Raw genomic sequence first — 54,922 nt, 5'->3', positions numbered from 1 at the left:
CGACCCCGGCCGTACGCACCCCCGGGGGGGGGGGGGGGCGCGGGCTCTTGGGGGCCCCCGGGCCCGGGGTGCTGTATTCCCCGGTCGCACGGCCAGCCCGTACGTCCGGGGGGCGGGCCGGCGCCCGGGGGAGTGTCCCCGGGCGCGGCACCACACCAGCACCGCCACGCCCTTGAGGACGGAAGGTGTCCGCAAGTCTGAGTAGCGTGTGGTCCATGGCCCCGAAGACGACGCATCCCGTGATCGGCAGGCGCGCCCTCAACCGCGCCACCCTCGAACGTCAACACCTGCTGCGCCGGGCTCCCCGGTCGGTAATGTCCGTCAAGGGCGCCGTCGAGCACCTCGTCGGCCTTCAGGCGCAGAACGTGAAGCCGCCGTACTACGCCCTTGCCGCGCGGCTCGACGGCTTCCGCCCCGAGGAGCTCTCCGCGCTGATGGCGTCCCGCGAGGTCGCGCGCCTGGTGACCCTGCGCTCCACCATCCACACGCACTCCGCGGACGACTGCCTCAGCCTGCGGCCGTTCGCCCAGGCCGGCGGCCCCGACCGGGAGCTGAGGATGTTCCAGTCCCGCGGTGGGCTGGACGGGGTCGATCCCGACCGGCTCCGCACCGTAGCCCGCGAGGTGGTCGAGGAGGAGCCGCGGACCCTGGGGCAACTTCGCGAGGAGCTGCTGAAGGAGTGGCCGGAGGCCGATCCCCTCTCCCTGTCGGTCGCCGCCCGCTGTGTGCTGCCCCTGGTGCAGATCACGCCGCGCGGCGAGTGGGGCCGCAGCGGCCAGGTCGTGCTGACGACGGCCGAGCGGTGGTTCGACCGGGAGGCGTCGCCCGCGGCGTCCGCCGACGAGGTCGTACGGCGGTATCTGGCCGCTTTCGGGCCCGCGTCGGTCAAGGACATGCAGACGTGGTGCGGCCTGACCCGGATGCGGCAGGTCTTCGAGCGGCTGCGGCCCGGCCTCGTCGTCTTCCGGGACGAGAAGGGCGTGGAGCTGTTCGACCTCCCGGACGCGCCCCGGCCGGACGAGGACACCCCCGCCCCGCCCCGCTTCCTGCCCGAGTTCGACAATCTGCTGCTCTCGCACGCCGACCGCAGCCGTGTGGTGGCCGACGACCACAGAAGCCTGACCTGGCGCGGCAACCAGGCGTACTCCACGCTGCTCGTGGACGGCTTCCTCGCCGGGATCTGGCGGTCGGTGGAGGAGAAGGACACGGTGAGCCTGACGATCCAGGCCTTCGGGAAACTCAGCCGCGCGCAGCGCGACGCGGTGGCCGCGGAGGGGGAGTCGATGCTCTCCACCCTGTCCACGGCCACCGCGCACGACATCCGCTTCGGGGACGTTCTCGGTACGTCGTGATCGGAGCCCGCCTCCCCGCTCGGCGAGTCCGGTCAGAGGCCGCCTCCCCGCTCGGTGAGTCCGGTCAGAGGGCGGTTCCCCCTCAGGACGTCCTGGCCAGAGGCCGGCCTTCCCTCAGGACGTCCTGCTCAGAGTCCGATGTCCCGGCCGCGGTGGTCGTCGAACGTCTCCCGGCGCACCAGTAGCCGCGACCGTCCACCCGACACGGCCACCACCGGCGGCCGCCCCGTCATGTTGTAGCCCGAGGCCATCGACACCTGGTACGCCCCCGACGCCGGTACGGCCAGGACGTCCCCGGGCCGTACGTCCTCCGGCAGTTCCACCGCCTCCGCGAGCACGTCGCCCGCCTCGCAGTGCCGGCCGACCACCGTCGTCGCGCGCATCGGTGCGGCCGACGCGCGCCCCACCAGACGGACGGTGTACCGCGCCCCGTACAGCGCCGGTCTGGGGTTGTCGCTCATTCCGCCGTCGACGGCCACGAACACCTGCCCGCCGGTCCGCTTGACCGCCAGCACCCGGTAGAGGGCGATGCCCGCGGGAGCCATGATCGAGCGGCCGGGCTCCACCGTGAGCCGGGGCAGCGGATAGTCGAACTCCGCACAGCTGCGGACCAGTTCGTCGTTGATCCGACGGCCGTACGCCGCCGGGGCAGGCGCCGGGTCTCCCGGCAGATACGCCACGGCGAAGCCGCCGCCGAGGTCGAGCTCGGGAAGGGTGATCCCATGACGCTCGCGGATGCGGGCCATGAAGGCGACCACCCGCCGCACATTCTGCGCGTACGGCTCCGGGGAGGCGATCTGCGAGCCCAGATGGCTGTGCAGACCGGTCAGTTCGAGCCGCGGCTGACCGAGGATACGGGCGATCGCGTCCTCGGCGTCGCCGTCGGCGATGGACAGGCCGAACTTCTGCCCCTCCGCGCCCGTACGGATCTTCGCGTGGGCGCCGGCCTCGATACCGGGCAGCACGCGCACCATCACCTGCTGCGCCCCGGGCCCCGTCACCTGGGCGGCGAGCCGGGCTATCTCGCAGTCCGAGTCGATCACGATCCGGCCGACGCCGAGCCGCAGCGCGGTGCGCAGGTCCTCGGGCGACTTGGCGTTGCCGTGCAGCACGATCCGGTCCGCGGGGAAGCCGCGGACCGCGGCCAGCTCCAACTCGCCCGCGGAACAGACGTCCAGGCCGAGGCCCTCCTGCTCCATCCAGTCGACGACGGCACGGCACACGAACGCCTTGGCCGCGTAGACCACTTCGGCGTCGGGCAGGGCACGCAGCCACGCACGGGCCCGGGAGCGGACCTCGTCCTCGTCGAGAACGTAGGCCGGGGTGCCGTACCGTTCGGCGATCTCGGTGAGCGGGACTCCGCCGACGGCCACGTCGCCCCCCGGTGCGGAGACGGCGGACACGGGCCACACCGAGGGTGCGGCGAGTTCGGGTATCGAGACCGGTACTGCGGGGATGGCAGTCATCCGTACACCTCCAGTGGATCAGTTCAGGAAAGCGTGGACGGCGGTGACGGCGGTCCACACGAACGCGGTCGCCCCGGTCACCCGGAGCACTCCGACCGCGTCGGGGTCCCAGCCGCCGCGGCGGGGGCAGGGCTGGACAGCGGGGGGAGCGGGCGCCCGCCGGGGCGCCGGTGCGGAGAGCTGGGGGTCGACCGTCACGAGCGTGACGCCCAGCGGTTCGGCGAGCGCGCGCAGCGCGGGCTCCGCGAGGCGGATCCACTGCTGCTCCTCGCCGAGGACGGCGAGGAGCCGTTCCCTGCTGGTGAAGCCGACCGCGGTGCGTACGCCGAGCGGGTTGCGCACGAAACGCAACTGGTGTCCTCCGGCAGAGCCGAGCCGAACCGGCACATAGAGCGGCCCTGCCGGGCGGCGTTCGTCGGGGTCGGCGGTGTCCGCGTCCTCACGGGTGAGGGTGTTCATCATGTCCTCCGCTGGGGGAGTCGAGCGCTTTCCTGACCCCTCGAAGCTATGCCCGCCCGGACACGGAACGGCGGTTCCCTGACGCGCTGCTGATCGTGCGGAGCCGCTCTTTGACGCGTCCTTGGCGGGGTGACCGGAGGCGCTCACCGGGTGTCACGGTGAGAGATGCGGACAGCCACTGCCGGACCTCACCCGACCGGTATCACCCGAGCGGTGACGGCCCCCATCCGCAGCGGTGACGGCCCTCATCCGCAGCGGTGACGCCCCCTCATCCCACCCGAGCGGCGATGGCCCGTGCGCACTGGAGGGACTCGGTGCGCGTCGTGTCCACCTCCAGGTCGTAGCGGACGCCCGCGTGGACCACCTCCGCCTGCGCCGAGGCCATCCCGGCGATCCGGTCGCCCCGCGCCACCTCACGACCCGCCGCGACCGTGCTCTCGCACCGGACACCGACCCACAGCACGGGCAGGTCTCCCGCGGCCCGCTGCCACCGTCGCTGCGACGCCGCTCCGCCGAGGAACACCTCGTCGACGACGACCCGGGCGCCCGCCCGCGCCATCGCGACGACGCCCTCGATCCACGCCGCTTCCACGGCCCGGAACGCTTCCCCGACGTGCACCGCGCCGTCCGGGGCGAAGTCGATCCCCGCGCCGGACGTCCGCAGGGACGCGGGCATCGCGTCGACCAGTGTGTCGACCCCGAGGACCAGCCAGGGATCCGGCAGGACCGCCTGGAGGCAGCGGGCGATGCCCGACTTCCCCGAGCTGGAGCCACCGTTGAGAAAAATCAACCGAGTCATCGCGCCACCGTAGGGGCGCCGGCGCGACGGTCAAAGGGGATATCGGGGACGGGCCGGGGGCGGTGACGGGCCTTTCCCGATCACGCGGCCCGCTCGCCGCCACCGTCCGTCCGGGCGGCCCCGGGCACGGTCTCCGTCAGTCCGCGGCTCCCGGATGCAGTACGGCCCCGGATTCCGTCCCGGTCGGTCCGCGCGGCCCCCGGACACGCCTGCGTCAGTCCGCGCGGCCCGTCGCCGCCACCGTCACACCCAGCCCGATCATCGCGAACCCGCCCGCGCCGCCCACCATCGACAGCCGCCGTTCCGAGCGGGCGAACCAGCCGCGGGCCGCGGCGGCGCCCAGACCCCACAGCGTGTCGGTGACCAGGCCGATGCAGATCGGGACCAGTCCCAGGAGCAGCATCTGTGCGGGCAGGCTGCCCGCCGAGTGGTCCACGAACTGCGGCAGCACTGCGGCGAAGAAGACGATGCCCTTCGGGTTGGTGACGCCGACGAGGACGCCGTCCACGACGGTCCTCACATCGCTGCGGGCAGGCCCGGCGGGTGCCGACATGTCGGAGGCCTTCATGTCCTTGCGGTGCCGGAACGCCTGGACGCCGAGGTGAATGAGGTAGGCCGCGCCGGCCAGCTTCACCGCCATGAACACGAGGACGGACCGTTCGACGAGCGAGCCGACGCCCAGGGCGACGAAGACCACCAGCGCGTACGAGCCGACGACATTGCCCAGGGCCGTGGCGACCGCGGTACGGCGCCCGTGCGCCAGCGCCCGCCCGATCACGAACAGCACGCTCGGGCCGGGAATCACGATCACGAGGAGGGACATCGCGGCAAAGGCGAGGAAGCGTTCGGTCGACACCATGGGCGTCATTCAACCCGACGTCGAGGAAGCGCCTCCAGGGCCGGGAGCCGCCCCTCTGCTGTGACCCCGACCACGGACCGACGCGTCACCGGCGCGGCGGTGGGTCACCGGCCCGCGCCCGGCTCACCGTGCCATCCAGCCGCCGTCCACGACCAGCACATGCCCGTTCACGTAGTCCGCCGCCGACGAGGAGAGGAAGACGACGCTGCCCGCGAGGTCCTCCGGGCTGCCCCACCGGCCGGCCGGGATGCGGCCGAGGATCTCCGTGTTCCGCTCAGCGTCCTCACGCAGGGACTCGGTGAAACCGGTGGCGATGTAGCCCGGCGCGACCGCGTTGACCTGCACCCCGCGCGGGCCCCATTCGGTGGCCAGCGCCTTGGTCAGACCGGCGACCGCGTGCTTGCTCGCGGCGTACGACGGCACCCCGACACCGCCCTGGAACGACAGCAGTGACGCCACGTTGACGATCTTCCCGCTGCCGCGGGCCGCCATCGCCGTGCCGATCTCCCGGCAGAGCAGGAACACGGCGTCGAGATTGACCGCGAGGACACCGCGCCACTCCTCGTAGGCGGTGTGTTCGGCCGGTGATCGGTGGATCGCGCCCGCGTTGTTGACGAGGATGTCGACGGGCCGCCGGTCCAGCAACTCCCGCACCGTGGACGGGATCGCGCTCGGTACGGCCAGATCGAGCACCAGCGTCTCGGCGTCGCGGCCGAGGGCGCGCACCGCCTTCTCGGTCTCCTCCAGCGGCCCGCCGCGGCCGGCGAGCACCAGATCGGCTCCCGCCTCCGCCAGCCCCAGGGCGATCGCCCGGCCGATGCCGGAACGGGCGCCCGTCACCAGCGCCGTACGTCCTTCCAGTGAGAACAGCCCGCTCATCGCCACTCCTCGGTCGTGCTCGCACCGCTCCTACCCGCGGGGCCGGGACCCACGCGGCCCGGACCCGCGACGCTCGTGCCTGCCCCGAGGCCCCGGCGGATCACCTCACGGCAGCAGACCCGCACGGCGCGCCGCCACCACCGCCTCCGTCCGGGTGTGCGCACCCAGCTTCCGCATCGCGGCCCGCAGATACCCCTTCACCGTCTCCTGTTTCAGACCCAGCCGCTCCGCCGCGCCGGCGTTGGTCGCGCCCGTGGCCACACACGCCAGCACGTCCAGCTCGCGGGGCGCCAGGGCGATCGCGGGGGCCGCGGACCGGCCGCCCGTGGCTGCCGCCAGCCTGCCGCAGACCTCCAGCAGCGACGCGCGCAGCGACGGGTCGACGACCCGCGGTGCCAGCGCCCGCAACTGGCCGTGCGCCTCGCGGACCTCCTCCCACGACCCACCGCCCGCCGCCGGCTCCCGTGCCACGGCCAGCAGTTCCCGCACCTCGTCCCGTACGACCAGGGTCTGCTCCACGTCCCGGGCCGCTGCCACGGCGGCGTCGAAGGTCCGGTCGCCCAGCGGCACCGGCCGGCGCAGGGCGCCGTACAGGACGCCGCGCACCTTGCGGCGTACGACGACCGGCACCGCGAGCACCGAGCGCAGCCCCTCGGTGGAGACCGCCGCGTCGTACTCATGACTGATGTGGCGGGCCTCGCGGTAGTCGGTCACCGCGCACGGCCGGGACAGCGCCATGGACTTTCCGCCGAGACCGTTGCCCGCGCAGATCGCCAGCCCGCGCAGCGCACCGGTCTGCGCCCCGCTCAGTTCGGCTATCCGCAGCTGGCGGCTGTCGTGCAGCAGACCGCCGAACGCGATGGGCAGCCCGCTCGTCCGGCGCAGCCGCAGCAGCGCCGCTCGCACCTCGACCGCGTCGGCAGGCTCGGACACTGCTCATCTCCCTCGGCGGCGGGTCACCCCCGAAAGGGGGTAGTGAGACCTGGGTCACTGATTACACGATGCTACGCAGTGGTGTGGCAACGAGGAGGACACATGGCGGCAAGCGGCGCGACGGAGGAGTTCCGGGCGGCACGGGACTTCCTGCTGCGGTACCGGGACGACTACACGACGGCCTACCAGGGCTTCGTCTGGCCGCGCCCCGAGCGGTTCAACTGGGCCCTCGACTGGTTCGACGTGATCGCCGAGGGCAACGACGCCACGGCGCTGCACATCGTCGACGAGGACGGCACCGAGACCCGGATCTCGTTCGCCGAGATGTCCGAGCGCTCGAACCGGGCCGCGAACTGGCTGCGCGCGCAGGGCGTCGGACCCGGCGACCGCATCGTCGTCATGCTCGGCAATCAGCACGAGCTGTGGGAGACCGCGCTGGCAGCCATGAAGCTGCGTGCCGTCGTCATCCCCGCCACCCCGCTGCTCGGTCCGGTCGATCTGCGCGACCGCATCGAGCGCGGCCGGGCCTCGCACGTGCTCGTACGGTCCGAGGACACCGGCAAGTTCGCCGAGGTGCCCGGCGACTACACCCGGATCGCGGTCGGCGAGGAGACGGCGGGCTGGCTCCCGTACGCCGAGGCGTACGACGCCGACCCCGGCTTCGCACCCGAGGGGATCACCCGCTCCGACGACCCGCTGATGCTGTACTTCACCTCCGGCACGACCGCCCGGCCCAAGCTCGTCGAGCACACCCATGTGTCGTATCCGATCGGGCATCTCACCACGATGTACTGGATCGGCCTGAAGCCCGGCGACGTGCATCTGAACATCTCCTCGCCCGGCTGGGCCAAGCACGCCTGGTCCAACCTCTTCGCTCCCTGGAACGCCGAGGCGACCGTCTTCATCCACAACTACACGCGCTTCGACGCGGGCCGTCTGATGGCGGAGATGGACCGCGCCGGGGTGACCAGCTTCTGCGCGCCGCCCACTGTGTGGCGCATGCTGATCCAGGCGGACCTCGGCCAGTTGCGGACCCGGCCGCGGGAGGTCGTCGCGGCGGGGGAGCCGCTGAACCCGGAGGTCATCGAGACGGTACGGCGCGAGTGGGGCGTGACGATCCGGGACGGCTTCGGGCAGACGGAGACCGCCGTGCAGGTCGCCAACAGCCCCGGCCAGCTGCTGAAGGCCGGTTCCATGGGCCGGCCGTGCCCCGGCTACCGGGTCGAACTGCTCGACCCGTCCACCGGTGAACCCGGCGCCGAGGAGGGCGAGATCGCGCTCGACCTGTCGGCCCTGCCCGTCGGCCTGATGACCGGATACCACGGTGACCAGGAGCGTACGGACGAGTCGATGGCGGGCGGCTTCTACCGCACCGGCGACATCGGCGCGCGCGACGGGGACGGATACATCACCTACATCGGCCGCTCCGACGACGTTTTCAAGGCGTCCGACTACAAGATCTCGCCGTTCGAGCTGGAGAGCGCGCTGCTGGAGCACGAGGCGGTGGCCGAGGCGGCCGTCGTGCCCGCCCCGGATCCGCTGCGGCTCGCGGTCCCCAAGGCGTACGTGGTGCTCGCCGAGGGCTGGGAACCCGGGCCGGACACCGCGAAACTGATCTTCGAGCACTCGCGTGCGGTGCTCGCCCCGTACAAGCGCATCCGCCGCCTCGAGTTCGCCGAGCTGCCGAAGACGGTCTCCGGCAAGATCCGCCGGATCGAGCTGCGCGAGCGTACGGCCGAGGGTTCGTCCGCCGAGTACACCGAGGGAGACCTGCGATGAGCCTCTCCTACGCCCACGGCACGGGCACCACGGCACTGCTCGGCGACACCATCGGGCAGAACCTCGACCGGGCGGTCGCCGCGTACCCGGGCCGCGACGCCCTCGTCGACGTGGCATCCGGTCGTCGCTGGACGTACGCCGAGTTCGGCGCGGCGGTCGACCGGCTGGCCCGCGGGTTTATGGGCGTCGGCGTCGCCAAGGGCGACCGGGTCGGGATCTGGGCGGTGAACTGCGCGGAGTGGGTGCTCGTGCAGTACGCCACCGCCCGCATCGGCGCGATCATGGTGAACATCAACCCGGCGTACCGGGCGCACGAGCTGGAGTTCGTCCTCCGGCAGGCGGGGGTCTCGGTGCTGTGCGCCTCCCAGCGCCACAAGAGCAGCGACTACCGGGCGCTCGTCGAGCAGGTACGGGCGAACTGTCCCGGCCTGCGCTCCGTCCACTACATCGGCGACAGCTCCTGGGATGAGCTGGCCGACGCGGCCCCGGCCGTCTCGGACGAGCAACTGGCCGCGCGCGAGGCCGAGTTGTCCTGCGACGACCCGGTCAACATCCAGTACACCTCGGGCACCACGGGCTTCCCCAAGGGCGCGACGCTGTCCCACCACAACATCCTCAACAACGGGTATTTCGTGGGGGAGATGATCGGCTACACCGAAGAGGACCGGGTCTGCATCCCGGTGCCCTTCTATCACTGTTTCGGCATGGTCATGGGGAACCTCGCGGCCACCTCGCACGCCGCGTGCATGGTCGTCCCGGCGCCCTCCTTCGACCCGGAGTCGACCCTGCGCGCGGTCGAGGACGAGCGCTGCACCTCGTTGTACGGCGTGCCGACGATGTTCATCGCGGAGCTGAACCTCCCCGGCTTCGCCTCCTACGACCTGAGCTCCCTGCGCACCGGCATCATGGCGGGCTCGCCGTGCCCGGTGGAGGTGATGAAGCGGGTCGTCTCCGAGATGAACATGGCCGAGGTGTCGATCTGCTACGGCATGACGGAGACCTCCCCGGTCTCCACCCAGACCCGCCGCGACGACGACCTGGAGCGCCGCACGAGCACCGTGGGCCGGGTGCTGCCCCATGTCGAGGTCAAGGTGATCGACCCGGCGACCGGGGTGACGGTGCCGCGCGGCGAGGCGGGCGAGCTCTGCACCCGCGGCTACAGCGTGATGCTCGGCTACTGGGACGAGCCGGAGAAGACCGCAGAGGCGGTCGACGCCGGACGCTGGATGCACACCGGCGACCTGGCCACGATGCGCGAGGACGGCTGTCTCCAGATCGTCGGCCGGATCAAAGACATGATCATCAGGGGCGGTGAGAACGTCTATCCGCGCGAGATCGAGGAGTTCCTCTACAGCCACCCCAAGATCGCGGACGTGCAGGTCGTCGGTGTCCCGGACGAGAAGTACGGCGAGGAGATCCTGGCCTGCGTCGTCCCCCGCGACCCGGCCGATCCGCCCGCCCTGGAGGACATCGCCGCGTTCTGCCGCGAGCGCCTGGCGCACTACAAGGTCCCGCGCCGGCTGGAGATCCTCGACAGCTTCCCGATGACCGTCAGCGGCAAGGTGCGCAAGATCGAACTGCGCGAGCGGTACGCACGGAGCTGAGGCTCACAGCTCCCGGCGCAACCACACCCGCGGCCGGCGGGCGAGACCGCTCCCGGCAGCCACCTGTGCCGAGACTGCCGATCAGGCCGCGCCCGAGGCGCCGGTGGGCGGCCGTCGGGTGGGCCGGAACCTGCTCGGCCCGGGCCGAGACCGTCGACCGGGGAGTTCGGCGGCCGTGGCCGGGGTGGGATGCGCACGAGGGCTTGATGACCGAGCACCCTGGGCGCCCAGGGTGCTCGGGACCGCCCGGTCCACGGCCCGTAGGCCCTACGCGCCGGTGGAGACCAGCTCGTCCGCCGGCCCGTTGACCGGTTGCGGACTGCCCGTGAGGTCCATGACGAACAGCGGGACGCCGACGCCGTCCGCTCGGGATCTGGCGTCGTTCTCGTATCCCGCGAGCGAGAAGAAGACGGTCGACGCAGAGGCGCTCATACCGCTCAGCCACAGACACTCGACATCGCGCAGGGTGGCGGGCCGGGTGGAGGGATCGACCCGGGCGATCAGGCCCTGGGCGCGCAGATCCGTGCCGGACGCGGGCCGGGTGTCCGGCTGGACCACATCGCGGAAGCCCAGCCACTGGAGATAGCGCGTCGCCGCCGTCACCGCGTCCCGCGCCGTACGGATGGTGACCGGGCGGAACGAGGGGCGCGGCACGGTCGCCGCACGGGGCAGGGGTATGCGCGCGGGCGGCTCGGGGAAGGAGCGGCCGGCCGGGACGGGGGTGCTCACCGGGCGCACCGGAATGCGCAGCACGGTGCCGCAGGGGCAGCCGAGCTCCGGCTGCGGCCACTGGTCCTGCCGTCCGCACTCCGTGCAGCGAACGGTCACCCAGTCGTCGGTCCAGGTGCGGTGCGTGATGCGTTCCGGCGGGGCCGCGCGCACCAGCGGCGGCGCGAGCGGCGCGCCGCACGCGCACGGATACACCGGTGAGGCGAACAGGTGGTCGCGGCGACAGCACGGGCAGCGCACCGGGACCGGCTCGGCCATCACTTCCCCCTTGGTCTGTCCTGCTGCCGTCCATCGTCCATCAAGAGCGGGGCCTTGGGGAGGGACTTCGGGCATCCCTTGACGACGCCAGGCCCGCCGCCTACATTGCTTCCATATAGCAGAACTATTCTTCCGCATTACGGAATCCAGCTCTGAGGGGCGCGAGGAGCGAGAATCCGCCAGGCCGAAGCAGGAGCACCCCATGCCTCGTATGACCGCTGCCCGAGCGGCAGTTGAGATCCTCAAGCGCGAAGGCGTCACCAACGCGTTCGGCGTGCCCGGCGCGGCGATCAACCCCTTCTACAAAGCCCTCCAGCAGGGCGGCGGCATCGACCACACGCTCGCCCGCCACGTCGAGGGCGCCTCCCACATGGCGGAGGGCTACACGCGGGCCAACCCGGGCAACATCGGTGTCTGCATCGGTACGTCCGGCCCCGCCGGTACCGACATGATCACCGGCCTCTACTCCGCGATCGGCGACTCGATCCCGATCCTGTGCATCACCGGCCAGGCGCCGACCGCGGTGATCCACAAGGAGGACTTCCAGGCCGTCGACATCGCCTCGATCGCCAAGCCGGTCACCAAGGCGGCGACCACCGTCCTGGAGGCCGCGCAGGTCCCCGGCGTCTTCCAGCAGGCCTTCCATCTGATGCGGTCGGGCCGTCCCGGGCCGGTCCTCATCGACCTGCCGATCGACGTCCAGCTGACCGAGATCGAGTTCGACCCGGAGACGTACACACCGCTGCCGGTCTACAAGCCGTTCGCGAGCCGCCCGCAGATCGAGAAGGCGCTGTCGCTCCTGCTGGCCTCCGAGCGGCCGCTGATCGTCGCCGGCGGCGGCATCATCAACGCCGACGCGTCCGATCTGCTCGTGGAGTTCGCCGAGCTGACCGGCACGCCCGTCATCCCCACCCTGATGGGCTGGGGCGCCATCGCCGACGACCACGAGCTGAACGCCGGCATGGTCGGTCTCCAGACCTCGCACCGCTACGGCAACGCGACGTTCCTGGAGTCGGACTTCGTCATCGGCATCGGCAACCGCTGGGCCAACCGCCACACCGGCGGCCTCGACGTCTACACGAAGGACCGCACGTTCGTCCACGTCGACATCGAGCCCACCCAGATCGGCAAGATCTTCGCGCCCGACTACGGCATCGTCTCCGACGCCCGCGCGGCGCTGGAGTTGTTCGTCGAGGTCGCCAAGGAGCTCAAGGCCGAGGGCAGGCTGCCCGACCGCAGCGAGTGGGCCGCCTCCGCGCAGGAGCGCAAGGCCACGCTCCAGCGCCGTACGCATTTCGACAACGTCCCCATGAAGCCGCAGCGCGTGTACGAGGAGATGAACAAGGCCTTCGGCCCCGAGACGCGCTACGTCACCACCATCGGCCTCTCCCAGATCGCGGGCGCGCAGATGCTGCACGTCTACAAGCCGCGCCACTGGATCAACTGCGGCCAGGCGGGCCCGCTCGGCTGGACGATCCCGGCCGCGCTGGGCGTCGCCACCGCCGACCCGGAGACCCCGGTGGTCGCGCTGTCCGGCGACTACGACTTCCAGTTCATGCTGGAGGAGCTGGCGGTCGGCGCGCAGCACCGGATCCCGTACGTCCACGTCCTGGTCAACAACGCCTACCTGGGCCTGATCCGCCAGGCGCAGCGCAACCTGGACATCAACTTCCAGGTCAACCTGGAGTTCGAGAACATCAACTCCCCGGAGCTGGGCGTCTACGGCGTCGACCATGTCAAGGTCGTCGAGGGTCTCGGCTGCAAGGCCATCCGCGTCACCGAGCCGGACCAGCTGCTGCCGGCCTTCGAGGAGGCCAAGAAGCTGGCGGCGGAGTACCGGGTCCCGGTGGTCGTCGAGGCGATCCTGGAGCGCGTCACCAACATCTCGATGGGCGTCCAGATCGACGGCGTGAACGAGTGGGAGGACCTGGCCACCGAGCCGGGCCACGCGCCCACGTCCATCAAGCCCCTGAAGGTCTGATCCACCCTCGCACCAACGGTCCCCGCCCCGGTCCTGACCCCGGGGCGGGGACCGTTTCCCTTGTCCGGGGTGCTCTGGCGGACACCTCGCTCACCTGATCATCCGATAACAAGCCCCTTGGCCTGTCTTCCCCTGGCCGGCTGCCGGGCAGCCGACAGAAGCCGGACCATGCCGCGAGGACAACGGCGGCCCGGCGTTCCGGCGCAGCCGCTCAGCGCAGGACGGCCGCCAGCAGATCGGAGCCCAGCGCCGTCAGTTCGGCCGCTTCGAGGGTGTGACGGACGTACCGGCCGTCCCGCTGTGCCGTGAGCAGGCCCGCGCGGCGCAGGACGGCGAGGTGGCGGGAGACCTCCGGGCGTGAGAGCTCCCAGGCGTGGGCCAGTTCACTGGTGGTGTGCGGGCCGCGGGCCAGGGTGCGCAGCAGCCGCAGCCGTACCGGATGGGCGAGTGCCTCCAGCCGCAGTGTGACCGTTTCCAGTGATACCGGCTCGGATGGAGTCGGCTCGGCCACGGGGTACTGCACCACCGGCTGCCACCCGGGCGCGTGGACCGCCACCAGGTGCGGGCGGCCGAAGACACTGGGGATGAAGGTGACCCCGGCGCCATGGGCGGAGGTCGCCTTGTCCTGCACCTTGTCCACGATGATGCAGTCGCCGTCCGGTGCCAGGGTGACCGCGGCGGAGACGGATGCGAGTGCCGGCCCGATGCCGTGGCGCTTCAGCAGATCGTTCTTCACGCGCAGATCGGTGGCGAGCTGCACGGCGACGCCCGCCCAGGCGGCGTCGAAGAAGGCCCCGGCGCACTGTTCGAGGGTGTGGCGCACCCGCGCCCGCACGGCGGCCGGGTCCGCGAGCAGCCGTTCGGCGAAGGCCTCTTGCAGCGCGCCGCGCGCCTGGGCGAGGTCCAGGGCCCGCTCGCGCGCCGTCGCGTCGGTGAGCGGCGACCGCGCAGCGAAGTGGACCCGGCTGCTGCCGCACGTGGTGACGAGCGCGGCGGTCACATACGTTTCGTCGTCGATGCGGTCCACGTCGTCCAACTCCTCGGCGAGGGTGGGCCGTGGCCGGGCGGGAAGCAGGAAGTCCGCCTGTGAGGAACGCCAGAGGAACTCGGCCTCCCTGAGCCGCTCGGCCTGCTCCGGACGCAGCCCGGCCCAGACATCGGCTGCCCAGCCGGCGAACTGCGGATGATGCCCGGGTTCGGCCAGCACGTGCAGCATCGCGGTCAGTTCGGCCAGCGGGGAGGCGGCGAACCGCAGCCGCTCGGACGGCAGGCCGCCGATGTCGATCCTCAACGTCATCGCCTCATCATCACCGACCGGATGGCCGGTGATGATGTCGGTTGACGGTGTCCGTCAACCGACACGGCAAGCCCGGCGGCCGACCGCACCGTTGGCGCCATGACAACCACCACCCCGAGCCGGCCTCGCGCCCGCGCCCTCGTGCGTGCCACTGGAGGCCCCCGCTATGCGGTCGCCCTCGCCGTGGACGCACTCGGCACCGGCCTGCTGCGGCCCTTTCTGCTGCTCTACGGGGTGATGGTGCTGAGGCTGTCGGCGCCCGCCACCGGCATCGCCATGACGGGGGGTGTCGTCGTGGGCCTGATGTGCATGCCCGCGGTCGGCCGGTGGCTGGACCGGGGGGCGCGCAGCACGGTCGTGGCGGCGTCGATGCTGGTGCGGGTGCTGGGTGTTGTCCTGCTGCTGGCCACACCGGCGGGATACGTCTGGCCGTTCGCGGCGGCGGCGCTCCTCCTCGGCATCGGCAACCAGGCATTCCCGGCCGCCCACGCGGCTCTCGTGGCCACGGTCGCCCACGGCCGGGAACGTGACACCGCGCTCGCGGCAGGCCGCGCCCTGCGCAACGCCGGTATGGGTGTGGGCGCGCTCCTCGCCACCGTATGTCTGGCGGGCGGCGCGACCGCCTTGCAGGCGCTGGCCGCCGTGACCGGGCTCGCGTATCTCACCGCGGCGGCGCTGGCGTGGTCGGTGCGTCTGCACGCCGGTCCGGCCGCTGCCCCGCCCGAGGGGGGTGACGACGGGCCGCCACCCCGGATGCGGGCGCTGCTCGCGGCCAACGTGGTGTACGCCTTCTGCCTCAATGTCCCCGAAATCGCGCTCCCGTTGGTCCTGGTGACCCAGGTGCACGCGTCCCCGGTGTGGTCGGCGGCGATCTTCGTGGCCAACACGGTGCTGGTGGTCACCCTCCAGGTTCCGCTCACCGTCCTGATGTCCCGCTACTCCCGGCGCACGGTGCTGGCGCTCGCGGGGCTGGTGCTCACCGCGTCCTATCTGGGCTTCCTGGTGGCGACGTCACTGGGACACGGCTGGGGCGCCCCGGCCGTCGCCGTGGTGTCGGTGGTCTGCACCCTCGGCGAGATCCTCTACGCCGGCAGCGCCACCGCGTTCGTCACGGCTCTCGCTCCGGCCCATGTCATGGGACGCACGCTCGCCCGCTTCGAGCTCTCCACGGGCTTCGGTCTCGCTGTGTCCCCGGCGGTCATCACCGCTCTCGCACCACTTGGACCGGCCGCTCTCTGGGGCACCCTGGCCGGTGCGACGCTCGTCTCCGCCTCCGCTTTCGCTCCGTCAGCCGCCGACCAGGGCCGGGAGATCCACGGCGGCGGCGCTCGGGTGCGCACCGGCCCCTATGCGGCGGTGCGCTCCCGTTCCGCGGCGATCGCCCGGCGCAGGGCCTCCAGCTTCAGAGGAAGCAGCGGGCGCAGACCGTCGTAGCGCAGACGGCCGACGCGGTAGGAGGTGATGAGGCCGTTCTCCTCCAGGGGCATGCCGGCGGGACGCAGTACCGTACGGCCGTCCTCGTCGAGGATCCCGTCGTGGTTCATCCACAGCGAGACCCAGAGCTTGCTGGTGCCGTGGGTGCGCCGGACGAGTTCCGCACGCAGCGGCAGCCATCTCTCCAGGGCCGCCCGGGTCAGCGGTGAGGTGTCGATCCACTCACCCGGCTCCGCGCCGACGACGGCCCCGCCCTGTGGGTGCCGCTCGATGTACACGGCGGCGTTGCCGTCCGCCAGATGGGTCAGACGCTGCCCGATCAGCTCGCCGCTGCGCGCGGCGGTGTCCAGCTCCATACAGAGCACGGCCGTCAGCCGGGTCTGCGCGGGGGACATGGCGCCGCCGAGGTATCCGTCGAGCTGCCGGCGCAGCGCCGAGAGCGTCGCCTGCCGCGGGACGGGGCGCAACGGGACCTCGCCGCCGCCCAGTTGAGGAGCGGGCATCCCGTGGGCCTCGCGCAGGAGGTCGACGCACCGGCGCCGGATCTCGTTCGTCGGCCCGGAGGTGGGCGGGAGGGCGCCCGCGACGCGGCGGGCCCGCAGTGCGCCGGATTCGGCGAGACGCAGATACGGGGTGATGGCGTCCTCTTCGAGGAGGCGTCGCAGGCTGCGCCGTGCTCCGACGGGCAGTGCGCCGCGGGCGAGTGCCCGGTCCAGCTCGCCGCGGACCATGTCGAGCTGCCGCCGGCGCGCTTCGCCGACGCCGAGCTCGTCGAGGAGCCCGTCGAGGGCGTTGACCGCGGCGAATGTCGACGTGGGCATGGGGTGATTGTGGCGTACGGCCGGGGTGTGCGCCGGGAAATGAGGTGAGGGCGTGGAGTACGGGACCGTCCGTACTCCACGCCCTCACGTATGTGGTGCCGCCCGACGGAGCGAGGCTGGCGCGACAGGACATTCGCACCGCCGGACGGAGTCTGTTGTCTGGCTGGGACCGCGGCGGCGGCGATTGGTCCCGGGGGGCCGCCTCCTTCTGGTCAAGAAGCGGCTCCGGAGCCTTCACCACCGCACTGGCATCGCACGACCGCCGCGGTCCTCGCCTTCGCCCGCTCGGCGGACCACCCCTCATTCGGGTCCGCCGCGCGGGCTCGGCGCCCAGGACATGACCTCCCGTCAGATCCTGGGCGCAGTCGGTGCCCTCAGTCCTCGCGCAGGGCGCGGACCGCTTCCTCGACGCGCTTGCCGTAGTCGGCGTCGGCGGCGTGGAAGTGGGCGAGGTTCTTCTCGATGACGTCGTCACGGCCGACCTGGGACAGCCCGCCGGCGATGTTCGCGACGAGGCGCTGCTTCTCGTCCTCGGACATCAGCCGGTAGAGCTCGCCCGCCTGGAAGAAGCCGTCGTCCTTGACGTGAGCGGGGGCGGCGTGGGTGCCCGTCCAGCCCTGGACGGCGAGCGGTGCGGACTGGGCGCCGTCGATCTGCGCCGGTCCCGCGTACGAGTTGGGCTCGTAGTTCTTCTCGTGGCGCGAGCCGTTGCGCGTGGCCATGATGCCGTCGCGGCCGTAGTTCTGCGCCGTCGTCGCCTTGGGGGCGTTGACCGGCAGCAGGGTGTGGTTGACGCCGAGGCGGTAACGGTGCGCGTCCGCGTAGGCGAACAGCCGGCCCTGGAGCATCTTGTCCGGCGAGGGGCCGATGCCGGGAACGAAGTTGTTGGGGGAGAACGCCGCCTGCTCGACCTCGGCGAAGACGTTCTCGGGGTTGCGGTCGAGCACCAGCCGGCCGACGCGCTGGAGCGGGTAGTCGGCGTGCGGCCAGACCTTGGTGAGGTCGAACGGGTTGAAGCGGTAGTCGGCCGCTTCGGCCGCCGGCATGACCTGCACGTGCAGCGTCCAGGACGGGTTGACCCCGCGTTCGATGGCCTGGAGGAGGTCGGTCTGGTGCGAGTTGGCGTCCGAGCCGACGACTTCGGCCGCCTGCTCCGAGGAGAGACAGCGGATGCCCTGGTTGGTCTTGAAGTGGTACTTGACGAAGAAGGCCTCGCCCTCGGCGTTCGTCCACTGGTAGGTGTGCGAGCCGTAGCCGTTCATGTGGCGGTACGAGGCGGGGATGCCGCGGTCGCCCATCAGCCAGGTGATCTGGTGGGTGGACTCGGGGGAGTGCGCCCAGAAGTCCCAGACGTTGTCCGGCTCCTGCTTGCCCGTGAAGGGGTCGCGCTTCTGGGAGTGGATGAAGTCGGGGAACTTGATCGGGTCCTTGATGAAGAACACCGGGGTGTTGTTGCCGACGAGGTCGTAGTTGCCCTCTTCGGTGTAGAACTTCAGGGCGAAGCCGCGCGGGTCGCGGACCGCGTCCGCGCCGCCGAGCGAGTCGGCGACGGTGGAGAAGCGGATGAAGGTCTCGGTGCGCTTGCCCACCGCGGAGAGGAAGTCCGCCTTGGTGAAGCCGGTGACGTCGTCGGTGACCTCGAAGTAGCCGTGTGCGCCGGAGCCGCGGGCGTGCACCACGCGCTCCGGGATCCGCTCGCGGTTGAAGCGGGCGAGCTTCTCCAGGAGGTGCTGGTCCTGGAGGAGGAGCGGGCCACCGACGCCGGCGGTGGCGGAGTTCTGGTTGTCGGCGACCGGGGCGCCTGACTCGGTCGTAAGCACACGCTGCGTCATGGTGGCGGGTCTGACCTTCCGTACTGAAGCTGTTGATGTGGCCGGCGGTGCGAGGAGCGTAATTTCGCCCCGGAGGCAACGTCAACAGTTTGTTGAAAACGAGGTGTGGTGTTCCGGACGGCGCCGGCGCCTGGGCGCGACAGGACAGGTGTCAGCGCCGACGCCGCCCGGAAATCAGGGGGCCCCGAGCGAGGGCCGGTTGCTCAGACCTGCTGGCCGGAGAGCCGCTCGACGGCGCGCAGCAGGGCCGAGTGGTCCAGGCCGCCGTCGCCCTGCGCACGCAGGGAGGCGACCAGTTGGGCGACCACGGCGCCGACGGGCAGCGCGGCACCGACATTGCGGGCGGCGTCGGTGACGATGCCCATGTCCTTGTGGTGCAGGTCGATCCGGAAGCCGGGCTTGAAGTCCCGGTTCAGGAAGTTGTCCTTCTTGCGGGTCAGCACGGTCGAGCCGGCGAGGCCGCCGTTGAGCACGTCGAGCGCGGCCTGGAGGTTCACGCCGGACTTCTCCAGGAAGACGACGGCCTCGGCGCACGCCTGGATGTTCACGGCGACGATCAGCTGGTTGGCGGCCTTCACCGTCTGGCCGGAGCCGTGGGGGCCGCACAGCACGATGGTCTTGCCGAGCGCTTCGAGGATCGGCAGGGCGGTGTCGAAGTCGCTCTGCTCGCCGCCGACCATGATGGACAGCACGGCCTCGATCGCGCCGGCCTCGCCACCGGAGACCGGGGCGTCGAGGACGCGCAGGCCCTTCTCGGCGGCGGCCTTCGCCAGGTCGACCGAGGTCTGCGGGGTGATCGACGACATGTCGATGATCAGCGCGCCGGACCGGGCGTTCTCCAGGATGCCGTCCGGGCCGTACGCGATGGCCTCGACCTGCGGGGACGCCGGCACCATCGTGATGACCACGTCGGCGTCCTTGACGGCCTCGGCGATCGAGGACGCGACGGTGCCGCCGGCCGCGGCGAGCCGGTCGAGCTTGTCCTGCTCCAGCGTGAAGCCGGTGACGGAGTAGCCGGCCTTCAGCAGGTTCTCGGACATGGGGGAGCCCATGATGCCGAGACCGATCCACGCGATCGCCGGGCGGGAATCTGCGAGATTGCTCATGAGGGTGCCTTCCTGAACACTTCTGTACGTCTGTGAGTTCAGCGCGCCGCGCGCGCCTCGGCCGGGAGCCAGTCGAAGGACTCGGCGCTCGGGCGGTCGCCGGCCTTGTACTCCAGGCCCACCCAGCCCTCGTATCCGGCCTTCGTCAGCTCGTCGAGGAGCTGCTCCAGCGGGAGCGAGCCGGTGCCCGGGGCGCCGCGGCCGGGGTTGTCGGCGATCTGCACGTGGCCGGTCTTGTCGGCGTAGGCCGCGATGACCTGGCTGACGTCCTCGCCGTTCATCGACAGGTGGTAGATGTCGAGCAGGAACTTGGCGTTCCCGAGGCCGGTCGCCGCGTTGACCCGGTCGATGACCTCGATCGCGGCCGGGGCGCTCACCAGCGGGTAGAGCGGGGACTCCGGCTTGTTGAGCGTCTCGACGAGCAGGATCGCCCCGATGCGGTCGGCCGCACGGGCGGCCAGCACCAGGTTCTCCAGCGCGAGGGTGTCCTGGATCTGCGGGTTCACGTCCTCGACACGGTTGCCGTAGAGGGCGTTGAGCGCCTTGCAGCCCACCGAGGCGGCGAAGTCCGCCGCCACCTCGATGTTGGCGCGGAAGCGGTCGGACTCCTTGCCGGGCACGGAGAGCGCGCCGCGGTCGGGGCCCGGCAGCTGCCCGGCGTAGAAGTTCAGCCCCACCAGCTGGGTGCCGGCGTCGTCGAGCGCCTTCTTGAGGGCGTCGAGCTCGGCCTGCGCCGGGGTGGGGGTCTCGATCCAGGGCCACCACAGCTCGACCGCCGTGAAGCCTGCCGCGGCGGCTGCCGCGGGGCGCTCCAGGAGCGGGAGTTCCGTGAAGAGGATCGAAAGGTTCACATCGAAGCGCTGGTCGGTGCCGTGCTTGTCCGTGGAAGCGGGGGCCATGAGGCTGTGCGCTCCTTCCGTATTGCGGAAGTCAGTTTCTGCTTAACGGAAGATTGCAGGCGGTCCGTCGAACTTGTCAAGGGGCCATCTCTGATTTCGCCTCTCTCGCGTTAGGTTGTGCGCGTGCGATTGAGAGTGGAGTTCACGACCGAGCCCTTCGACCTGGACGAAGCGCCCGCCCATGCCGTGGTGGCCCGTGAGGTCGTCCAGTCGGCCGAGCTCGACGCCGTCGATGTGGGGCCGTTCGGCAACACGGCCGAGGGCGACGCCGACGCCGTGCTCACGGCGGTCGACGCGCTCGTGCGCCGCTCCCTGGAGGCCGGGGCCACCCGGGTCTCGCTCCAGATCAACGTGGTCGGGGAGGGCGAGAAGTGAGCGGCCCCTCGGAGCACCCCCTCACCCGAGCGGTCAAGCCGCTCGTCGACGCGATGGGCGCGGAGATAGTCGAGCCCGGGCAGGCGAGCCCGGACGATGTGGTGCTCGCCTGGGAGGGCGAGGACGTCATCGCGGTTCGGCTGCCGCAGCTCTCCGACTCCCTCGACCACATCCTGGCCGCCCTGGAGCGCCGTCACGGGATGCCGCTGTCCGAACTGGACCGCAGGACGAAACAGCTGGTCGTGCGCTCCCTGGAGGCCCGCGGCGCCTTCTCGGTGCGGCACGGTGTCGAGACGGTGGCCGGTGCGCTCGGCGTCAGCCGCTTCACCGTCTACAACTATCTGAACCGCGAGAACGGCACCAAGGGCCAGTGAGCACGGGCCCCTGTTTCACCCCGTGACCGCGGGCGGTCACGGCGCGTGGTGGTGATCTCCGGGCGGCGACTCGGGTGTCACCGAGTTTTCAACAAAGTGTTGACGCAATGTTGCCGGAGGGCGTTAGCTGTCCGCAGCCCGTCCAACGCACAGCGAAAAACAGCCACGGAGGCTCCCGTGACTTCGAGCTCGACGCCGGGCCTCGCCCGGTTCAACACATCGGCGGAGAGCGACGCGACCGCCGCGCTCCACGAGGTGTGCGCCAGTTCGGCCTGGGGAGACAAGCTGCTCGCGCAGCGTCCCTACGCCACCGCCGAGGCCCTCTTCACCGCCAGTGACGCCGCGATGGCCGAGCTGACAGCCGCGGATCTGGCCGAGGCGATGGCAGGACACCCACCGATCGGCCGGCCGAAGCCGGGCGACCCGACCTCCGCCCGCGAACAGCGGGGGATGGCCGGCGCCTCCGAGGAACTGAAGGCCGAACTGCTCGAACTGAACCTGGCCTACCAGGAGAAGTTCGGTCACGTCTTCCTGATCTGTGCCACCGGCGCCACCGGTGAGCAGATGAGGGACGCGGTCAGGGTCCGGATCCAGAACTCCGACGAGCAGGAGCGGGAGATCGCCCGCGGAGAGCTCGTCAAGATCAACCGGATCCGGCTGGCCCGCCTCGTAGAAGGAGAGTGACCTGTGAGCACCGAGACCGCGGCTTCGCCGCACAGCACAGTGTCCACCCACATCCTGGACACCAGCATCGGCCGCCCCGCCGAGGGCGTCGCCATCTCGCTGTCGGCCCGCCCGGGCCCCGGCGCCGAGTGGACCGCCCTCGGCGGCTCCGCCACCGACGCCGACGGGCGGTGCAAGGACCTGCCGGCACTGCCGGAGGGCACCACCCATGTACGTCTCGACTTCGAGACCGAGGCGTACTTCTCCACCAGAAACAACGCCAATCAGCAAGCCGAGGCGCAGCAGGACGCCCCCCGCGTAAGGGACAGCGGTGCGTTCTTCCCGGAGGTGGCGATCACATTCGCCGTCGTTCCGGGCGAGCACTATCACGTACCGCTGCTGCTCAACCCGTTCGGCTACTCCGTTTACCGAGGGAGCTAGCAGACATGCCCACGATTCTCGGCCAGAACCAGTACGGCAAAGCAGAGAACCGCGTCGTCAAGATCACGCGGGACGGCGACACCCACCACATCAAGGACCTGAACGTCTCGGTCGCCCTCTCCGGCGACATGGACGACGTCCACTACTCCGGCTCCAACGCCAACGTCCTGCCGACCGACACCACCAAGAACACGGTGTACGCGTTCGCCAAGGAGCACGGCATCGAGTCCGCCGAGCAGTTCGGCATCCACCTGGCCCGTCACTTCGTGACCTCCCAGGAGCCGATCCACCGGGCGCGCATCCGCATCGAGGAGTACTCCTGGGAGCGCATCGCCACCTCGGACGCCAACTCCAAGTTCATCGGCTCCGACGAGGTACGGCACTCCTTCGCCCGCAAGGGCCAGGAGCTGCGCACCGCCCAGATCACCTACGACGGTGAGAACTGGGAGGTCCTGTCCGGTCTGAAGGACCTCACGGTCATGAACTCCACCAACTCGGAGTTCTGGGGCTACGTCAAGGACAAGTACACGACGCTCAAGGAGGCGTACGACCGCATCCTGTGCACCGACGTCTCCTCGGTCTGGCGCTACAACTGGACCAGCGACGACGACCGGATGCCCAACTGGGAGAAGTCGTACGAGCAGGCCAAGAAGCACATCCTGCAAGCCTTCGCCGAGACGTACTCCCTCTCGCTCCAGCAGACCCTGTACCAGATGGGTTCGCGGGTGATCAACAGCCGCAGCGAGATCGACGAGATCCGCTTCTCGCTGCCGAACAACCACCACTTCCTGGTGGACCTCGAGCCGTTCGGGCTGAAGAACGACAATGAGGTGTACTTCGCGGCGGACCGCCCGTACGGCCTGATCGAGGCCACGATCCTGCGGGACGGCGTCGAGCCGCGGATCCCGGTCGACATGACCAACCTGTAGCCAACCGCTTGAACCCCCGACGCGTGCGCCGGCGTTGAGTCCCAGGGGGAGAGCGGGGGCATCTGCGCAACAACAGAACCGCGGACCCGGTCGTCACCCCGCTCGACCCCCGGGCCCGTTCCATCAATGGGAAGAACGAGGAACCGCCATGGCGGCTTCGCGCATCGTCATCGAGAACTGTGCCATCGCGACCGTGGACGCGGACGACACCGAGTACGCGTCCGGGTACATCGTCGTCGCCGACAACCGGATCGAGTCGGTGGGCGCCGGACAGGCCCCCGCCGGACTGGAGAACGTGGTCCGCCGCATCGACGGCACCGGCCATCTCGCCACGCCCGGTCTGATCAACACGCACCACCACTTCTACCAGTGGATCACCCGGGGCCTCGCCACCGACCACAACCTGTTCAACTGGCTGGTGGCGCTGTACCCGACGTGGGCGCGGATCGACGAGCCGATGGCCCGCGCGGCCGCACAGGGCTCCCTCGCCATGATGGCCCGCGGCGGAGTCACCACCGCCATGGACCACCACTACGTCTATCCGCAGGGCTCCGGCGACCTGTCCGGCGCGATCATCGGCGCCGCGAGCGAGATGGGTGTCCGCTTCACGCTCGCCCGCGGTTCCATGGACCGTGGCAAGTCCGCCGGCGGACTGCCGCCGGACTTCGCGGTCGAGTCCCTCGAAGGCGCGCTCGCCGCCACCGAGGAGACCATCGACAAGCACCACGACGCCTCCTTCGACGCGATGACGCAGATCGCCGTCGCGCCGTGCTCCCCCTTCTCCGTCTCCACCGAACTGCTGCGGCAGGGCGCCGAGCTGGCACGCCGCAAGAACGTACGGCTGCACACGCACGGCTCGGAGACCGTCGAGGAGGAGGAGTTCTGCAAGGAACTCTTCGGGATGGGCCCGACCGACTACTTCGAGTCGACCGGCTGGCTCGGCCAGGACGTGTGGATGGCCCACTGCGTCCACATGAACGACTCGGACATCGCCGCCTTCGGCCGTACGGGCACGGGCGTCGCGCACTGCCCGTCCTCCAACGCACGGCTCGCCGCCGGCATCGCCCGGGTCCCCGACATGCTGAAGGCGGGCGTCCCCGTCGGCCTCGGCGTCGACGGCACCGCCTCCAACGAGTCGGGCGAACTCCACACCGAGCTGCGCAACGCGCTGCTCGTCAACCGCCTCGGCCCCCACCGCGAGGCCGCCCTGAACGCGCGTCAGGCCCTGCGCCTCGGCACGTACGGCGGCGCCCAGGTCCTCGGCCGCGCCGAGCAGATCGGCTCGCTGGAGGCCGGCAAACTCGCCGACCTCGTGCTGTGGAAGCTGGACACGCTCGCCCACTCCTCCATCGCCGACCCGGTGATCGCGCTCGTCTTCGGCGCGGCAGCCCCCGTATCCCTCTCCCTCGTGAACGGCAAGACCGTCGTCGAGGACAACCACCTGACCACGGTGGACGAGGACGCCATCGCCCGCTCCGCGCGGGACGAGGCACAGCGCCTGGCGCGGATCGCCGCACAGGACTGACCCAAGCATCCGGTCGAGGGGGACGGCCCTCGGCCGGAAGCCGTGGACCCGAGCGGGGTCCATGGCAGCCGTGACCGGGGGGTGCGGCACCGCATATCGGTGCCGCGCCTCCCGGGACGGTGACTCGTGTCTTCACACCCCCGAAGCACCGGGCTCACCGCTGCACCACTTCGCACCACCTCCCTGACACCCGCGTCACCGCCGACGTGTAACCGACCGGAGGAACCGACCGTGGCCGCACAGCCCAGGTTTCCGAACGATGCAGACACACCCGCAGACACCACAGCGGACACAGACGCCGTACCGGCAGGGCCGGACGCACCGGCCGTATCCGACGCACCGGCACAGAAGCATCCGGTCGACGAGACCCTGCCTCCACTGAAGATGTTCACCAGCGGCCTTCAGCATGTGGCCGCGATGTATGCGGGTGTGGTGGCCCCGCCCATGATCGTGGGGCCGGCCGTGGGGCTGAGCGCCACGGACACGGCCTTCCTGATGGGGGCCAGCCTCTTCACCGCCGGCATAGCCACCCTTCTGCAGACGCTCGGCTTCTGGAAGGTCGGCGCCCGGCTCCCGTTCGTCAACGGAGTCTCCTTCGCCGGTGTGACCCCGATGGTCGCCATCGGCAGGGACCGCGGAGCGGACGGCATCACCGTCATCTTCGGCGCGATCATCGTCGCCAGCGTGCTCGGATTCGTCCTCACGCCGTACTTCTCGAAGCTGGTCCGCTTCTTCCCGCCCGTCGTCACGGGCACCGTCATCACCCTCATCGGCGTCTCGCTGCTGCCGGTGGCCTTCAACTGGTCGCAGGGCGGCAACTCCACGGCCGACGACTACGGTTCGATGAAGAACATCGGCATGGCGGCCCTCACCTTCGTGATCGTGCTGGCCCTGCGCAAGGTCCTGCGCGGCTTCCTCCAGCAGATCGCGATCCTGCTCGGCCTCGTCGCGGGCACGGTCGTCGCGGCGCCGCTCGGCATGGCGAACCTCGACGCCATCAAGAACGCCGACATCGTCGGCTTCCCCACGCCCTTCCACTTCGGCGCGCCGCAGTTCGAGATCGCCGCGATCGTCTCCATGTGCATCGTGATGCTCGTCTGTATGACGGAGTCGACCGCCGACATGCTCGCCCTCGGCAGGATCGTGGACCGGCCGGCCGACGAACGGGTCATCGAGGGCGGGCTGCGGGCCGACACCCTCGGCAGCGCCATCAGCCCGCTGTTCAACGGCTTCATGTGCAGCGCCTTCGCCCAGAACATCGGCCTGGTCGCGATGACGAAGGTCCGCAGCCGCTTCGTCGTCGCCGCGGGCGGCGGCATCCTGATCCTGCTGGGCCTGTGCCCCGTCGCCGCCTCGGTGATCGCGCTCGTACCGCTGCCGGTCCTCGGCGGCGCGGGGATCGTGCTCTTCGGCTCGGTCGCGGCGAGCGGTATCCAGACGCTGGCCACCGCCGCCCTGGAGAAGGGCGAGAACGCGCTGATCGTCGCCGCGTCGGTCGGCATCGGACTGATCCCGATCGCCGCGCCGGAGTTCTACCACGCCTTCCCGAAGGACGCGCTCGTCGTCCTCGACTCCGGCATCTCCACCGGCTGCATCGTGGCGATCGCCCTCAACCTGGCCTTCAACCACCTCGGGAGGAAGGGCAGTTCGGACGAGGCGGAGCAGGACGCGCACGGCAGCGGGAAGCCGGACGGGACGACGGTGCCCGCCCCGGCCGCCGCGGTGCACTGAGCGAGCCATCGCCGATGACGGCGGCCAGGCGGACGCGCGAGAGGGCGCGTACCCCACGACGGGTACGCGCCCTCTGCGGCCGGCGCCGCGCTGTGTGCGGCGGGCTCGAGGCGGTCAGCCGATGTGGAAGCTGTCGCCGTAGACCTTCCAGTCCAGCGGCGTGTTCAGGTGGAGGTTGTTCTTCTGCACGAAGACCCGCTGAGCGGTGTCGACCCGGCTCGTGTCCTCGTGCGCCTCCTCCTGCTTCATCGCCCAGACACGGGCGTCGAGGAACGCGTTGAGGTAGGTCTTCTCGTTGCCGCCCTGGGCCGGGGGCTTGGCCTTGGCCAGCGCCCGCTTACGGATGCTGCTGAAGCTGGTCGAGTCGCCGCCGTCGCCGTGCATCACGATGGCGTCGTAGTAGATGAACTGGCCCAGCACGCCGACACCGTCGCTCTTGCCACGGCTCACCGCCGGGTTGAAGTACACCCGGTCCCGCTCGTCGTTCTGCGCGGTCTTGAACGCGGAGTCCTCGGCCGCCTTCTTCCAGTCCTTCGTGAAGTTCGGGTCGAGGCCGGCGTGCGAGTCGCTGCCGTCGACATCGCGCAGCGCGGGGAGGTACTTGGCGAGGACGTTGCCCGGCTTGCGCTGGGTGTAGAGCTCGACCAGGTCGAGCATGTCGCCGGTGCCGGAACAGAACCCGATGATTCCGGCGGTGTAGCCGCGCCCGTCGCCTATGTCCTCGATGTACTTGTACTGGGCCTTCCAGTCCAGCGAGGAGTTCTCCGCGCTGGAGACGATCTTCATGGCGATTTCCTTCTTCGCCGGGTCGTCGAGGCCGACGGCGGCCGGGGCCACCGCGGTCGTGGACGGGCCGTCGCCCGCGTCCGAAGGGGAGTTGGCGGCGAAGGCGGTGGCGGGCACCGCGATCAGTGTCACGCCGAGTGCCACGCGGGGGAGGAACCTGAGCGGACTCTTGGCGCGCTTGTGGGGGGTGGGCACCGTGGCCTCCATGGGGAGTTCGTCGTTTCGTGTTCTGTTAGGAAGCTTTCCTATCAGAGCCGGGAACGACTCGTACACCCTTTCCTCGCAAGGAAATTCGACCCCGTGACGGGCCGTGGGCCCCGCAGTGGAAGACCCGCGAGGTCAGCGCCCCGGCCACGCCATGAGGTTGTTCAAGAGCTCCGCCTGCTCGATCGCGTCGTCCAGCCCGTGATGCGTGTGCCGCCTCTTGGAGTGGAGTTCGGGCGGCATGGTTCCCTTCGCGACCGCGCGCAGCGGAAGCCGAGCCTTGGTGGCGTACAGGGTCTTCATGTCGAAGCAGCCGGAGTGACCGAACGGGCTCGCACCGGTGAACCGGATCAGATACCAGTACAGGAACGTCCAGTCGTACGCGGCGGGGTAGCCGCACAACACCGGCTGCGCGCCGGTGGAGACCTCCCGCACCCAGGCGCCGAACTCGGCCATGGCGTCGCCCGGTTCGCAGCCCTCGGCGATCAGCCCGTCCCGGTCCAGTCCGCTCACCGCGAGCGCCTCGGGCACGAAGTTCTCGCTGATGGGCCGCAGTTCGCGGTAGAACGTCAACGCCTCCGGGTCGGCCGGCTCATAGCCGTCGGCGTCCTGGCGTCCTGCCACGGCGGCACCGAAGCTGATCATCGAGTAGGGACCGGGGATCGGGCCGTCCGCCTCGACGTCGACGGAGATGTAGAGGCTGGGTTTCACGCGTGGTGCCGTACGTCGTGCCATACCGGGAGCATCGCACCGGGGCGGCTGACAGCACATCCGCATTTACGGCGCACGCTAGGCACGGGCACGGGCTCCGCCCGGCGGGCCAATGGGGGCGGGAGCCGGTATCGGGGGCGTTGTCAGACCCCCGTGACATGCTCGGAAGCATGGATCACGAGCAGGTTTTCGCCGGTCTGGACAGCGTGCGCTGGGCCGAGCTGGAGCATGCGTACGGCGAAGCCGACGACCTCCCCGGCATGCTGCGTGCGCTCGCGGGCGACGACGAGCAGTCGGCCGAGGCGCTCGACGAGCTGTGGAGCAGCATCCTGCACCAGGGCACGGTGTACGCCGCCACCGTGCAGGCCGTGCCGTTCCTGGCGCAGCTGGCCGCGGCGGGGACACGGACCGTCGATCTGCTGGTCCTGCTCGGTGGCATAGCCGAGAGCGACGACGCGTACGGACTGCCCGACCCCGGCGCGTGCCGGGCGGCCGTCGCGTCCCAACTGCCTCTGATCCTGCCGCTGCTCGCGTCCGCGGACGCACGGGTGCGTCAGGCCGCGGTCTGGACGGCCGGCAGCACCGGTACCGCTTCCGCCGTTCCGCAGCTGCGCCGGCTGTGGGACGAGGAGACCGAACCGGGTGTCAGGGCGGAGGTGCTCGCGGCGCTGGTGCGGCTCGACCATCCGGATGCCGCGGATGCCGCCCGGGCGGCGATGGCACCCGGCGAACCCGCCGAGCTGCGGGTCGTCGCGGCCATGGCCTGCCTGGACGCCGGTCTGCCGTGGACACCCGCGCACCGGGACACGCTGGTGTCGCTGCTTCCCGCGGACCGGTATGTCGCAGGCCGCTTCGACCAGACACGCACCGAGCCGCTGCACCATGTGGTCGACACGCTGCTGCGGCGCGACACGGACCAGGACCGCTCCTCGGCGTACGAGTTGATCCGGGCGGCCCTCGCCGCCGGGGACCCCGAGGCCCGGAAGGAGGCGCTGTGGGCGGCCGAGCACGCCTGCATGATCTCCCGCAGCGCCCCGGGCCGGCTGGCTCCCTCGCTGCTGGCGCTGCTGAAGGGCGGGGAGCACACGGCCTCCCTGCTGCCCATCCTCGACAAGCTCGGCGTCCATGCGGAGCCTGCCGCCCCGGCGCTGGCCGCGATCGCGGCAGCGGGCGGCGACCTGGCGGACCGGGCACTCGCGGTGCTGGTGCGGGTCTCCCCGCACGAAGCCGCCCCGCTGCTCGCCCGCGACCTCCCCGACCGCTCGCGTGCGCTGGCGGCAGCGTGCGGGTTCCCCGTCAACCGCCCCGAGCGGGACATGCCTTACGCGCCGGAGCTGCTCAACGCCATCCGCATCCGGCTCACCGAGGACGAACTGGCGGGGAACGAACCGATATGGCTGACCGGCCTGTTGGCGGACTGGGGTGTACAAGCGGCGGCCGCCCTGCCCGAGCTGACCGCGGTGGTGGACCGCTTCCCGGCGGCCGTGCCCCGGGCGCTCGCGGCGGTCTGCCCACCGGACAGCCGCGACGCCACCGCGGACGTCCTGCGGCGGGCAGCCACCACGGGACCGCCGGAGGGCCGGTACGCGGCAGCCGACGCCCTGTGGAACCTGACCGGTGAGACGGGCCCGCTGGTGGACGAACTGCGGCGCCGGCTGGAGCAGAGCGCGGCGCCGGACGCCTGCCGGACCGCGGGCGCGCTCGGAGAGGAAGGCGCCTGTCTGGTCCCGCAGTTGCGCTCGGCCCTGACACCCGCGGGCCGAAAGCGCACCGTTCCCGAGCTCAACGCGGACATCCAGACGGCGCTCGCGCTGTGGCGGCTGACCGGAGAGGCGAAGGAGACGGTCGACGTGCTCGCAGGCGTCCTGGCCGAGGCTTCGGAGGGAACCTGGACGCGCTGGTCGCTCCGTGAGGCGGCCCTCGCGGCCGCACAGCTGGGCCCGGCGGCACAGGCGTTGACGCCCGCCCTGGAGGTTCTGCTGGACGACCCCTCCCATGCCCCGGCCGCGATCAGCGCCCTGAGGGCGATCAGCGGCGGGCCGGACCCTGTCCGTACGGCGGAGATACTGCTGACCTCCGTCGAACGGAACGCCGATGCCGACACAGCACTCGACGCCTTGGGCGCGCTCGGTCCCGAGGCGCTGACGCCCCCGGTCAGTGCCCGGCTGAAGGCGCTGGCGGAACGCGATCTGCGGGTCGTGACGTCGGGAGTGGAGCCGGGAATCGTCCCTGCGGACGAGCGGCTGAGGGAGCGCGCACGGAAGCTGCTCGGGGCCTGACGGCGCATCGGGGGCTTCCGGCGGGCGTCACGGGGGTGTCGGGCTCGGCCGCGGCGGACCGGGTACGGCCCGCCCCCCCCACGCGGTACTTCCGGGGGTGCCGCCGGCCCGGGTGCGGCTTCCTTGCGGATCGCCCCCCGGAACAACTTCCCCGGGGACCGCCCGCCCGGATGCGGCGCAAGCGCGGCCGGGTCAGATTCCCGGCTGCCAGTCGGGGCGCCGTCCGCTGAACCCGACGACCTGGTCGAGCAGCGGCGCATCGGCAGGGACGGCCACGACGGGGCCGAACGCGTCGCCACGAGCCTCCTCGTCCCCCGGAGCCGGCTTCATCATCGCGTACGACTCGCGCAGGCTCGCCTCGTCGCATGCGTACTTCTGTCCCGTGGACCGGGCCAGATCCCACCCGTGGACGACGAGCTCGTTCAGCGCCACGCGGCCGGCGATCGCGGCCGGGAAGGTGATTCCGCCGGCCTGTGTGTCCCCCTCCCACGCCTCCGGCACGGTCCACGCGTCGGCCAGCTCGTCCAGCCGCCGAGGCAGCACGTCCTGCCAGTCGTCGCCGAGGACGGGCCGCGAATCGCCGGGGCTCGAGGCGGTCAACGGGCCGAGGTCCTTGCGCGCTGCATCGCGGAAGGCGGTGGACAGCAGGACGACATGGGCCAGCAGCTCCCGCACGGCGTACTCGGGGCAGGGGGTCGGATCCCCGAGCCGCTCGTCCGGGATGCCGGCGATGAGCCGCGCCACGGCGTCGGTCGCGGGGCGGAGGTCGGGGGCGGAGGTCTGCGCTGTGGAGTCCATACAGGAGAGACCCGCCGGCACCCGGAAACTCATCGCGGCAGGGGCTGACCGACGGGTTCTCCTTGCCGACGGATCAGCCCCACGGCATTTCGGGCCGAGATGCGGCGTATGACCCTGCATGATCCCTTTGATCACACTGCCTGACAGTGAGGGAGAGGGGAGCGGTGATGACACGGGGAGCGACGGATTCGGCGCACGATCGGGGCCCGACGAAGCCGCCCTCCGGGACCTCGCGGCCGACGCTTGCGGGGCCGGACGGCCTGGAGCGGACACCCCTGGAGCGGCCGGACCTGGGGCCGAGGGACGTGGCGCCGCCGGACCTGGGGCCGAGGGACGTGGGGGCACACGCCGCCACGTTCACCGCCACGTTCAGGAGGGCCCCATGACGGCGGCGGCCCCCGAACAGGCCCCGGAAGAACCACCGGCGAAGAAGCGCTTCGTCTTCCCCAGCGCGCTGACCGTCCTCGCGGTGGTCACCGTCGCCGTCTGGGCGCTGGCCTTCCTGATCCCCTCGGGCCAGTACGACCGCGATGCCGACGGCGCTCCGATCGAGGGCACGTATCACCGCGTCGACAGCGGCCAGAGCTTCGTCGACCGCCTCAACGACCTGTTCCTCGCACCGGTCAACGGTCTCTACGGCATCCAGGACGCGAAGACCGGCGAGGTCGGCCCCGGTCTGGCCGGCGAACTGTACGGCAGCGCGGGCGTGTTCCTCTTCGTCCTCGCCATCGGCGCGTTCATCACCGTCGTGTTCGCCACCGGAGCGCTGGACCGCGGCATCGCCCGGCTCGCCCACCGGCTGCGCCACCGCGGGGCGCTCCTGATCGCCGGAGTCATGCTGGTCTTCTCCCTCCTCGGCACGGTGGAGGGTTTCGCCGAGGAGACGCTCGGCTTCTACGGGCTGATCGTGCCCCTCATGCTCGCCCTCGGCTACGACCGCATGGTGGCCACCGGCACGATCATCCTCGGCGCGGGCATCGGCGTGCTGTGCTCCACCGTGAACCCCTTCGCCACCGGCGTCGCCTCCTCCGCCGCGGACATCTCGCTCGGCGACGGCATCGTGCTGCGCGCGGTCATGTGGGTGGTGCTGACCGCGGTGACCATCGCGTACGTCATCCACTACGCGAAGCGGGTACAGAAGGACCCCGGGCGCTCGCTGTCCGGATTCCTCCCGGGCGACCGGGAGCACCGCGCGACCGGCACCACCGAGGAGCCGCCCGGCCTCACCGCCCTCCACCAGGCCGTCCTCGTGGTCGTGACGCTGGTCTTCGCCTTCATGATCTTCTCGGTGGTCCCCTGGTCCAGCGCCCTGACCGGCAAGGCCGACGCCGAGCCGTACGGCTTCGAGCTGGGCTGGTCCTTCCCCGAACTGGCGGCCATGTTCCTGGTCGCCGCGGTCGTGGTCGGACTGGTCGCACGCTTCGGCGAGCAGAAGCTGAGCTCCACGATCATCCAGGGCGCGGCCGACTTCATCTCCCCGGCGCTCGTCATCGTGCTGGCACGCGGGGTCACGGTGATCATGAACAACTCGAAGGTCACGGACACGGTCCTGCACTCGATCGAGGGCGTCGTGCAGGGCACCTCGTCGGGCCTGTTCGCCGTCATCGTCTTCATCGTGAACCTGCCCCTGGCCTTCCTGATCCCCTCCACCTCGGGCCATGCCACCCTCGCGATGCCGATCCTCGCCCCGCTGGCGGACTTCGCGGGCGTCTCGCGCGCGGTGGTCGTGACGGCCTGGCAGTCCGCGAGCGGCTGGATGAACCTGTGGGTGCCGACCACGGCGGTCACGATCGGCGGCGTGGCGCTGGCGAAGGTGGGCTACAACACGTACCTGCGGTTCGTGGCGCCGCTGCTGGGGATCCTGTTCATCCTGATCTGCGGCTTCGTGTGGGCGGGCGCGGTGATGACGTGACCGCTCGCCCGGGGGCCGGTCCGTGTCCTAGAACGAGGTCTCGCGCACACTCGCCCGGTCCGACGGCTCCGTCGTCGCCGTGACCTCCGAGCGCTGCCGCTCGGCGGCGAACGTCACCGTCAGCGTCTCCGGGGCGCTCTGCGTCGTACTCGCCGTGAAGCCCTGGTTCGGCACCGCCGAGATCAGACACACGCCGCCGCTGCCGTAGCGCACCGTGGCCCTGCCGCCCCGCGACGAGATGGTGTGCACACCGGAGCCGCCCTCCTGGCAGCCCTGGTTCCCCGCCGGGTTCGTGTCGGAGGGCGGATCCTGCGGACTCGGCGTCGCGCGCGGTGTGGGCGGCCGCGACTCCCGCGGTTTGTCGGCCGTCTTCGTCGGTGTCGGCTCCGGCTGCCGCCGGGAAGCGCTCGGAGAGGGTGTGGGGCTCGGGGAGCGGGAGGGGCGCGCCGAGGGCGTCGGGGAGGTGGCGAAGCCCTCGGGTGCCGACTGCGCCACCGGCGCCGTGGGCCTGGTCGAGCCGACCACGAAGTGGACCGTGAATATCACGGCCGTGACGCTGGCTGTCGTGCACGACAGCCAGATGAGCAGATAGCGCAGGTACCGGGGCACCGCACCATAGTGGCGGACCGGCTAACGTTCCTGCCCATGGCCTCCGTACTTGTCGTCGAGGACGACCCTGTGATCCGTGCCGCACTGACCGAGGTCCTCAGTGCGCACGGGTATGCGATCAAGACCGCTCACCAGGGTTTCGAAGCGCTGCGCGAGGTCACCCAGGGCCCGCCGGACATCGTCGTGCTCGACCTCGGACTCCCCGATCTGGACGGTCTCGACGTGCTGCGGATGATCCGCGGGATCTCCCGGGTGCCGGTGCTCGTCGCCACGGCCCGCGACGACGACCGGGAGGTCATCAGGCTCCTCAACGCGGGGGCCGACGACTACATGGTCAAGCCGTTCTCCGGCGGGCAGCTCGCCGCCCGGATCGCCGCCGTGCTGCGGCGGTCGGCGCCCGATGCGAACCGTGACCGGGAACCCGTCCTCCAGGTCGCCGACCTGCGCATCGACACACTCGCCCGCACCGTGCACCTCGCCGACCGCGAGCTCTCCCTCACCCGGCGCGAGTTCGACCTGCTCGCCTACCTCGCGGCCAACGCCGACCAGGTCATGTCCCGTACGCGCATACTGTCCGAGGTGTGGCAGCAGCCGTATCTGGAGGACCAGACGGTCGACGTCCACCTCTCCTCGCTGCGCAGAAAGCTGGGCGAGAAGGCCTCGCAGCCCCGCTACCTCCACACCGTGCGCGGCATCGGGATCAAGCTGGTCAGCGCGCCATGAGACGCGCCCTCGCAGGAATCGCCCTCGCCGTGACCACGATGGTCGCGCTGTCCTTCCTCATCCCGCTGGCCCTGCTCGTACGCGAACAGGCCCGGGACCGGGTCACCACCGCCGCCGAACAGCGGGCGGCCGCCCTCTCGCCGGTGCTCGCCCTGACGACGAAGCCGGCCGATGTGCAGCAGGCCGTCTCGGGCCTGGGCTCCGACGACCAACTGGCCGTACGGCTCCCGGACGGCGATCTCGTCGGCACGGTGCACGCTCCGAGGCAGGCCCTGGAACGGGCCGTGAGCAAGCGCGAGACGCTGGCGATGAACACCGCCGACGGCTGGATCTACCTACAGCCCGTGGTCCTCGCCGAGGACCGGGTCGCCGTGGTCGAGTCGTACGTGCCCGGCGCGGATCTGACCCGCGGAGTGTGGGCGTCGTGGGGCGTGATGGCGCTGCTGGCCATCGGTCTGGTGGGCGGCTCGGTGCTGGTCGCCGACCGGCTGGGCGCGCGGGTGGTCCGCTCGTCGCGGAGCCTGAAGAGCGCGTCACTGGCGCTGGGGTCCGGCGACCTCGACGTACGGGTGGATCCGGACGGACCGCCGGAACTGCAGGAAGCCGGCGCGGCGTTCAACCACATGGCCGACCGTGTCGTCCAACTGCTCGCCATCGAGCGGGAGATGGTCGCCGACCTCTCCCACCGGCTCAGGACGCCGCTGACCGCGCTGTACCTGGAGGTGGACCTCATCAGGGGGTCACCCGGCGCCGGACGGATCACCGCGGCCGTCGAACAGCTCGAGACCGAACTCGACTCGATCATCACGGCGGCCCGGACCCCGCTGGCCGCCGGCCAGGCGGGCGGAGCGGCGCCGTCGCGATCGTCGGAGCTGGCCGAAGTGGTCGCGATGCGGCTCGACTTCTGGTCCGTGCTGGCGGCTCAGCAGGAGCGGCTGTGCGAGCGTTCCTTCACCCCGCGGCGTACTCCGGTCCGCTTCCCGGAGGACGATCTCGCCGCCGTCGTCGACGCGCTGATCGGCAATGTCTTCCGGCACACCCCGCAGGGCACGGCCTTCGCCGTACGGGTGGAGCGCGACGACCGCAGCGTGCGACTGACGGTGGACGACGCGGGACCGGGCTTCGCGGACCCGGAGGCCGCGCTCACCCGGGGGGTCAGCGTCGGCGGTTCCACGGGGCTCGGCCTGGACATCGTGGCCAGGGCGGCCCGTGACGCGGGCGGGGAGCTGGAGATAGCGCGGGGACCGATGGGGGGCGGGCGGGTACGGGTGTCGTTCGCGCTGGCGGACGCGGGGGAGTAGCTCAGCGGAACCGGCGGGCGCCGAGGTGCCGACCGGGTCCGGTCAGCGGCGGGCGCCGAAGTTCTGGGTCCACCAGGGGCCGCCGTCGCCGACGTGGACGCCGACGCCTATCTCCTTGAACGAGCAGTTCAGTATGTTCGCGCGGTGGCCGGGGCTGTTCATCCACGAGTCCATGACCGAGGCGGCGTCCGACTGGCCGCGGGCTATGTTCTCGCCCAGCGTGGACCAGGCGTATCCGGCGGCCTCGACCCGGCTGGTCATGGTGGATCCGTCGGGGCCGGTGTGGGACATCACGCCGCTCGCGGCCATGGTGTCGCTGTAGTCGTCGGCGGCCTTGGTCAGCTGCGCGTTCGCGGTCAGGGGCGAGCAACCGGCGGACGCGCGCTCCTTGTTGACGAGGGCGAGGACCTGCGCCTCGGCGCCGTTCGAGCTGCCGCCGTCCGAATCGCCCGAGCCGCCGGACCCGGAGCCGGACCCACCGGACACCGGGCCCGACGCACGCCCTCCGCCGCTGCCGCCCGTGCCCTTGGCGCTCTTCGCGTTGGTCTTCGGGGCGGTCGTGGGGGTCTTCTTCGCCTTGGGCTTGACCGGCACACTCGCGGTCGGGCTCGGCGTGGCCGACGGACTGGGACTCGCGGACGCGGACGGCGAGGCCGAGGCGCTGCCGGTGGTGTCCTCGCCGGCGGTCGTGTCCGGAGCGGCATCGGCGGCGCTGGTCGTCACGCGCTCCCCCTTGCCGCCCTCGTCCCCGCCACCGGTGAGCAGGGTGGCCCCGACGCCGGCCGTGACGGTGAGCGCGCCCAGTGCCAGGACGAGGTTCCGCTTGCCGGGCCCGTCCTTGCGGCGGGCATGGGAGCGGGATCGAGCGGCACGGTGGGAACTCATGCGTCAGGCACCTCGTCGGTTCGGCGAGCCGGTAACCCCGGTAGGCGCGCGGACGCGCCCACCGGGACTGTGGGGGGTTGCCGAGAGAGCCTATGGCGGACGGGGGCCGGGGAGGGGGCCCGGAAGGGCTTCTTCAACAAGCCCTAAGAAAGCCATAAGACTTCGATCGGGTGGGTGGGGGGGTGGGGAGGTCGCGTGCTTCACTCGGGCGGATGTGCTTCTGCCCATGACGGGCGGGCCGTGGCGTCGTCTCCGACCTTGATCATGTGCACCCCTGTTCGCAGGACGCAGGCGCGGTTCCTTCGTTTGCGGACGTGATTCCGGCGGCCCGGCAACTGCAGCGAGTCTCCACAACATCGTTGATATTCGCGGCCGTTGATGCAGATCGGGGCGGGGGCAACGATGACGTTCGTTCGAGATGTGCGCGCGCACATCTCGAAACACCTGGACTTCTCGAAGAAGTTGCACGCGAAGGACGAGGCGCAGATCGCTGCCTTGCTGAGGCGGCGGGACGGTTCAGCGGTGCCGGCGTCCGAGATATCGAAGTACGTCGAGTAAGCGGGGGGCGGGGCAGCTCGGTCAAGCACGACGACCTGGGTGCCTCCGCCCCCAATGGCGACGCTCGCCCGATGCCCGATGCCCGATGCCCGATGCCCGACGACCCGGGGCGCGGGGGCGGGCGTACGGATCCCGGGCGGGAACAGCAGGAAGGCCGGTAGAGGTCCATCAATGAACAGCATCAGTGGTGATCCCTCTCGCGAGCGGTCCGCCCGTCGCCGTGTGAGGGTCCTCGGCGTCGTGGTGCCGGCGGTCATGGCCTGCGTTGCCGCGGCAGTCGGAGGGTTCGTGTACCTCGCCGACGATGGGTCGTCGGACCGGGCGGACGATGAGATGACCTGCTGCTGGGAAAGCGGAGCCACTCCTGCGTGGATGAGCGAGCAGATCGGCATCCGCATCCCGAAGGCGGCTTCGGATCGGCGGGCCGGATACAAGACCGGCAGCCGCCACGACACGGGACTGCTCGTCTTCACCCTCCCCAGCCGGGAGGCGGATGCGTACACGTCCCGGCTGATTCGGCCGGGTACCAAGATGATCCGGAACTTTCATCCCGAGGAGAGGGGTTACCGCCCGGCGGCCGCCTTCGCCCACCTCGAGCTGCCGGAGCCGGAGATCTTCGTCGAAGGGCTGCGGCGGGTGAGCCTCTGCCCTGATGACCTCAAGACCTCCGAGGGCCGGTACCTGCGCCGTTGCGTCGACCTCTTCGCGCACGAATTCACGCCTGGCAGTACCCGTATCTACGTCAGGTCGACGATTGAGCCGGGGCTGACGCCGCCTCCGGCGACCGGCGCGTAACAGAGGCGCTGGTGGTCCACGCCTCGGGAAGTCGAGTCCCGGTCATCGCCATCTCGGGCCGTCCCACCCCCTTGTGAGCGGCCCCCGACTGTGGCATATAGGTCTGGACCATTGCCCGTCGTCCGCGGAGGCCCGACCGTGCAACGTCCCCCCACCATCGCCGCGTTGACCTGTGCGGCCGCACTGCTCCTCACGGCCTGCGGCGGCGAGGAGAAGGACACCACCAGTCCGAGCACCCCCTCCGGCGTCAGCGCGCAGGCGGGCAGTGCCACATCCGTCCATGTCATGTGGCAGCACGCCACCGACGACACCGCCGTCACCGGATACGAGGTCTTCCAGAAGGGCACCAAGGTCAAGTCGCTGCCGGCCACCAAGCAGATGGTGGACATCGACCGGCTCGCGCCGAAGACCGCGTACAGCTTCACCGTGCGGGCGCGTGATGCCGCCGGGAACCTGTCGAAGGCGAGCGCCGCGATCGCCGTCACCACTCCGGCCCCCACCCCGGAGGACAAGAAGGCGCCCACACGGCCGGCCACGCTGAAGGGGAAGGTCGACGGAGGCCGGGCGGTGAGCCTCAGTTGGGGGCAGTCCGCGGACGACGTCGAGGTCACCTCGTACGACATCTATCAGGAGGACACCCGTATCCACAGCGTGTCCGGTACCGAGACGACCGCCCGGGTGACGGGGCTGCGGCCGGGGACGGTGTACACGTTCACCGTGCGCGCCCGCGACGCGGCGGAGAACTCGTCGCCCGACAGCACCGCCGTCGACCTCACCACTCCTGCCGCGCCCGGCAAGGGCCCGAGCACCGCTCCCACGGGCCTCAGGGCGACGGCCCGCAAGGGCAGCATCGGCCTCACCTGGACCCCGCCCGACACCGGAGGGGAGCCGGTGGAGGCCCACGAGTTGTACCTCAACGGGAAGCCGGCCACGACGATCGTATGGGGCACGATGCCGACAGGGCCGACGGCGACGTACACGATGACGGTCACCGACAAGCCGGGCACGCGCTACAGCATCAAGCTGCGGGCGAAGCTGCCGGACGGGAAGTGGGGGGACTTCTCGGCGCAGCGGACGGTGGTGGTGCGGTAGGGACGGCCGCGCTCGGCACAATGGTGTCGGCCCCGCCCGCCCTCACCAGCCGAAAGGCCTCACCCCCGTGAACACCCCCGCCGCCCCCGCCCACCGCGTCCAGATCGAGTACTGCACCCAGTGCCGCTGGCTTCCCCGTGCCGCGTGGCTGGCGCAGGAGTTGCTCACCACCTTCGAGGCCGAGTTGGACGAGCTGGCTCTCAAGCCCGGGACCGGTGGGGTGTTCGTCGTGCGGGTCGACGGTGACGTCGTGTGGGACCGGCGTGAGCACGGGTTTCCCGAGCCGACCGCCGTCAAGCGGCTCGTGCGGGACCGGGTGGCGCCCGGGCGGACGCTCGGGCACTCCGACAGGTCGGCGGAGTAGGCGGTCGATCCCGGGCACAGCGACGCCCCCGGTGCTGTGCGGTACCGGGGGCGTCGATGAAGCCAAGAGGATCAGCCGCGGAGCTGCTCGTACGCCGACAGCGTCAGGAAGTCCTCGTAGTCCTCGTCCAGCGCCACCCTCAGCAGCAGGTCGTGCGCCTGCTGCCAGTTGCCGGACTCGAAGGCCTCATCGCCCAACTCGGAGCGGATCGCGGCCAGTTCCTCCGCCGCGACCTTGCGGGCCAGCTCCGGCGTGGCCCGCTCGCCGTTCTCGAAGACCACGCCCGCGTTGATCCACTGCCAGATCTGCGAGCGGGAGATCTCCGCGGTGGCCGCGTCCTCCATCAGGTTGAAGATGGCGACCGCGCCCAGGCCGCGCAGCCAGGCCTCGATGTAACGGATGCCGACCTGGACGGCGTTGCGCAGGCCGTCGTACGTCGGCTTGGCGTCGAGGGAGTCGATCGCGATCAGGTCGCCGGGAGCCACCGATACGTCCTCGCGCAGCCGGTCCTTCTGATTGGGCTTGGTGCCGAGGACCGCGTCGAAGGAGGCCATCGCGATCGGGACCAGGTCCGGGTGCGCGACCCAGGAACCGTCGAAGCCGTCGCCCGCCTCGCGGTCCTTGTCGGCCTTGACCTTCTCGAAGGCGACCTTGTTGACCTCGGCGTCGCGCCGGGACGGGATGAACGCCGCCATGCCGCCGATGGCGTGCGCGCCGCGCTTGTGGCAGGTGCGGACGAGCAGTTCGGTGTAGGCGCGCATGAACGGCGCCGTCATCGTCACCGCGTTGCGGTCCGGCAGCACGAACTTCTCGCCGCCGTCACGGAAGTTCTTGACGATCGAGAAGAGGTAGTCCCAGCGGCCCGCGTTCAACCCCGAGGCGTGGTCGCGCAGTTCGTAGAGGATCTCCTCCATCTCGTACGCGGCGGTGATCGTCTCGATGAGCACGGTCGCGCGCACGGTGCCCTGCGGAACGCCGACGTAGTCCTGGGCGAAGACGAAGATGTCGTTCCAGAGGCGGGCCTCCAGGTGGGACTCCGTCTTCGGCAGATAGAAGTACGGACCCTTGCCCAGGCCGAGCAGCCGCTTGGCGTTGTGGAAGAAGTAGAGGCCGAAGTCGACCAGCGCACCGGGGACCGGGCGGCCGTCGAGCTGGAGGTGGCGCTCGTCGAGGTGCCAGCCGCGGGGGCGCATCACGACGGTCGCGAGCTCGTCGGCGGGCTTGAGGGCGTACGACTTCCCGGACTTCGGGTCGGTGAAGTCGATGCGGCGCTCGTAGGCGTCGATCAGATTGAGCTGGCCGAGGACCACGTTCTCCCAGGTGGGAGCGGAAGCGTCCTCGAAGTCGGCGAGCCAGACCCTGGCGCCCGAGTTGAGGGCGTTGATGGTCATCTTGCGGTCGGTCGGACCGGTGATCTCCACGCGGCGGTCGTTCAGCGCCGCGGGTGCCGGGGCGACCTTCCAGGAGTCGTCCGCGCGGATGGCGGCCGTGTCCGGGAGGAAGTCCAGGGTGGAGGTGCGGGCGATCTCGGCGCGGCGTTCACCGCGGCGGGCGAGCAGTTCGTCACGCCGGGGCGTGAACCGCCGGTGCAGCTCGGCCACGAAGGTGAGTGCCGCGTCCGTGAGGACCTCTTCCTGCCGGGGCAGGGGCTCGGCTTCGACGATGGCCAGCGGGGACGGCGCTGGTGCGGACATGAGCTGTCACTTCCTTCAGCGGGCGATGCCTGACGGCCGCCGGGCGCAGGGGTACGGCACTCGGTGCCGCAAGAGCCGAGATGCGGTCGCGGGCGCTTGTGTGGAGTCGGGCGCTTCTGACCAGTGGATAGTAGTTTCCTCATGGTGGAAGTTCAATGGTTTGTTGATATCGAGATTCTCCGGGTCGACAGACCATGGCTCTGAGTGCCACGCCGTTCACTCAAGGTGTGCCGTCCGCCCCGGTCGTGCCGACGGCAGATGGCGTGCCGGTCATTCAAGGTGCGCCAGATCCTCCGTCGTGTCGATGTCGTACGCCTTCGCGATGTCGCCGCACTCGATGAGTTCGATCGCGTCGGCGTGTTCCCTCAGATACGCGCGGGCGCCGCGATCGCCCACCGCGCTCGCCGCGATCGCCTTCCAGTGATCCGCCCCGAAGAGCACCGGATGCCCGCGTTCCCCGTCGTACGAAGCGGCGACGAGCGCGTCCCGGGACCGGTACGCGGCCCGGACCCGCGCCACCGCGGGCGCGCCGATCCCCGGCTGGTCCACCAGGCAGACGAGCGCGGCGTCGGCGTCCGTCGCCGACAGGGACTCCAGTCCGGTGCGCAGCGACGACCCCATGCCCTCCTGCCAGTCCGCGTTGTCGACGACGACGCAGCGGGACAGATCGGCCTCCTGCCGTACGTGCTCGGCCGCCGCGCCGAGGACCACGTGCACGGGGTCGCAGCCGCCCTCGCGCAGCACCCGTACCGCGTGCTCCACCAGCGGCCGCCCGCGATGCGACAACAGTGCCTTCGGGCGACCGCCGAGGCGCCGCCCGCCGCCCGCGGCGAGCAGCAGTCCGGCGACGACGGGTTCATTCGATGCGTGTGCCATGAGGACTCCCTACCTCAAATATGGGCGAAGCGCTGGGCGTCCGGTACTCCGGCGTCCCCCGCTGGAGTTCGCCGTGACGGACGCGAGTCGATGAGAGGGTGCGCCCCTCGCGCGCCTCCACCGCGACCCACCCGCAGGCGCGGCATCCGCGGGCGGTCCACGCGCAGGGGCGGCGCCCGCGGGCGGTCCACGCGCAGGGGCCGGTGGCCGCGCCCACGCCGCAGTACGGCTGTCCGCCGCGGCGGCACGCGATCGGCGTGCCCACAGGTCACCTCGCGCCCGCCACGGCAAGGAAGAAGTCCGGTCGCGATCCGGCCATCGCCGTCGTCGCCACCGCCGTGCTCGGCACGCTTGCCCGCGGCGGAGTGTTCCTGGCGCTCTCCGGCCGGAACGACGACAAGGAACCGGGCGGCGCGGCGCCATCGACCCCGTACGGCCGACGTCCTGAATTCGGTCCGTGCGGTGGCGCGCACGGACCCGCATGGCGTTAACTTGCCCGCGACCCTGGGTGTCCGGCCGACGACGGTCGGTCAGAGGCCGGCACAACGACGTGCGAGGGGGAGAGCTTTGTTGCGGAGCGTGGGGCAGACGCGGGTGACAGGGAGCGGCGAGGATCCGAGAACGACGGCGCTGCGCGCTGCCGTTGCCCGGCTCCGCCGTGAACTCGCCGGTCACCCGGCGGAGTTCTCCGACCGGGACATCGCCGAGGACGAACTCGCCGTGCTGGCGGCGATGGTCGCGGCCGGGGACCCGGAGATCCCCCGGATGCGGCGGTCGCTGCTGCTGATCGCCGGGGCGATCGGTTCGGTGAGCGCGCTGGCGCCGGCGCTGATGCAGGTACGCAACGCGATGGACGTCTTCGGCGAGGTGCCGCGCTAGACACTGCCGGGTACGGCTCGCCTCGCCCCGTGCCCCGCCCCGCACGGCGCGGGTGCGCGGCAGGACCCGCACCGGTAACGCAGCCGCCTCCGGCCGGCCTCCTCGCCCGGCCGGAGGCGGTGTCACTTCACGAGCAGGTGCAGAATCGTGACCACGGCGATGCCGACGAGCAGTGCGGTGCCGACCGCGGGGTGAAGGAACGCGATGTACGTCGCGCCGGCGCCGGCGAGCATCAGGACGGCGGTCCGTGTGTCGAGGCCGTTCATCGGCGAATCCCCCTGACCTCGTCGGAACCTGCTCCGCCGCGGGTGGTGCGGACTTGGGGCGTCGGCATGCTGATCTCCCTCTCCGTGCCGTCGGCTGTACGGCACGGGAACACGGTGCCGCCGGATCGGACGGTTCGGACTTGTCCGGGGTGTTCTCGCAGGTAAGGTCCGGAAAACGGTGATGTTGTCCCGGAACAGGGTGGACAACCGGGGCAGCCACGCAGGGGGACACGTGACCGCGCGCAATCGGGGAGGCAGGCCCTGGGGGCCGATCCGGGCGGAGAGCGAAGAGGCCGAGCAACTCGCCCACTTCCTGCGCGCACAAGTCGACGCCAGCGGCAAGACGCTGAAGACGCTGGCCGAACAGGTCCATGTGTCCAAGTCGCAGATCAGCCAGCAACTGGCCGGGAAGGTCCCCGGCCGGCGATTCGTGACCGATCTGATCCGCGCCACGATTCCCGAGCCACGGCTGCGGGAGCGTCGACTGGACGAGGCCGGGAAACTCCTCCGGGCAGCTCTCAGCCCGTCACCGGCCAGGACGCCTCCCGCTCCGGCGGCCTCGTCGGCCGTGGAGCTCGCCGAGGTGCGTGCCCAGCAGGTCGACGTCTACGACCGGCTCACGCGCTCGCTGGAACAGCAGAATCAGCTCCGGGAAGCCGCCGGCAACTCCGCCAGGCTCGTCATGGTCCTGCTGACGATGATCAACAAGTTGGAGGGGCGGATCAGCGGCCTGACCGACGAACGCGACCAGCTCCGCGCCTGCCAGGCAGATCCCGCGGTCCTACGGCAGACGCAGCATCAGCTCACCCGTGCCCGGGAGCAGGAGCAGCGGGCCGAACAGGAACTCCGGCGCGCCCAGGAGAAGCAGCGCCAGGCAGAGGAGCTCGCCCAGCGCGTCCAGGCCCGCGTCGACGAACTCACCGACCAGCTGGACCGGCTGCGCTCCGGTGTCACCGAGGAGACGCGGGACGAAGACCGCCCCGCGGTGCCCCGGCCCGTGCAGGCCCGCGAAACCGCGGACCCGGTCGGCGACGACATCGAGCACGCTCTCCGCCGGGCGTCCGCCGTCAACGACCAGGACGGCCACGTGCTGCGGGACATCGCGCAGGACTTCACCCCGGACCCCGCCCCGGCCCCCACCCCGGACCAGGACCCCGCACCCGCTCCCGCCCCCGCTCCCGCTCCCGCCCCCGCCCCCGCCCCCGCCCCCGCCCCCGACGAGGTTGTCCCGGACCCGGGACCGGACAACCCCGCGGCCGGTCATTTCTCCGAGGACAACGTCAGGAGCATCTGGCCCGCCGTCGAAGCGGCCGGACAGATCAGGGGCGACTACAGGGAAGCCGTCCGACTGAGCGCCCTCCTCGTCGCCGCCTCGGAGAGGACCGGGCGACCGGAGGACCCGCTCACTCTCGCGGCGCGGCACACACTCGCTCACTGGCGGCGCAAGGCGGGAGACGCGGTCGGCGCGGCCGAGGTCTTCGCCGAGCTGCTCGCGGTACGGGAGCGCGTCCTGGGTCCGGAACACCCCGACACGCTGGCCACCCGGCACAACCTCGCCGGTCTGCGAGGCGAGGCGGGCGACATGGCCGGCGCGGTCGAGGCCTTCGCCGAGCTGGTCCCGTTGCTCGACCGGGTGCTGGATCCGGAACACCCCGCCACGCTGGCCACCCGGCACAATCTCGCCAACTGGCGGGGCCAGGCGGGGGATGCGGCCGGCGCGGTGGAGGCTTTCGCCGAGCTGCTTCCCGTGGTGGTGCGGGTGTTGGGCCCGGAGCACGCGGACACGCTGGCCCTCCGGAGCAGTTTCGCCGTCTGGCACGGTGAGGCGGGGGATGCGGTCGACGCGGTGGAGGCCCTCGCCGAGCTGCTGCCGGTGCAGGAGCGGGTGCTGGGCCCGGAGCACCCGGAGGTGCTCACCACCCGGCACCTTCTCGGCAGGTGGCGGGGCGAGGTGGGAGATGTGTCCGGCGCTGTCGCGGCCCTGGCCGAGCTGCTGCCGGTGCAGGAGCGGGTGCTGGGTCCGGAGCATCCGCGCACGCTCGCCACCCGGCACGAGGCCGCTCGCTGGCAGGGTGAGGCCGGCAACGCCGTCGGCGCGGTACGGGCCCTGGCCGAACTGCTCCAGGTGCGCGAGCGGATGCAGGGGCCGGATCACCCGGTCACTCTGGAGAACCGGCGCCACCTGGTGCGGTACGAAGGCCTGGCAGGGGATGTGGCCGGTGCGGTCGCAGCGTTTGCCGAGCTGCTTCCGGTGCAGGAACGGGTGCTGGGTCCGGAGCATCCGCGCACGCTCGCCACCCGGCACGAGCTCGCCGGTCTGCGGGGTGTGCTCGGGGATGTGCCCGGTCAGGTGGAAGCCTGGGCCGAGCTGCTTCCGGTGCAGGAGCGGGTGCTGGGTCCGAAGCACCCGGACACGCTCGCCACCCGGAACAAGCTGCTCCGCCGGCGCCTCCAGGCACGTGGCTGAACTCCCGGGGCGCTGAGCGCCCGGCGCGACGCGTGGGGCAGCGCAGTCCGCCCGGATCCGTCAGGCGTTCCCGCCGGCCGTGTTCGCCAGCGCGGTCGACAGGTCCTGCGCGACCTCCTGGAGGATCGGGACGATCCTCTCCGTGGCCGCCTCGGTGACCCGCCCGGCCGGGCCGGAGATGGAGACCGCCGCGGCAGTCGGTGAGTTCGGCACGGACACCGCGAGGCAGCGCACGCCGATCTCCTGCTCGTTGTCGTCCACCGCGTACCCGCTGGCCCGGACCAGTTCCAGCGCGTCCAGGAAGCCCTCGGGTGTGGTGATCGTCTTCTCGGTGGCGGCCGGCATGCCCGTCCTCGCCAGCAGGGCCCGCACCTCGTCCGGCGGGGTGTTGGCCAGGAGCGCCTTGCCCACCCCCGTGGAGTGCGGCAGGACCCGCCGGCCGACCTCCGTGAACATGCGCATGGAGTGCTTGGACGGCACCTGGGCCACGTAGACGATCTCGTCGCCGTCGAGCAGCGCCATGTTCGCCGTCTCGCCGGTCTCCTCCACCAGGCGGGCCAGATACGGACGCGCCCAGGTCCCGAGCAGCCGGGACGCGGACTCGCCGAGACGGATCAGCCGGGGGCCGAGGGCGTAGCGGCGGTTGGACTGCTGGCGTACATAGCCGCAGGCCACGAGCGTGCGCATCAGGCGGTGGATCGTGGGCAGCGGCAGACCGCTGCTGGCGGAGAGTTCGCTCAGTCCGACCTCGCCGCCCGCGTCGGCCATTCTTTCGAGCAGGTCGAAGGCACGCTCCAGGGACTGCACGCCGCCGCTGTTCGCGGCCTTGGCTGCATCGGTGGTGCTGGCGCTGGACGTCGGCACGGCAACGGTCCTTTCGGGCAGGGCGGGCAAGTCAGCAGCCTACCGGGCGGCTGTGACCGGCACACTGCTCCCTTCATGGCGTCTCTGCCGGTCAGGGGGTGTTTGTCCCCGTGTCGGCGGACACCTCCGACAGTGCTCGGCGCCCACCTTGGTGGAAGCAACGTTCTGCCTTGTGAAATCTTACTTCCACTTTGTGGAAACGTCCAAGGGGCGGGTCCGGGCGGGGCGGCTCGACGTCTCCGGGGTGGTTCGTTCGCGCGTGTGCGGTCCGGGGGGATGATCCCTCCGCAGGTCACGGGCGGGGCGGCGGCCCGGAGGGGTCTTGACGGACCGCACCGAGGAGTGAAGACTCCTTCAACAGTTCGTTGAATTTTTGCCGCACGGAACGGAAGTGAGGGGCACGGGTGGCCGATGTGGACGTGAACCTGGTACTGCGCTCGACGCGGGTGATCACCCCGGACGGAACGCGGGCCGCGTCGGTCGCCGTCGCCGGCGGGAAGATCGCGGCCGTGCTCCCGTACGACGCCGAGGTGCCGGCCGGGGCCGGGCTGGAGGACGTCGGCGACGATGTCGTCCTGCCCGGGCTCGTCGACACCCACGTCCATGTGAACGACCCCGGCCGCACCGCGTGGGAGGGCTTCTGGACCGCCACCCGCGCCGCCGCCGCGGGCGGTGTCACCACGCTGCTCGACATGCCCCTGAACTCCCTTCCGCCCACCACGACCGTCGACAACCTGCGGACCAAGCAGGATGTCGCACGGCCCAAGGCCCACGTCGACACGGGCTTCTGGGGTGGCGCGATCCCGGACAACACCGAGGATCTGCGGTCGCTGCACGACGCCGGAGTCTTCGGCTTCAAGTGCTTCCTGTCGCCGTCCGGGGTGGAGGAGTTCCCGGAACTCGACCAGGAGCAACTCGCCCGCTCCATGGCCGAGATCGCCGGCTTCGGCGGACTGCTGATCGTGCACGCCGAGGACCCGCACCACCTGGCCGCGGCTCCTCAGGAGCCAGGCCCGCGGTACGCGGACTTCCTCGCCTCCCGGCCCCGTGACGCCGAGAACACCGCCATCGAGAACCTGATCGCCCACGCCAAGCGGCTGAACGCGCGGGTCCATGTCCTCCATCTGTCGTCCAGCGACGCACTGCCGCTGATCGCCGCCGCCAAGGCGGAGGGGGTACGGATCTCCGTCGAGTCCTGCCCGCACTTCCTCACCCTCACGGCCGAGGAAGTCCCGGACGGCGCAACGGAGTTCAAGTGCTGCCCGCCCATCCGTGAAGCCGCGAACCAGGACGCGCTCTGGGCCGGCCTGGCCGACGGCACCATCGACTGCATCGTGTCCGACCACTCACCCTGCACCACTGACCTCAAGACTCCGGACTTCGCCTCGGCCTGGGGCGGCATCTCCTCGCTACAGCTGGGACTCCCGGCGATCTGGACCGCGGCACGCGGGCGCGGCCGTTCCCTGGAGGACGTCGTGCGGTGGATGTCCGCCGGTCCGGCCGAACTCGCCGGCCTGACCAACAAGGGCGCCATCGAGGCCGGCCGCGACGCCGACTTCGCCGTCCTCGCCCCGGACGAGACCTTCACCGTCGACCCGGCGGAGCTGTACCACCGCAACCAGGTCACCGCGTACGCGGGCAGGACCCTGTACGGCGTCGTCCGTTCGACCTGGCTGCGGGGCGAGCGCATCGTGGAGAACGGCACCCTGGCGGAGCCGACCGGCCGTCTGCTCGAAAGGAACAACTGACCGTGTCCATCCCTTCCTTCACCGGTGACGCCAGCCCCTACGGCGGCGGCGACTCGTATGCCGACTACCGCACGGCCGACTTCCCCTTCACGCACCATGCCGACCTCGCCGACCGGCGCCTCGGCGCGGGCGTCATCGCCGCCAACGACGAGTTCTTCGCCGAGCGCGAGAACATGCTGAAGCCGGAGGCCGCGGAGTTCGACCCGGAGCACTTCGGCCACAAGGGCAAGATCATGGACGGCTGGGAGACCCGCCGCCGCCGTGGCACGGGCGCGGAAACGCCGCACCCGACGGACGACGACCACGACTGGGCGCTCGTACGCCTCGGGGCGCCCGGCGTCGTACGCGGCATCGTCATCGACACCGCGCACTTCCGCGGCAACTACCCGCAGGCCGTCTCCGTCGAGGCGACCGCGGTGGCCGGGTCCCCCTCGCCGGAGGACCTGCTCGCGGACGACGTGAAGTGGACCGCGCTCGTACCGCGGACGGCCATCGGCGGCCACGCGGCCAACGGCTTCGCCGTCGACGTCGAGCAGCGCTTCACGCACCTGCGCGTCAACCAGCACCCCGACGGCGGCATCGCGCGACTGCGGGTGTACGGAGAGGTGGCGCCCGACCCGGCGTGGCTCGACGTGCTGGGCACCTTCGACCTCGTCGCGCTGGAGAACGGCGGCCGGGTGGAGGACGCGTCCGACCGCTTCTACTCCCCGGCCACCAACACCATCCAGCCGGGCCGGTCCCGCAAGATGGACGACGGCTGGGAGACCCGCCGCCGCCGGGACAAGGGCAACGACTGGATCCGCTACCAGCTCGTGGAGCAGTCCGAGATCCGTGCGGTGGAGATCGACACGGCGTATCTGAAGGGCAACAGCGCGGGCTGGGCGGCGATTTCGCTGCGCGACGGGGAGACGGGGGAGTGGGTGGAGATCCTCCAGCGGACCCGGCTCCAGCCGGACACGAACCACCGCTTCGTACTGGACGCGCCGGCGATCGGCAGCCGGGTGCGGATCGACATCTACCCGGACGGCGGGATCTCGCGACTGCGGTTGTTCGGGTCGCTGACGGCGGACGGGGCGGCGCGGCTGCGGGCGCGGCACCAGGAGCTCGGGGGCTGAGGCTTTTCGGGGCGGGTGCGGGGTCGGTCCTGACCTGGCCGGTCCTGACTCGGCTGCTCCGGGCCGAGCCGTGGATCTTTTGTCCGCGGCTCGGCCCGGGCGCGCCGGCTGCGCCGGGGTACGGCCTTCGGCCGTGTCCTCAATCGCCGGACGGGCTGGATTTCCGCCCTGGTTCGTCATGCCGGGTGGGACGGGCTTGATTTTCTGCCCGCGGCGTCACGCCGCGTGGCCGCCGTCCACCGACAGTTCCGCTCCCGTGATGTAGGACGCCTCGTCGCTCGTCACATACGCCACCAGCGACGCCACCTCCTCCGGAGTGCCGAAGCGGTCCAGTGCGGTGCCCGCCTTCTGCGCGGGTGCGTTCGGGCCGGACGACGGGTTCATGTCCGTGTCGATCGGGCCCGGGTGGACGAGGTTCGCCGTGATGCCGCGCGGGCCCAGTTCGCGGGCCAGAGCCTTCGTCAGGCCCGTCAGGGCCGACTTGCTCATCGCATAGAGCGTGCCTCCCGGGCCCGGCACGTACTTCGTCATGCAGGAGCCGATGGACACGATCCGGCCGCCGCGCTCCATCCGGGCCGCTGCCGCCTGGGAGGCGAGGAAGACCGCGCGGACGTTCACGGCCAGCACCCGGTCCACATCGGTCGTCTCCAGGCTTTCGACCGGTCCGAGTACGCCGACACCGGCGTTGTTCACCAGGATGTCCAGCCCCCCGAGCGCGTCGGCCGCGCGGCTGACGACAGAGGCGGCGGTGTCCGTGGCGGCGGCGTCCGACCGGAGCGCGACGCCCCGGCGGCCCGCCGCCTCGATCTTGCGGACCACCTCCACGGCGGCCTCCTCGCCGCGCACGTAGGTGATGGCGACATCCGCGCCCTCCTGCGCGAGTCGCAGCGCGACCGCCGCACCGATTCCGCGGCTGCCACCGGTCACCAGAGCTGTCCTGGACATGAGTTCCCCTTGTGATGATGTGTCATGACGTGTCGTAACGGCTGATGGCATCAAGCAAAGCGGCCCGGCCTCCTCGGCGCCGGCGGCAAACGGACGTCGCATCGGGGTGACTCTTCGGCGAGTGTCTTCACACCGGGTGACCGACCCCGACGACCCGATCGCCTCGAAGCTCAACTCAACGGCCGACGTACGTCGTCTCCACCACGATGGAACGGGCCGACCGGGAGCCGACCCGGATCATCCGCGGCGATCTCGCCGAGGAGATCCCCGCGCTCCAGGAGCGCACGGACGGTGAGGTGCAGGTCCACGGCAGCGGCCGGCTCGCCCACTCGCTGCTGGAGCACGATCTGATCGACACCCTCCACGTGCTGACCCACCCCGCCGTGCTCGGCAAGGGCCTGCGGCTCTTCCCGGAGGGCGCGGTGCCCACGGCGTTCCGGCACGCGGACGCCCGCACCACCGGCAGCGGCGTGACGATCCAGACCTACGAACCGGCCGGCCGCCCCGCGTACGGGACGTACGGGGCCCGACGGCGCGGTCGTGCACAGCCCTTAGGCTGGGCCGCCATGCGATCACTCCCGTACGACATCGAATTCCGCGGCCGAGCCAGGCGTGTTCAGGGCTGGGGCGTCGGACTGCTCGCGCTCGCCGCCCTGTTGTGGGTGTGGTTCGGGGTGCTGCTGCTGACGCCCTACGACGCCGACGGTACGAACTACGAGTGCGAGGCGCGTCTGTTCACCGAACGGTCCACCGCCAACGAAGGGCTCGGCAACGGCTCTTCGTGCCCCGCCGAGCGGGACTGGCCCGAACTCATCGCCGTGCTCGGGCTGTCCGTCCCCGTCTCCGTCGTCGGCGCGGTGCTCTTCACCAGCGGCACGGTGAGCAACCGGATGAGCGAGCACCTGGCCGAGGTGACCCGCCTCAACGCGTCGAAGGTCTGACGCTCCCCGGCCTCCGGCATCGCCTGCCTGCGGCGTCTGTCGTCACTTGAGGTTGTCGGCCATCATCATCACCGCGAAGCCGACCACGGCGATCACGATGTTCGTGAGCAGGGCGGCATCCCCGAGGAAGGAGACGTTCTCCGTCAGGAAGCGGGTGAAGGCCATGAAGCGGAACCAGCCCGTGAGCTCACGGATCACGCCGCAGCCCCCCAGCACGAGCATGATCAGGCCGGCGCCTTCGAGAATCTTCTTCATGCCCGCGATCGTCGTGCCGCGCCCCGCCCTGCCGCGTCGGCCCTCGGCATGCACTCCTGCTCCGAAAGTCTCCAGGTCGCCGACTTTGGTAGCTTCCCGCTGATCCCGACCTGTCCGACGCCTCCCACCTGCGTAACTTGGTCGGTATGACGCGTACGGAGTACCCCTGGCTGCTGCCCTCGGCCATGGCGGACCCCCAGGAGCCCGATCCTCGGGGGGAGACGTCCACGGGCCGGCGCCGGCGGACCGTGCGCGACTGGATCGTGGACACCTGCGCCTTCGTCCTGGCCGCGTTGTTCGGACTGATCGCGGCGGAGGCCAGCGACCAGTACAACACCTCCGAGATGGTGGTCCTCGCCGATCAGCTGCTGGGTGCGGCGGCGTGCTGCGCACTGTGGGTGCGGCGGCGCTGGCCGGTCGGCCTGGCGCTGGTCCTGACCGTGGCCACCGTGCTCACGCCGGTCGCCGGCGGCGCGATGCTGGTGGCGGTCTTCAGTCTCGCCGTGCACCGGACATTCCGGCCGGTCGCCCTGGTGGGACTGGTCGCGCTGGTCGGCTCCGTCGTACAGCCGCTGGTGCGCCCCGACCCGACGGTGAACTACTGGGTGTCGATGATCGCCGGGGTCGTCCTGCTGCTGCTGGCGATCGGCTGGGGCATGCTCGTACGCGCCCGGCGTCAACTCGTCGTGGCGCTGCGGGAGCGGGCCCTGCGGGCCGAGACGGAGGCGGAGCTCCGGGCCGAGCAGGCTCAGCGGCTGGCCCGTGAGGCGATCGCCCGTGAGATGCACGACGTGCTCGCCCACCGGCTCACGCTGCTCAGCGTGCACGCGGGCGCCCTCGAATTCCGGCCGGACGCGCCACCCGCCGAGGTCGCGCGGGCCGCCGGGGTGATCCGCGACAGCGCCCACGACGCGCTCCAGGACCTCCGCGAGATCATCGGCGTGCTCCGGGCACCCGGCGAGGGCGACCAGGGCGACCGTCCGCAGCCGACGCTGGCCACGCTCGACGCGCTGGTCGCCGAGTCCCGTGAGGCGGGGATGAAGGTGACTCTCGACAATCGCATCGCCGACACGACAGCCGTCCCCGCGATCGTGGGCCGCACCGTCTACCGCATCGCCCAGGAGGGCCTCACCAACGCGCGGAAGCACGCGCCGGGCGCCGAGGTCACCGTCGCCGTCGGCGGAGGGCCGGGCGACGGGGTCACGGTCGCGGTCGACAATCCCGCTCCGGTCGATGACGTCGGCAGCGTGCCCGGTTCCGGGCAGGGGCTGATCGGGCTCACCGAACGGGCTTCGCTCGCCGGCGGCAGCCTCGAACACGGAGCGACCGGAGACGGCGGATTCCATGTCCGGGCCTGGCTACCGTGGGCCGCATGACTATCCGGTTGCTCGTCGTCGATGACGACCCCCTGGTCCGAGCCGGCCTCTCCTTCATGCTCGGCGGGGCCGACGACCTCGAGATCGTCGGGGAGGGCGCGGACGGATCCGAGGTACCGGAACTGATCGACCGGCTCTCGCCCGACGTCGTGCTGATGGACATCCGGATGCCCACGGTGGACGGCCTGCGCGCCACCGAGGAGCTGCGGCGCAGGCCCGACGCCCCCGAGGTCGTCGTGCTCACCACCTTCCACGCGGACGAGCAGGTGCTGCGGGCGCTGCGGGCCGGGGCCGCCGGGTTCGTCCTCAAGGACACCCCGCCGGCCGAGATCGTCGCCGCGGTGCGGCGGGTGGCCTCCGGGGACCCGGTGCTCTCCCCGGCCGTGACCCGCCAGCTGATGTCGCACGTCGCCGACCGGGTGCCCGACCCGCGCCGCAGCACGGCGGCCGAGCGGCTGGATTCGCTCGCGGAACGGGAGCGGGAGGTGGCGGTCGCGGTGGGCCGCGGCCAGTCCAACGCGGAGATCGCGGCGGCGCTGTACATGAGCGTGCCGACCGTGAAGACCCATGTCTCGCGCATCCTCGCGAAGCTGGATCTCAACAACCGTGTCCAGATCGCGTTGCTCGCGCACGACGCGGGCCTGCTGGACGAGGAGGGGCCGACGTAGGCTGGCGGGGTGGCGATCATCGATCTGGGGGAGTACGGGGCGGACTTCGTCGCCGATCCGTATCCGTACTACGCGAAGTGGCGCGAGGCAGGTCCCGTCCATCGGATGCGCGGGGCGCAGGGCGACGAGTTCTGGATGGTCGTCGGCCATGAGGAGGCGCGCACCGCGCTGACCGACCCGAGGCTGCTCAAATCACCGGCCGTGGTGGGCCGGATGATGCTGGACGAGCGGGTCATCGGACCCAATCTGCTGGTCCTGGACCCGCCGGACCACACGCGGCTGCGCAGACTGGTGGCGCGGGAGTTCACCGGACGCCGCGTGGAGCAACTGGCCCCGCGCATCCGGCAGATCACCGATGAGCTGCTCGACGCGATGCTGCCTGCCGGGCAGGGCGACCTGGTCGACGCTCTCGCCTTCCCGTTGCCGATCATCGTCATCTGCGAGCTGCTGGGCGTGCCGGCCGCCGACCGTGACGCCTTCCGCACCTGGTCCAACGAGGTGGTGGCACCCACCGGGCAGGCCGAGCTGGAGCGGGCCGTCGACGAACTGGCCGTCTATCTCGACGACTTGATCGAGGACAAGCGCAGCCAGGGGCCGACGGGTGACCTGCTGTCCGCCCTGATAGCCGCCCGCGCGGAGGACGGCGACCGGCTCTCGGCCGCCGAACTGCGGGCCCTGGCCTATCTGCTGCTGATCGCCGGCCACGAGACGACGGTCAACCTGATCGCCAACGGCGTACGTGCCCTGCTCGCCCACCCCGATCAACTGGCCGCCCTGCGCGCCGACTTCTCCCTCCTGGACGGCGCGGTCGAGGAGATGCTCCGCTACGACGGACCGGTGGAGGCGGCGACCGTGCGCTTCACCTCCGAGTCCCTGCGGATCGGCGACCGCACGGTCCCGGCAGGTGCGATGGTCCTGGTCGGGCTCGCGGCGGCAGACCGCGACCCGGAGCGCTACGCGGCCCCGGACACCTTCGACATCCGCCGCGACACCCGCGGCCATGTGGCCTTCGGCCACGGCATCCACTTCTGTCTGGGTGCCCCCCTGGCCCGCCTGGAGACCCGCATCGCCCTCCAGTCGCTGCTCACCCGTTGCCCCGACCTCGCCCTGGACCCGTCGGCGGGCCCGCCGGAGTGGATCCCGGGGCTGCTGATGCGAGGAGTACGCAGTCTTCCGGTGCGCTGGTAGGGCGACGCGGGCGCACCGGGCGCGGTAGCTCGCCGTGACAGGCGCGGCAGGAGCACAAGAGCGGCAAACGGACACCGAGGAGCCCCCCACCATGACCG

The 54,922-nt window shown here is 71.2% G+C and carries 53 protein-coding genes (1 of these 53 cut by a window edge); 29 read left to right on the top strand and 24 right to left on the bottom strand.

The window, feature by feature from the left end; translation table 11 throughout:
• Positions 1 to 215: 215 nt before the first annotated feature.
• Positions 216 to 1,352, top strand: coding sequence for a winged helix DNA-binding domain-containing protein (locus ACFWU3_RS10770; RefSeq protein WP_384434286.1), 1,137 nt, complete (start codon positions 216 to 218; stop codon positions 1,350 to 1,352).
• Between the two features lie 128 nt (positions 1,353 to 1,480).
• On the opposite strand, the gene lysA is transcribed toward ACFWU3_RS10770, so the two are convergent.
• From lysA to ACFWU3_RS10740, 6 genes are all read right to left on the bottom strand, one after another.
• Entirely contained in the window at positions 1,481 to 2,818 is a 1,338-nt protein-coding gene (gene lysA, locus ACFWU3_RS10765) for a diaminopimelate decarboxylase (RefSeq protein WP_384434283.1), read from the bottom strand.
• 18 nt (positions 2,819 to 2,836) lie between these two features.
• The gene (locus ACFWU3_RS10760) at positions 2,837 to 3,277 is read right to left on the bottom strand and encodes an SAV_915 family protein (RefSeq protein WP_384434280.1); all 441 of its coding nucleotides are present in this window, start codon (positions 3,275 to 3,277) and stop codon (positions 2,837 to 2,839) included.
• A gap of 268 nt (positions 3,278 to 3,545) precedes the next feature.
• Positions 3,546 to 4,076 carry a chloramphenicol phosphotransferase CPT gene (gene cpt, locus ACFWU3_RS10755; RefSeq protein WP_384434277.1) on the bottom strand — a complete coding sequence of 177 codons (531 nt, stop codon included), beginning with the start codon at positions 4,074 to 4,076 and terminating at the stop codon, positions 3,546 to 3,548.
• 214 nt (positions 4,077 to 4,290) lie between these two features.
• Positions 4,291 to 4,935, bottom strand: coding sequence for a LysE family translocator (locus ACFWU3_RS10750; protein ID WP_384434274.1), 645 nt, complete (start codon positions 4,933 to 4,935; stop codon positions 4,291 to 4,293).
• Positions 4,936 to 5,058: 123 nt separating this feature from the next.
• Positions 5,059 to 5,814 carry an SDR family oxidoreductase gene (locus ACFWU3_RS10745; protein WP_384434271.1) on the bottom strand — a complete coding sequence of 252 codons (756 nt, stop codon included), beginning with the start codon at positions 5,812 to 5,814 and terminating at the stop codon, positions 5,059 to 5,061.
• Between the two features lie 105 nt (positions 5,815 to 5,919).
• Entirely contained in the window at positions 5,920 to 6,747 is an 828-nt protein-coding gene (locus ACFWU3_RS10740) for a response regulator transcription factor (protein WP_384434268.1), read from the bottom strand.
• A 102-nt stretch (positions 6,748 to 6,849) separates the two neighbouring features.
• Between ACFWU3_RS10740 and ACFWU3_RS10735 the strand changes: the two genes are divergently transcribed.
• Together ACFWU3_RS10735 and ACFWU3_RS10730 are read left to right on the top strand one after the other, a co-directional pair.
• Positions 6,850 to 8,526 carry an AMP-binding protein gene (locus tag ACFWU3_RS10735; RefSeq protein WP_384434265.1) on the top strand — a complete coding sequence of 559 codons (1,677 nt, stop codon included), beginning with the start codon at positions 6,850 to 6,852 and terminating at the stop codon, positions 8,524 to 8,526.
• Positions 8,523 to 10,130: an AMP-binding protein gene (locus tag ACFWU3_RS10730; protein WP_384434262.1), complete on the top strand. Its 1,608-nt coding sequence runs from the start codon at positions 8,523 to 8,525 to the stop codon at positions 10,128 to 10,130. The genes ACFWU3_RS10735 and ACFWU3_RS10730 overlap by 4 nt, the downstream gene beginning before the upstream one ends.
• A gap of 267 nt (positions 10,131 to 10,397) precedes the next feature.
• On the opposite strand, the gene ACFWU3_RS10725 is transcribed toward ACFWU3_RS10730, so the two are convergent.
• Positions 10,398 to 11,117: a hypothetical protein gene (locus ACFWU3_RS10725; protein WP_384434259.1), complete on the bottom strand. Its 720-nt coding sequence runs from the start codon at positions 11,115 to 11,117 to the stop codon at positions 10,398 to 10,400.
• Positions 11,118 to 11,319: 202 nt separating this feature from the next.
• Between ACFWU3_RS10725 and gcl the strand changes: the two genes are divergently transcribed.
• The gene (gene gcl, locus ACFWU3_RS10720) at positions 11,320 to 13,098 is read left to right on the top strand and encodes a glyoxylate carboligase (protein WP_384434256.1); all 1,779 of its coding nucleotides are present in this window, start codon (positions 11,320 to 11,322) and stop codon (positions 13,096 to 13,098) included.
• Between the two features lie 211 nt (positions 13,099 to 13,309).
• Here gcl and ACFWU3_RS10715 read toward each other — a convergent pair whose 3' ends face one another.
• Entirely contained in the window at positions 13,310 to 14,395 is a 1,086-nt protein-coding gene (locus tag ACFWU3_RS10715; protein ID WP_384434253.1) for a DUF5937 family protein, read from the bottom strand.
• A 99-nt stretch (positions 14,396 to 14,494) separates the two neighbouring features.
• Between ACFWU3_RS10715 and ACFWU3_RS10710 the strand changes: the two genes are divergently transcribed.
• Positions 14,495 to 15,829, top strand: coding sequence for an MFS transporter (locus ACFWU3_RS10710; protein ID WP_384434250.1), 1,335 nt, complete (start codon positions 14,495 to 14,497; stop codon positions 15,827 to 15,829).
• Here the strand turns inward: ACFWU3_RS10710 and ACFWU3_RS10705 are convergent.
• The 4 genes from ACFWU3_RS10705 to ACFWU3_RS10690 form a co-directional block, all read right to left on the bottom strand.
• The gene (locus tag ACFWU3_RS10705; protein ID WP_384434248.1) at positions 15,742 to 16,650 is read right to left on the bottom strand and encodes a hypothetical protein; all 909 of its coding nucleotides are present in this window, start codon (positions 16,648 to 16,650) and stop codon (positions 15,742 to 15,744) included. The genes ACFWU3_RS10710 and ACFWU3_RS10705 overlap by 88 nt on opposite strands.
• Before the next feature lie 374 nt (positions 16,651 to 17,024).
• Entirely contained in the window at positions 17,025 to 18,482 is a 1,458-nt protein-coding gene (locus ACFWU3_RS10700) for a catalase (protein WP_384434245.1), read from the bottom strand.
• Between the two features lie 203 nt (positions 18,483 to 18,685).
• Entirely contained in the window at positions 18,686 to 19,588 is a 903-nt protein-coding gene (locus ACFWU3_RS10695; RefSeq protein ID WP_313943339.1) for a 2-hydroxy-3-oxopropionate reductase, read from the bottom strand.
• 38 nt (positions 19,589 to 19,626) lie between these two features.
• Entirely contained in the window at positions 19,627 to 20,487 is an 861-nt protein-coding gene (locus ACFWU3_RS10690) for a TIM barrel protein (protein ID WP_384434242.1), read from the bottom strand.
• Positions 20,488 to 20,610: 123 nt separating this feature from the next.
• Between ACFWU3_RS10690 and ACFWU3_RS10685 the strand changes: the two genes are divergently transcribed.
• The 7 genes from ACFWU3_RS10685 to ACFWU3_RS10655 all read left to right on the top strand — a co-directional run bounded on the left by ACFWU3_RS10685 (position 20,611) and on the right by ACFWU3_RS10655 (position 26,525).
• Positions 20,611 to 20,862: a thiamine-binding protein gene (locus ACFWU3_RS10685; protein ID WP_328862136.1), complete on the top strand. Its 252-nt coding sequence runs from the start codon at positions 20,611 to 20,613 to the stop codon at positions 20,860 to 20,862.
• Positions 20,859 to 21,236, top strand: coding sequence for a helix-turn-helix domain-containing protein (locus tag ACFWU3_RS10680; RefSeq protein WP_384434238.1), 378 nt, complete (start codon positions 20,859 to 20,861; stop codon positions 21,234 to 21,236). Before ACFWU3_RS10685 ends, ACFWU3_RS10680 begins: the two co-directional genes overlap by 4 nt.
• A gap of 177 nt (positions 21,237 to 21,413) precedes the next feature.
• Complete coding sequence (gene uraD / locus ACFWU3_RS10675; RefSeq protein ID WP_384434235.1) at positions 21,414 to 21,920, top strand: 2-oxo-4-hydroxy-4-carboxy-5-ureidoimidazoline decarboxylase; 507 nt, start codon at positions 21,414 to 21,416, stop codon at positions 21,918 to 21,920.
• A gap of 3 nt (positions 21,921 to 21,923) precedes the next feature.
• Entirely contained in the window at positions 21,924 to 22,340 is a 417-nt protein-coding gene (gene uraH / locus ACFWU3_RS10670; RefSeq protein ID WP_384434232.1) for a hydroxyisourate hydrolase, read from the top strand.
• Positions 22,341 to 22,345: 5 nt separating this feature from the next.
• A complete protein-coding gene (gene pucL, locus ACFWU3_RS10665; RefSeq protein WP_313943333.1) occupies positions 22,346 to 23,269 on the top strand; it encodes a factor-independent urate hydroxylase in 924 nt (307 codons plus the stop codon).
• A 148-nt stretch (positions 23,270 to 23,417) separates the two neighbouring features.
• Positions 23,418 to 24,794 carry an 8-oxoguanine deaminase gene (locus tag ACFWU3_RS10660; RefSeq protein ID WP_384434227.1) on the top strand — a complete coding sequence of 459 codons (1,377 nt, stop codon included), beginning with the start codon at positions 23,418 to 23,420 and terminating at the stop codon, positions 24,792 to 24,794.
• A gap of 231 nt (positions 24,795 to 25,025) precedes the next feature.
• Positions 25,026 to 26,525, top strand: coding sequence for a nucleobase:cation symporter-2 family protein (locus ACFWU3_RS10655; protein ID WP_384434225.1), 1,500 nt, complete (start codon positions 25,026 to 25,028; stop codon positions 26,523 to 26,525).
• A 114-nt stretch (positions 26,526 to 26,639) separates the two neighbouring features.
• On the opposite strand, the gene ACFWU3_RS10650 is transcribed toward ACFWU3_RS10655, so the two are convergent.
• Together ACFWU3_RS10650 and ACFWU3_RS10645 are read right to left on the bottom strand one after the other, a co-directional pair.
• Positions 26,640 to 27,506: a chitosanase gene (locus ACFWU3_RS10650; protein WP_384434222.1), complete on the bottom strand. Its 867-nt coding sequence runs from the start codon at positions 27,504 to 27,506 to the stop codon at positions 26,640 to 26,642.
• A gap of 144 nt (positions 27,507 to 27,650) precedes the next feature.
• Positions 27,651 to 28,250: an exonuclease gene (locus tag ACFWU3_RS10645; protein ID WP_384434219.1), complete on the bottom strand. Its 600-nt coding sequence runs from the start codon at positions 28,248 to 28,250 to the stop codon at positions 27,651 to 27,653.
• Positions 28,251 to 28,396: 146 nt separating this feature from the next.
• Here ACFWU3_RS10645 and ACFWU3_RS10640 point away from each other — a divergent pair, with 146 nt between their 5' ends.
• Entirely contained in the window at positions 28,397 to 30,505 is a 2,109-nt protein-coding gene (locus ACFWU3_RS10640) for a HEAT repeat domain-containing protein (RefSeq protein WP_384434216.1), read from the top strand.
• Positions 30,506 to 30,697: 192 nt separating this feature from the next.
• Here ACFWU3_RS10640 and ACFWU3_RS10635 read toward each other — a convergent pair whose 3' ends face one another.
• Positions 30,698 to 31,303 (bottom strand): TIGR03086 family metal-binding protein, encoded by a 606-nt coding sequence (locus tag ACFWU3_RS10635; RefSeq protein WP_384434213.1) that lies wholly within the window; start codon positions 31,301 to 31,303, stop codon positions 30,698 to 30,700.
• Positions 31,304 to 31,685: 382 nt separating this feature from the next.
• On the opposite strand from ACFWU3_RS10635, the gene ACFWU3_RS10630 reads away from it, so the two are divergent.
• Positions 31,686 to 33,215 (top strand): YfcC family protein, encoded by a 1,530-nt coding sequence (locus ACFWU3_RS10630; protein WP_384434210.1) that lies wholly within the window; start codon positions 31,686 to 31,688, stop codon positions 33,213 to 33,215.
• Between the two features lie 27 nt (positions 33,216 to 33,242).
• Here ACFWU3_RS10630 and ACFWU3_RS10625 read toward each other — a convergent pair whose 3' ends face one another.
• Complete coding sequence (locus ACFWU3_RS10625; RefSeq protein WP_384434208.1) at positions 33,243 to 33,824, bottom strand: hypothetical protein; 582 nt, start codon at positions 33,822 to 33,824, stop codon at positions 33,243 to 33,245.
• 36 nt (positions 33,825 to 33,860) lie between these two features.
• On the opposite strand from ACFWU3_RS10625, the gene ACFWU3_RS10620 reads away from it, so the two are divergent.
• Entirely contained in the window at positions 33,861 to 34,547 is a 687-nt protein-coding gene (locus ACFWU3_RS10620; RefSeq protein ID WP_384434205.1) for a response regulator transcription factor, read from the top strand.
• Positions 34,544 to 35,848, top strand: coding sequence for an ATP-binding protein (locus tag ACFWU3_RS10615; RefSeq protein WP_384434202.1), 1,305 nt, complete (start codon positions 34,544 to 34,546; stop codon positions 35,846 to 35,848). The genes ACFWU3_RS10620 and ACFWU3_RS10615 overlap by 4 nt, the downstream gene beginning before the upstream one ends.
• A gap of 42 nt (positions 35,849 to 35,890) precedes the next feature.
• On the opposite strand, the gene ACFWU3_RS10610 is transcribed toward ACFWU3_RS10615, so the two are convergent.
• The gene (locus tag ACFWU3_RS10610) at positions 35,891 to 36,733 is read right to left on the bottom strand and encodes a CAP domain-containing protein (RefSeq protein ID WP_384434199.1); all 843 of its coding nucleotides are present in this window, start codon (positions 36,731 to 36,733) and stop codon (positions 35,891 to 35,893) included.
• 200 nt (positions 36,734 to 36,933) lie between these two features.
• Positions 36,934 to 37,473, bottom strand: coding sequence for a hypothetical protein (locus ACFWU3_RS10605; RefSeq protein ID WP_384434311.1), 540 nt, complete (start codon positions 37,471 to 37,473; stop codon positions 36,934 to 36,936).
• A gap of 190 nt (positions 37,474 to 37,663) precedes the next feature.
• On the opposite strand from ACFWU3_RS10605, the gene ACFWU3_RS10600 reads away from it, so the two are divergent.
• The 3 genes from ACFWU3_RS10600 to ACFWU3_RS10590 all read left to right on the top strand — a co-directional run bounded on the left by ACFWU3_RS10600 (position 37,664) and on the right by ACFWU3_RS10590 (position 39,542).
• Positions 37,664 to 38,086: a hypothetical protein gene (locus ACFWU3_RS10600; RefSeq protein WP_384434196.1), complete on the top strand. Its 423-nt coding sequence runs from the start codon at positions 37,664 to 37,666 to the stop codon at positions 38,084 to 38,086.
• Between the two features lie 138 nt (positions 38,087 to 38,224).
• Positions 38,225 to 39,178 carry a fibronectin type III domain-containing protein gene (locus ACFWU3_RS10595; RefSeq protein WP_384434193.1) on the top strand — a complete coding sequence of 318 codons (954 nt, stop codon included), beginning with the start codon at positions 38,225 to 38,227 and terminating at the stop codon, positions 39,176 to 39,178.
• A 67-nt stretch (positions 39,179 to 39,245) separates the two neighbouring features.
• Entirely contained in the window at positions 39,246 to 39,542 is a 297-nt protein-coding gene (locus ACFWU3_RS10590) for a SelT/SelW/SelH family protein (protein ID WP_384434190.1), read from the top strand.
• 71 nt (positions 39,543 to 39,613) lie between these two features.
• On the opposite strand, the gene aceB is transcribed toward ACFWU3_RS10590, so the two are convergent.
• Positions 39,614 to 41,236: a malate synthase A gene (gene aceB, locus ACFWU3_RS10585; RefSeq protein WP_384434187.1), complete on the bottom strand. Its 1,623-nt coding sequence runs from the start codon at positions 41,234 to 41,236 to the stop codon at positions 39,614 to 39,616.
• 270 nt (positions 41,237 to 41,506) lie between these two features.
• Complete coding sequence (locus ACFWU3_RS10580; RefSeq protein ID WP_384434184.1) at positions 41,507 to 42,112, bottom strand: NTP transferase domain-containing protein; 606 nt, start codon at positions 42,110 to 42,112, stop codon at positions 41,507 to 41,509.
• A gap of 98 nt (positions 42,113 to 42,210) precedes the next feature.
• Between ACFWU3_RS10580 and ACFWU3_RS10575 the strand changes: the two genes are divergently transcribed.
• Positions 42,211 to 42,603: a hypothetical protein gene (locus ACFWU3_RS10575; RefSeq protein ID WP_384434182.1), complete on the top strand. Its 393-nt coding sequence runs from the start codon at positions 42,211 to 42,213 to the stop codon at positions 42,601 to 42,603.
• Positions 42,604 to 42,679: 76 nt separating this feature from the next.
• Complete coding sequence (locus tag ACFWU3_RS10570) at positions 42,680 to 42,991, top strand: DUF5955 family protein (protein ID WP_384434180.1); 312 nt, start codon at positions 42,680 to 42,682, stop codon at positions 42,989 to 42,991.
• Between the two features lie 122 nt (positions 42,992 to 43,113).
• Here the strand turns inward: ACFWU3_RS10570 and ACFWU3_RS10565 are convergent, their stop codons facing one another.
• On the bottom strand, positions 43,114 to 43,257 hold the full coding sequence (locus tag ACFWU3_RS10565) for a hypothetical protein (RefSeq protein WP_384434177.1): 144 nt from the start codon (positions 43,255 to 43,257) through the stop codon (positions 43,114 to 43,116).
• 232 nt (positions 43,258 to 43,489) lie between these two features.
• Here ACFWU3_RS10565 and ACFWU3_RS10560 point away from each other — a divergent pair, with 232 nt between their 5' ends.
• Positions 43,490 to 45,724 carry a tetratricopeptide repeat protein gene (locus tag ACFWU3_RS10560; RefSeq protein ID WP_384434175.1) on the top strand — a complete coding sequence of 745 codons (2,235 nt, stop codon included), beginning with the start codon at positions 43,490 to 43,492 and terminating at the stop codon, positions 45,722 to 45,724.
• Between the two features lie 60 nt (positions 45,725 to 45,784).
• On the opposite strand, the gene ACFWU3_RS10555 is transcribed toward ACFWU3_RS10560, so the two are convergent.
• Positions 45,785 to 46,588 (bottom strand): IclR family transcriptional regulator, encoded by an 804-nt coding sequence (locus ACFWU3_RS10555; RefSeq protein WP_384434172.1) that lies wholly within the window; start codon positions 46,586 to 46,588, stop codon positions 45,785 to 45,787.
• Positions 46,589 to 46,992: 404 nt separating this feature from the next.
• Here ACFWU3_RS10555 and allB point away from each other — a divergent pair, with 404 nt between their 5' ends.
• Together allB and alc are read left to right on the top strand one after the other, a co-directional pair.
• Positions 46,993 to 48,336 (top strand): allantoinase AllB, encoded by a 1,344-nt coding sequence (gene allB, locus ACFWU3_RS10550; RefSeq protein ID WP_384434169.1) that lies wholly within the window; start codon positions 46,993 to 46,995, stop codon positions 48,334 to 48,336.
• Entirely contained in the window at positions 48,333 to 49,451 is a 1,119-nt protein-coding gene (alc, locus tag ACFWU3_RS10545; protein ID WP_384434308.1) for an allantoicase, read from the top strand. The genes allB and alc overlap by 4 nt, the downstream gene beginning before the upstream one ends.
• Positions 49,452 to 49,667: 216 nt before the next feature.
• Here alc and ACFWU3_RS10540 read toward each other — a convergent pair whose 3' ends face one another.
• A complete protein-coding gene (locus ACFWU3_RS10540) occupies positions 49,668 to 50,396 on the bottom strand; it encodes an SDR family NAD(P)-dependent oxidoreductase (RefSeq protein WP_384434166.1) in 729 nt (242 codons plus the stop codon).
• A 206-nt stretch (positions 50,397 to 50,602) separates the two neighbouring features.
• Between ACFWU3_RS10540 and ACFWU3_RS10535 the strand changes: the two genes are divergently transcribed.
• Positions 50,603 to 51,337: a dihydrofolate reductase family protein gene (locus ACFWU3_RS10535; RefSeq protein ID WP_384434163.1), complete on the top strand. Its 735-nt coding sequence runs from the start codon at positions 50,603 to 50,605 to the stop codon at positions 51,335 to 51,337.
• Between the two features lie 42 nt (positions 51,338 to 51,379).
• Here the strand turns inward: ACFWU3_RS10535 and ACFWU3_RS10530 are convergent, their stop codons facing one another.
• Positions 51,380 to 51,592 carry a hypothetical protein gene (locus ACFWU3_RS10530; RefSeq protein WP_384434160.1) on the bottom strand — a complete coding sequence of 71 codons (213 nt, stop codon included), beginning with the start codon at positions 51,590 to 51,592 and terminating at the stop codon, positions 51,380 to 51,382.
• Positions 51,593 to 51,738: 146 nt separating this feature from the next.
• Between ACFWU3_RS10530 and ACFWU3_RS10525 the strand changes: the two genes are divergently transcribed.
• The 4 genes from ACFWU3_RS10525 to ACFWU3_RS10510 form a co-directional block, all read left to right on the top strand.
• Positions 51,739 to 52,968, top strand: coding sequence for a sensor histidine kinase (locus ACFWU3_RS10525; protein ID WP_384434157.1), 1,230 nt, complete (start codon positions 51,739 to 51,741; stop codon positions 52,966 to 52,968).
• Positions 52,965 to 53,636, top strand: a complete 672-nt coding sequence (locus ACFWU3_RS10520) for a response regulator (RefSeq protein ID WP_384434154.1) — start codon at positions 52,965 to 52,967, stop codon at positions 53,634 to 53,636. The genes ACFWU3_RS10525 and ACFWU3_RS10520 overlap by 4 nt, the downstream gene beginning before the upstream one ends.
• A 9-nt stretch (positions 53,637 to 53,645) precedes the next feature.
• On the top strand, positions 53,646 to 54,824 hold the full coding sequence (locus tag ACFWU3_RS10515) for a cytochrome P450 (RefSeq protein ID WP_384434151.1): 1,179 nt from the start codon (positions 53,646 to 53,648) through the stop codon (positions 54,822 to 54,824).
• 91 nt (positions 54,825 to 54,915) lie between these two features.
• Positions 54,916 to 54,922, top strand: partial view of a PaaI family thioesterase gene (locus tag ACFWU3_RS10510; protein ID WP_384434149.1) — the beginning only. Its footprint extends 413 nt past the window's final position; the window shows 7 of its 420 coding nt (coding positions 1-7); its start codon is at positions 54,916 to 54,918; its stop codon lies beyond the right edge, outside the window.

The organism is Streptomyces sp. NPDC058685, assembly GCF_042714725.1.
Classification (GTDB): Bacteria; Actinomycetota; Actinomycetes; order Streptomycetales; family Streptomycetaceae; genus Streptomyces.
The sequence above is the reverse complement of the archived record's forward strand: the minus strand, read 5'-3'. Positions and strand labels throughout refer to the sequence as shown.

Coding starts and splice junctions, on each gene's coding strand:
- ACFWU3_RS10770 (WP_384434286.1), top strand. CDS start 216: ATGGCCCCGAAGACGACGCATCCCGTGATCGGCAGGCGCGCCCTCAAC.
- lysA (WP_384434283.1), bottom strand. CDS start 2,818: ATGACTGCCATCCCCGCAGTACCGGTCTCGATACCCGAACTCGCCGCA.
- ACFWU3_RS10760 (WP_384434280.1), bottom strand. CDS start 3,277: ATGAACACCCTCACCCGTGAGGACGCGGACACCGCCGACCCCGACGAA.
- cpt (WP_384434277.1), bottom strand. CDS start 4,076: ATGACTCGGTTGATTTTTCTCAACGGTGGCTCCAGCTCGGGGAAGTCG.
- ACFWU3_RS10750 (WP_384434274.1), bottom strand. CDS start 4,935: ATGGTGTCGACCGAACGCTTCCTCGCCTTTGCCGCGATGTCCCTCCTC.
- ACFWU3_RS10745 (WP_384434271.1), bottom strand. CDS start 5,814: ATGAGCGGGCTGTTCTCACTGGAAGGACGTACGGCGCTGGTGACGGGC.
- ACFWU3_RS10735 (WP_384434265.1), top strand. CDS start 6,850: ATGGCGGCAAGCGGCGCGACGGAGGAGTTCCGGGCGGCACGGGACTTC.
- ACFWU3_RS10730 (WP_384434262.1), top strand. CDS start 8,523: ATGAGCCTCTCCTACGCCCACGGCACGGGCACCACGGCACTGCTCGGC.
- ACFWU3_RS10725 (WP_384434259.1), bottom strand. CDS start 11,117: ATGGCCGAGCCGGTCCCGGTGCGCTGCCCGTGCTGTCGCCGCGACCAC.
- gcl (WP_384434256.1), top strand. CDS start 11,320: ATGCCTCGTATGACCGCTGCCCGAGCGGCAGTTGAGATCCTCAAGCGC.
- ACFWU3_RS10715 (WP_384434253.1), bottom strand. CDS start 14,395: ATGACGTTGAGGATCGACATCGGCGGCCTGCCGTCCGAGCGGCTGCGG.
- ACFWU3_RS10710 (WP_384434250.1), top strand. CDS start 14,495: ATGACAACCACCACCCCGAGCCGGCCTCGCGCCCGCGCCCTCGTGCGT.
- ACFWU3_RS10705 (WP_384434248.1), bottom strand. CDS start 16,650: ATGCCCACGTCGACATTCGCCGCGGTCAACGCCCTCGACGGGCTCCTC.
- ACFWU3_RS10700 (WP_384434245.1), bottom strand. CDS start 18,482: ATGACGCAGCGTGTGCTTACGACCGAGTCAGGCGCCCCGGTCGCCGAC.
- ACFWU3_RS10695 (WP_313943339.1), bottom strand. CDS start 19,588: ATGAGCAATCTCGCAGATTCCCGCCCGGCGATCGCGTGGATCGGTCTC.
- ACFWU3_RS10690 (WP_384434242.1), bottom strand. CDS start 20,487: ATGGCCCCCGCTTCCACGGACAAGCACGGCACCGACCAGCGCTTCGAT.
- pucL (WP_313943333.1), top strand. CDS start 22,346: ATGCCCACGATTCTCGGCCAGAACCAGTACGGCAAAGCAGAGAACCGC.
- ACFWU3_RS10660 (WP_384434227.1), top strand. CDS start 23,418: ATGGCGGCTTCGCGCATCGTCATCGAGAACTGTGCCATCGCGACCGTG.
- ACFWU3_RS10645 (WP_384434219.1), bottom strand. CDS start 28,250: ATGGCACGACGTACGGCACCACGCGTGAAACCCAGCCTCTACATCTCC.
- ACFWU3_RS10640 (WP_384434216.1), top strand. CDS start 28,397: ATGGATCACGAGCAGGTTTTCGCCGGTCTGGACAGCGTGCGCTGGGCC.
- ACFWU3_RS10635 (WP_384434213.1), bottom strand. CDS start 31,303: ATGGACTCCACAGCGCAGACCTCCGCCCCCGACCTCCGCCCCGCGACC.
- ACFWU3_RS10630 (WP_384434210.1), top strand. CDS start 31,686: ATGACGGCGGCGGCCCCCGAACAGGCCCCGGAAGAACCACCGGCGAAG.
- ACFWU3_RS10620 (WP_384434205.1), top strand. CDS start 33,861: ATGGCCTCCGTACTTGTCGTCGAGGACGACCCTGTGATCCGTGCCGCA.
- ACFWU3_RS10615 (WP_384434202.1), top strand. CDS start 34,544: ATGAGACGCGCCCTCGCAGGAATCGCCCTCGCCGTGACCACGATGGTC.
- ACFWU3_RS10610 (WP_384434199.1), bottom strand. CDS start 36,733: ATGAGTTCCCACCGTGCCGCTCGATCCCGCTCCCATGCCCGCCGCAAG.
- ACFWU3_RS10605 (WP_384434311.1), bottom strand. CDS start 37,473: ATGCTGTTCATTGATGGACCTCTACCGGCCTTCCTGCTGTTCCCGCCC.
- ACFWU3_RS10600 (WP_384434196.1), top strand. CDS start 37,664: ATGAGCGAGCAGATCGGCATCCGCATCCCGAAGGCGGCTTCGGATCGG.
- aceB (WP_384434187.1), bottom strand. CDS start 41,236: ATGTCCGCACCAGCGCCGTCCCCGCTGGCCATCGTCGAAGCCGAGCCC.
- ACFWU3_RS10580 (WP_384434184.1), bottom strand. CDS start 42,112: ATGGCACACGCATCGAATGAACCCGTCGTCGCCGGACTGCTGCTCGCC.
- ACFWU3_RS10565 (WP_384434177.1), bottom strand. CDS start 43,257: ATGAACGGCCTCGACACACGGACCGCCGTCCTGATGCTCGCCGGCGCC.
- ACFWU3_RS10540 (WP_384434166.1), bottom strand. CDS start 50,396: ATGTCCAGGACAGCTCTGGTGACCGGTGGCAGCCGCGGAATCGGTGCG.
- ACFWU3_RS10535 (WP_384434163.1), top strand. CDS start 50,603: ATGGAACGGGCCGACCGGGAGCCGACCCGGATCATCCGCGGCGATCTC.
- ACFWU3_RS10530 (WP_384434160.1), bottom strand. CDS start 51,592: ATGAAGAAGATTCTCGAAGGCGCCGGCCTGATCATGCTCGTGCTGGGG.
- ACFWU3_RS10525 (WP_384434157.1), top strand. CDS start 51,739: ATGACGCGTACGGAGTACCCCTGGCTGCTGCCCTCGGCCATGGCGGAC.
- ACFWU3_RS10520 (WP_384434154.1), top strand. CDS start 52,965: ATGACTATCCGGTTGCTCGTCGTCGATGACGACCCCCTGGTCCGAGCC.